This window comes from Streptosporangium sp. NPDC049644 (assembly GCF_040675205.1).
Taxonomy (GTDB): Bacteria; Actinomycetota; Actinomycetes; order Streptosporangiales; family Streptosporangiaceae; genus Streptosporangium; species Streptosporangium fukuiense.
In genome coordinates this window covers 57,672-115,342 of record NZ_JBFAOJ010000018.1, presented here as the reverse complement: position 1 = coordinate 115,342, position 57,671 = coordinate 57,672, and the positions used below count along the sequence as shown (strand labels likewise).

42 protein-coding genes (2 of these 42 cut by a window edge) are annotated in these 57,671 nt (G+C 71.5%); 24 read left to right on the top strand and 18 right to left on the bottom strand.

Going from position 1 to position 57,671, the window contains the following annotated elements; all coding sequences use genetic code 11:
- The 7 genes in view from hpnC to hpnH are tightly spaced (at most 1 nt apart) and all read left to right on the top strand, a layout consistent with a single transcriptional unit that may run on beyond the window.
- Nucleotides 1–609: the 3' portion of a squalene synthase HpnC gene (gene hpnC, locus AB0J58_RS13825; RefSeq protein WP_364214699.1), read on the top strand. Its footprint begins 219 nt before the window's first position; only the last 609 of its 828 coding nucleotides appear in the window; the start codon falls outside the window, past its left edge; it ends in the stop codon at nucleotides 607–609.
- A complete protein-coding gene (locus tag AB0J58_RS13820; protein WP_364214696.1) occupies nucleotides 596–1,516 on the top strand; it encodes a squalene/phytoene synthase family protein in 921 nt (306 codons plus the stop codon). Before hpnC ends, AB0J58_RS13820 begins: the two co-directional genes overlap by 14 nt.
- The gene (hpnE, locus tag AB0J58_RS13815) at nucleotides 1,513–2,838 is read left to right on the top strand and encodes a hydroxysqualene dehydroxylase HpnE (RefSeq protein ID WP_364214693.1); all 1,326 of its coding nucleotides are present in this window, start codon (nucleotides 1,513–1,515) and stop codon (nucleotides 2,836–2,838) included. The genes AB0J58_RS13820 and hpnE overlap by 4 nt, the downstream gene beginning before the upstream one ends.
- Complete coding sequence (locus AB0J58_RS13810; protein ID WP_364214691.1) at nucleotides 2,835–3,848, top strand: polyprenyl synthetase family protein; 1,014 nt, start codon at nucleotides 2,835–2,837, stop codon at nucleotides 3,846–3,848. The genes hpnE and AB0J58_RS13810 overlap by 4 nt, the downstream gene beginning before the upstream one ends.
- Before the next feature lies 1 nt (nucleotide 3,849).
- The gene (shc, locus tag AB0J58_RS13805; protein ID WP_364214688.1) at nucleotides 3,850–5,751 is read left to right on the top strand and encodes a squalene--hopene cyclase; all 1,902 of its coding nucleotides are present in this window, start codon (nucleotides 3,850–3,852) and stop codon (nucleotides 5,749–5,751) included.
- Nucleotides 5,748–6,470: a hypothetical protein gene (locus AB0J58_RS13800; RefSeq protein WP_364214685.1), complete on the top strand. Its 723-nt coding sequence runs from the start codon at nucleotides 5,748–5,750 to the stop codon at nucleotides 6,468–6,470. The genes shc and AB0J58_RS13800 overlap by 4 nt, the downstream gene beginning before the upstream one ends.
- Complete coding sequence (gene hpnH, locus AB0J58_RS13795) at nucleotides 6,373–7,377, top strand: adenosyl-hopene transferase HpnH (RefSeq protein WP_343964770.1); 1,005 nt, start codon at nucleotides 6,373–6,375, stop codon at nucleotides 7,375–7,377. The genes AB0J58_RS13800 and hpnH overlap by 98 nt, the downstream gene beginning before the upstream one ends.
- Here the strand turns inward: hpnH and AB0J58_RS13790 are convergent.
- A complete protein-coding gene (locus tag AB0J58_RS13790) occupies nucleotides 7,343–8,116 on the bottom strand; it encodes an SDR family NAD(P)-dependent oxidoreductase (RefSeq protein WP_364214682.1) in 774 nt (257 codons plus the stop codon). The two genes, hpnH and AB0J58_RS13790, sit on opposite strands and share 35 nt — an antisense overlap.
- 213 nt (nucleotides 8,117–8,329) lie before the next feature.
- A complete protein-coding gene (locus AB0J58_RS13785) occupies nucleotides 8,330–8,749 on the bottom strand; it encodes a rhodanese-like domain-containing protein (protein ID WP_364214679.1) in 420 nt (139 codons plus the stop codon).
- 205 nt (nucleotides 8,750–8,954) lie between these two features.
- Between AB0J58_RS13785 and AB0J58_RS13780 the strand changes: the two genes are divergently transcribed.
- Complete coding sequence (locus tag AB0J58_RS13780; RefSeq protein WP_364214676.1) at nucleotides 8,955–11,492, top strand: LuxR C-terminal-related transcriptional regulator; 2,538 nt, start codon at nucleotides 8,955–8,957, stop codon at nucleotides 11,490–11,492.
- 22 nt (nucleotides 11,493–11,514) lie between these two features.
- Here the strand turns inward: AB0J58_RS13780 and AB0J58_RS13775 are convergent, their stop codons facing one another.
- The 3 genes from AB0J58_RS13775 to AB0J58_RS13765 form a co-directional block, all read right to left on the bottom strand.
- The gene (locus AB0J58_RS13775; protein ID WP_364214673.1) at nucleotides 11,515–12,729 is read right to left on the bottom strand and encodes a Dyp-type peroxidase; all 1,215 of its coding nucleotides are present in this window, start codon (nucleotides 12,727–12,729) and stop codon (nucleotides 11,515–11,517) included.
- Between the two features lie 21 nt (nucleotides 12,730–12,750).
- Nucleotides 12,751–13,413, bottom strand: coding sequence for a copper chaperone PCu(A)C (locus AB0J58_RS13770; RefSeq protein ID WP_364214670.1), 663 nt, complete (start codon nucleotides 13,411–13,413; stop codon nucleotides 12,751–12,753).
- 96 nt (nucleotides 13,414–13,509) lie between these two features.
- Nucleotides 13,510–14,067: an MFS transporter gene (locus AB0J58_RS13765; RefSeq protein WP_364214667.1), complete on the bottom strand. Its 558-nt coding sequence runs from the start codon at nucleotides 14,065–14,067 to the stop codon at nucleotides 13,510–13,512.
- A 157-nt stretch (nucleotides 14,068–14,224) separates the two neighbouring features.
- Here AB0J58_RS13765 and AB0J58_RS13760 point away from each other — a divergent pair, with 157 nt between their 5' ends.
- Complete coding sequence (locus AB0J58_RS13760; RefSeq protein WP_343964784.1) at nucleotides 14,225–14,509, top strand: YiaA/YiaB family inner membrane protein; 285 nt, start codon at nucleotides 14,225–14,227, stop codon at nucleotides 14,507–14,509.
- 31 nt (nucleotides 14,510–14,540) lie between these two features.
- Here the strand turns inward: AB0J58_RS13760 and AB0J58_RS13755 are convergent, their stop codons facing one another.
- On the bottom strand, nucleotides 14,541–15,023 hold the full coding sequence (locus AB0J58_RS13755) for a MarR family transcriptional regulator (protein WP_364214664.1): 483 nt from the start codon (nucleotides 15,021–15,023) through the stop codon (nucleotides 14,541–14,543).
- Nucleotides 15,024–15,155: 132 nt separating this feature from the next.
- On the opposite strand from AB0J58_RS13755, the gene AB0J58_RS13750 reads away from it, so the two are divergent.
- From AB0J58_RS13750 to AB0J58_RS13735, 4 genes are all read left to right on the top strand, one after another.
- A complete protein-coding gene (locus tag AB0J58_RS13750) occupies nucleotides 15,156–15,560 on the top strand; it encodes an HGxxPAAW family protein (RefSeq protein WP_364214661.1) in 405 nt (134 codons plus the stop codon).
- 119 nt (nucleotides 15,561–15,679) lie between these two features.
- Complete coding sequence (locus AB0J58_RS13745) at nucleotides 15,680–16,183, top strand: STAS domain-containing protein (RefSeq protein WP_364214658.1); 504 nt, start codon at nucleotides 15,680–15,682, stop codon at nucleotides 16,181–16,183.
- Between the two features lie 172 nt (nucleotides 16,184–16,355).
- On the top strand, nucleotides 16,356–17,060 hold the full coding sequence (locus AB0J58_RS13740; protein WP_364214655.1) for a hypothetical protein: 705 nt from the start codon (nucleotides 16,356–16,358) through the stop codon (nucleotides 17,058–17,060).
- A gap of 51 nt (nucleotides 17,061–17,111) precedes the next feature.
- On the top strand, nucleotides 17,112–17,765 hold the full coding sequence (locus AB0J58_RS13735; protein WP_364214652.1) for a hypothetical protein: 654 nt from the start codon (nucleotides 17,112–17,114) through the stop codon (nucleotides 17,763–17,765).
- A 4-nt stretch (nucleotides 17,766–17,769) separates the two neighbouring features.
- Here the strand turns inward: AB0J58_RS13735 and AB0J58_RS13730 are convergent, their stop codons facing one another.
- The 3 genes from AB0J58_RS13730 to AB0J58_RS13720 form a co-directional block, all read right to left on the bottom strand.
- Nucleotides 17,770–19,995, bottom strand: a complete 2,226-nt coding sequence (locus tag AB0J58_RS13730; RefSeq protein WP_364214649.1) for a heavy metal translocating P-type ATPase — start codon at nucleotides 19,993–19,995, stop codon at nucleotides 17,770–17,772.
- 196 nt (nucleotides 19,996–20,191) lie between these two features.
- Nucleotides 20,192–21,184 (bottom strand): hypothetical protein, encoded by a 993-nt coding sequence (locus tag AB0J58_RS13725; protein ID WP_364214646.1) that lies wholly within the window; start codon nucleotides 21,182–21,184, stop codon nucleotides 20,192–20,194.
- 330 nt (nucleotides 21,185–21,514) lie between these two features.
- Nucleotides 21,515–24,196, bottom strand: a complete 2,682-nt coding sequence (locus AB0J58_RS13720; protein ID WP_364214643.1) for an FAD-dependent oxidoreductase — start codon at nucleotides 24,194–24,196, stop codon at nucleotides 21,515–21,517.
- Here AB0J58_RS13720 and AB0J58_RS13715 point away from each other — a divergent pair.
- Both AB0J58_RS13715 and AB0J58_RS13710 read left to right on the top strand, forming a co-directional pair.
- Nucleotides 24,116–25,054, top strand: a complete 939-nt coding sequence (locus AB0J58_RS13715; protein ID WP_364214640.1) for a phosphotransferase — start codon at nucleotides 24,116–24,118, stop codon at nucleotides 25,052–25,054. The genes AB0J58_RS13720 and AB0J58_RS13715 overlap by 81 nt on opposite strands.
- A gap of 9 nt (nucleotides 25,055–25,063) precedes the next feature.
- Complete coding sequence (locus AB0J58_RS13710) at nucleotides 25,064–26,623, top strand: amino acid permease (RefSeq protein WP_364214637.1); 1,560 nt, start codon at nucleotides 25,064–25,066, stop codon at nucleotides 26,621–26,623.
- A 70-nt stretch (nucleotides 26,624–26,693) separates the two neighbouring features.
- Here AB0J58_RS13710 and lipB read toward each other — a convergent pair whose 3' ends face one another.
- Nucleotides 26,694–27,332, bottom strand: coding sequence for a lipoyl(octanoyl) transferase LipB (gene lipB / locus AB0J58_RS13705; RefSeq protein ID WP_364214635.1), 639 nt, complete (start codon nucleotides 27,330–27,332; stop codon nucleotides 26,694–26,696).
- Nucleotides 27,333–27,347: 15 nt separating this feature from the next.
- Complete coding sequence (locus AB0J58_RS13700) at nucleotides 27,348–27,533, bottom strand: PspC domain-containing protein (protein WP_364214632.1); 186 nt, start codon at nucleotides 27,531–27,533, stop codon at nucleotides 27,348–27,350.
- Nucleotides 27,534–27,749: 216 nt separating this feature from the next.
- Here AB0J58_RS13700 and AB0J58_RS13695 point away from each other — a divergent pair, with 216 nt between their 5' ends.
- Together AB0J58_RS13695 and AB0J58_RS13690 are read left to right on the top strand one after the other, a co-directional pair.
- Nucleotides 27,750–29,306 (top strand): M28 family peptidase, encoded by a 1,557-nt coding sequence (locus AB0J58_RS13695; RefSeq protein ID WP_364214629.1) that lies wholly within the window; start codon nucleotides 27,750–27,752, stop codon nucleotides 29,304–29,306.
- 98 nt (nucleotides 29,307–29,404) lie between these two features.
- Complete coding sequence (locus tag AB0J58_RS13690) at nucleotides 29,405–30,904, top strand: M28 family peptidase (protein WP_343964806.1); 1,500 nt, start codon at nucleotides 29,405–29,407, stop codon at nucleotides 30,902–30,904.
- 139 nt (nucleotides 30,905–31,043) lie between these two features.
- Here the strand turns inward: AB0J58_RS13690 and AB0J58_RS13685 are convergent, their stop codons facing one another.
- The 3 genes from AB0J58_RS13685 to AB0J58_RS13675 are packed head-to-tail and all read right to left on the bottom strand — an operon-like array spanning nucleotide 31,044 to nucleotide 46,290.
- Nucleotides 31,044–31,235, bottom strand: a complete 192-nt coding sequence (locus AB0J58_RS13685) for an MbtH family NRPS accessory protein (RefSeq protein ID WP_343964808.1) — start codon at nucleotides 31,233–31,235, stop codon at nucleotides 31,044–31,046.
- Nucleotides 31,232–42,802, bottom strand: a complete 11,571-nt coding sequence (locus tag AB0J58_RS13680) for an amino acid adenylation domain-containing protein (protein ID WP_364214626.1) — start codon at nucleotides 42,800–42,802, stop codon at nucleotides 31,232–31,234. Before AB0J58_RS13680 ends, AB0J58_RS13685 begins: the two co-directional genes overlap by 4 nt.
- A gap of 11 nt (nucleotides 42,803–42,813) precedes the next feature.
- Nucleotides 42,814–46,290 carry an amino acid adenylation domain-containing protein gene (locus tag AB0J58_RS13675; protein ID WP_364214623.1) on the bottom strand — a complete coding sequence of 1,159 codons (3,477 nt, stop codon included), beginning with the start codon at nucleotides 46,288–46,290 and terminating at the stop codon, nucleotides 42,814–42,816.
- 316 nt (nucleotides 46,291–46,606) lie between these two features.
- Here AB0J58_RS13675 and AB0J58_RS13670 point away from each other — a divergent pair, with 316 nt between their 5' ends.
- The 5 genes from AB0J58_RS13670 to AB0J58_RS13650 all read left to right on the top strand — a co-directional run bounded on the left by AB0J58_RS13670 (nucleotide 46,607) and on the right by AB0J58_RS13650 (nucleotide 52,974).
- Nucleotides 46,607–47,437 (top strand): undecaprenyl-diphosphate phosphatase, encoded by an 831-nt coding sequence (locus AB0J58_RS13670; protein ID WP_364214620.1) that lies wholly within the window; start codon nucleotides 46,607–46,609, stop codon nucleotides 47,435–47,437.
- A 215-nt stretch (nucleotides 47,438–47,652) separates the two neighbouring features.
- Nucleotides 47,653–50,238, top strand: coding sequence for an ATP-dependent helicase HrpB (gene hrpB / locus AB0J58_RS13665; protein ID WP_364214618.1), 2,586 nt, complete (start codon nucleotides 47,653–47,655; stop codon nucleotides 50,236–50,238).
- Between the two features lie 225 nt (nucleotides 50,239–50,463).
- On the top strand, nucleotides 50,464–51,315 hold the full coding sequence (locus AB0J58_RS13660; protein ID WP_364214615.1) for an SPFH domain-containing protein: 852 nt from the start codon (nucleotides 50,464–50,466) through the stop codon (nucleotides 51,313–51,315).
- Complete coding sequence (locus tag AB0J58_RS13655; RefSeq protein WP_364214612.1) at nucleotides 51,308–51,520, top strand: hypothetical protein; 213 nt, start codon at nucleotides 51,308–51,310, stop codon at nucleotides 51,518–51,520. The genes AB0J58_RS13660 and AB0J58_RS13655 overlap by 8 nt, the downstream gene beginning before the upstream one ends.
- 47 nt (nucleotides 51,521–51,567) lie before the next feature.
- Complete coding sequence (locus AB0J58_RS13650; protein WP_364214609.1) at nucleotides 51,568–52,974, top strand: amidase family protein; 1,407 nt, start codon at nucleotides 51,568–51,570, stop codon at nucleotides 52,972–52,974.
- Nucleotides 52,975–53,035: 61 nt separating this feature from the next.
- On the opposite strand, the gene AB0J58_RS13645 is transcribed toward AB0J58_RS13650, so the two are convergent.
- Genes AB0J58_RS13645 through deoC form a run of 4 tightly spaced genes read right to left on the bottom strand, consistent with a single transcriptional unit; the run spans nucleotide 53,036 to nucleotide 56,526 of the window.
- Nucleotides 53,036–53,968, bottom strand: coding sequence for an aldehyde dehydrogenase family protein (locus AB0J58_RS13645; RefSeq protein ID WP_364214606.1), 933 nt, complete (start codon nucleotides 53,966–53,968; stop codon nucleotides 53,036–53,038).
- Complete coding sequence (locus AB0J58_RS13640; protein ID WP_343964838.1) at nucleotides 53,961–54,158, bottom strand: hypothetical protein; 198 nt, start codon at nucleotides 54,156–54,158, stop codon at nucleotides 53,961–53,963. The genes AB0J58_RS13645 and AB0J58_RS13640 overlap by 8 nt, the downstream gene beginning before the upstream one ends.
- On the bottom strand, nucleotides 54,151–55,578 hold the full coding sequence (locus AB0J58_RS13635; RefSeq protein ID WP_364214603.1) for an aldehyde dehydrogenase family protein: 1,428 nt from the start codon (nucleotides 55,576–55,578) through the stop codon (nucleotides 54,151–54,153). The genes AB0J58_RS13640 and AB0J58_RS13635 overlap by 8 nt, the downstream gene beginning before the upstream one ends.
- A gap of 9 nt (nucleotides 55,579–55,587) precedes the next feature.
- Nucleotides 55,588–56,526: a deoxyribose-phosphate aldolase gene (gene deoC, locus AB0J58_RS13630; protein WP_364214600.1), complete on the bottom strand. Its 939-nt coding sequence runs from the start codon at nucleotides 56,524–56,526 to the stop codon at nucleotides 55,588–55,590.
- A gap of 285 nt (nucleotides 56,527–56,811) precedes the next feature.
- Between deoC and AB0J58_RS13625 the strand changes: the two genes are divergently transcribed.
- Nucleotides 56,812–56,973 (top strand): hypothetical protein, encoded by a 162-nt coding sequence (locus AB0J58_RS13625; protein ID WP_343964844.1) that lies wholly within the window; start codon nucleotides 56,812–56,814, stop codon nucleotides 56,971–56,973.
- A 125-nt stretch (nucleotides 56,974–57,098) separates the two neighbouring features.
- Nucleotides 57,099–57,671: the 5' portion of an AAA family ATPase gene (locus AB0J58_RS13620; protein WP_364214597.1), read on the top strand. Its footprint extends 2,286 nt past the window's final position; 573 of the gene's 2,859 nt are visible here — the first part of the coding sequence; it begins with the start codon at nucleotides 57,099–57,101; the stop codon falls past the right edge of the window.

Sequence of the window (57,671 nt, the reverse complement as noted above, 5' to 3'; positions counted from 1 at the left end):
CTCGCGGGCACCGTCGAGACCTGCTCCGTCCCGGCCGAGCCCTTTCACCGGTTGATCGAGGCCAACCGGCGCGACCAGACGGTCAGCCGGTACGACACCTTCGACGACCTGCTCTCCTACTGCGAGCTGTCCGCCAACCCCGTCGGGCACATCGTGCTGCACGTGTTCGACATGGTCACCCCCTCCCGCCTGGCCCTGTCCGACCGTGTGTGCACGGCGCTGCAGATCATCGAGCACTGCCAGGACGTCGGGGAGGACTATGCCCGAGGCCGCGTCTACCTGCCGGGCGAGGATCTGCGCCGGTTCGGCTGCGACGAGGACGATCTCGCCGCGGCCACCGCCTCGGCGCGGCTGCGCGATGTCGTCGCGCTCCAGGCGCGGCGGGCCGACCGGCTGCTCGACGAGGGGGACCGGCTCGCCCGATCGGCGACGGGGTTCGCCCGCCTCGCCATCGCGGGCTACGTCGCGGGCGGCCGGGCCACCACCGCGGCACTGTCCCGGGCCGACCACGACGTTCTCGGACGCGCGGTACGCCCGCGCGGCGCGCGGTTCCTGACGGCCTGGCTGCGGATCCTCACGAGCAGGGGGTGCGACCGTGGACACCGTTGACGCCTACCGGCACTGCGAGCAGATCGTCCGCGGGAAGGCCCGGAACTTCTCCTACGGTCTCCGGCTGCTGCCGACTCCCAAGCGCCGCGCGCTCAGCGCGGTCTACGCGTTCGCCCGCCGGATCGACGACATCGCCGACGGAAACGGCCCCGACGGGCAGCGTCTGACCGACCTGGCCGCCGCGCGCGCCGCACTCGGCACGGCACGGCCCGACCCCGAGGACCCGGTGCTGGTCGCGCTGCACGACACCGCCCTCCGCTACCCGCTGCCGCTGTCGGCGTTCGAGGAGCTGATCGACGGGTGCGCCGCGGACGTACGCGGGGAGACCTACGAGCACTTCGACGACCTGCTCTCCTACTGCCGATGCGTCGCCGGGTCGATCGGGCGGCTCTCCCTCGGCGTCTTCGGCACCGCCGGCAGCACGGGCACCGCGGGCACCGAAGACGGCGGGGACGCCGGAGACCGCGGGGACGGCGGGGGCGCGGCGGGGGTGGCGCACCTGGCGGACGCGCTGGGAGTGGCCCTGCAGATCACGAACATCCTGCGGGACGTGCGCGAGGACCGGCTGGCCGGGCGGACCTACCTCCCCGCCGAGGACCTCGGGCGATTCGGCTGCACCCTGAACATCGACTCCTCCGGCAGGTTCACCGACCCTCCCGACCGGCTCGCCGCGCTGATGCGGTTCGAGGCCGACCGGGCGCGCGACTGGTTCGACGACGGCATGCGCCTGCTGACCGCACTCGACGTGCGCAGCGCGGCGTGCACCGCGGCGATGGCCGGCATCTACCGGTGCCTGCTCGGCCGCATCGCCGCGGATCCCGCCGCGGCACTGGCCTCGCGGCTGTCACTGCCTCCGTGGCAGAAGGCGATGGTGGCGGCGTGCGCCCTGGCGGGGGCCGCCCGATGAGCGGCGCTCCGGTCGCGATCGTCGGCGGCGGGCTGGCGGGCATCGCCGCCGCCGTCGCGCTCGGGGAGGCCGGTCACCGCGTGACCCTGTACGAGGCCCGGCCGAGGCTGGGCGGCGCCACCCACTCCTTCGTCAGGAACGGGCTGAGCGTCGACAACGGCCAGCACGTGTTCCTCCGCTGCTGCACGGCCTACCGCGGCCTGCTCGACCGGCTCGGCGTCGCCGGACGCGTACGCCTGCAGGACCGGTTCGACGTACGGGTGCTCACCCCTGCGGGGCGGTGCGGGCGGCTCCAACGCGGGGTGCTGCCCGGGCCGTTCCACCTGCTGCCGGCGCTGGCCGGATACCGGCTGCTCAAGCCCGCCGACCGGCTGCGCGCGATGCGGGTCTCACTCGCCCTTCGCCGGCTCGACCCGGCCGACCCCGCGCTGGACCTGACCGATCTCGGGAGCTGGCTGTCCGCCCACGGGCAGCGGGAGCGCGCGCGGCACGCCCTCTGGGAGCTGTTCGCGATGGCGGCCCTGAACGTCGGGGTCGAGGGCGCGGCCCTGGGACCCGCGGCGATGGTCTTCAAGACCGCGCTGCTCGGCCGGGCGGGAGCCGCCGACATCGGCGTTCCCACCGTGCCCCTCGGCGAGCTGCACGGCGACGCGGCACGGACCGCCATCGAACGGCGCGGCGGTGCCGTACGCCTGTCGGCGAAGGTCACCGCCATCGAGCGGGACTCCGTGATCGTGGACGGCGGCCGGGTCGAGGCGTCCGCCGTCATCGTCGCCACGGCGCACGAGCAGGCCGCTGCACTGGTCCCCGAACAGGCCGCTCCCGGCAGGGAGCGCTGGCGCGGCCTGGACGCGAGCCCGATCGTCAACGTGCACGTCGTCTACGACCGGCGGGTCACCCGGGTGCCGTTCGCGGCGGTCGTGGACTCGCCCGTGCAGTGGGTGTTCGACAAGACCGGCGCCGCGGGGCTGCGCGAAGGCCAGTACCTCGCGGTCTCGGTCTCCGCGGCGGACCAGTGGATCGACACACCCACCGCGCGGGTGCGGGCCACGTTCGTACCCGCGCTTGAGCAGATCTTCCCAGGAGCGCGGCAGGCACGGGTCATCGATTTCTTCGTCACGAGGGAACGTCGCGCCACCTTCCGCCAGTGCCCAGGCAGTGGCGCGCTCCGCCCCGAGGCCGCCACCCGGTGGCCCGGACTGTTTCTCGCCGGCGCGTGGACCGACACGGGCTGGCCCGACACGATGGAGGCTGCCGTGCGTAGCGGACTCAACGCGACCTGCCTGGTCAGGCGTCATCTGAAGAGGGAACGTCCCCGGTGACGGCGGTCATCCCGCCCTCGGTCGCGGCCGCCCGCGGGCTCGTGGAGCCGGTACTCCGGGACGCCGTGGCCAGGCTCGACCCACTGACCTCGCGCGTCGCCGCCTACCACCTCGGCTGGGCCGATCCGGCGGGCCTGCCCGTCGCCTCCGGCGGCAAGGCGCTACGCCCGGCGCTGGCCATCCTGTCGGCGAGAGCCGCGGGGGGAGGCCAGGAGCAGGGCCTGCCGGTCGCCGCCGCGGTGGAACTCGTGCACGCGTTCTCGCTGCTGCACGACGACATCATGGACGGCGACCGGATGCGGCGGCACCGGCCGGCGGCGTGGACCGTCTTCGGCTGCTCCGCGGCCATCCTCGCCGGCGACGCCCTGCTCTCGCTCGCGGGGGAGCTGCTGCTCGAGGAGGGCGGCCTCTCCGGCCTGCGGGCCGCCCGGCACCTGGCCGTCGCCACCCGGGAGCTGATCGCCGGCCAGGCGCTCGACCTGGAGTTCGAACAGCTCGCGGACGTGAGCCTGGCGGAGTGCCGGCGGATGTCCACGCAGAAGACCGGCTCCCTGCTGGCCTGTGCCTGCTCGATCGGTGCGACCGTGGTGAACGGCCCCGCTCCGCTGGTCGCCGCCCTGACGGCTTTCGGAACCGAGGCCGGCCTGGCCTTCCAGCTCGTCGACGACCTGCTGGGCATCTGGGGCAGCCCCGAGACGACCGGCAAACCGGTCCTTTCCGACCTGCGCGCCCGCAAGAAGTCGCTGCCGATCGTCGCCGCGCTCACCAGCGGCACACCGGCCGGTGAGCGGCTCGCCCGCCTGCTGGCCGATCCCCTGCCGCTGTCCGAATCCGACCTGCACGACGCCGCCCGGCTCGTCGAGGAGGCCGGCGGCCGGGCATGGGCCGAGACCGAGGCCAAGCACCGGCTCGACGCCGCCGAACACCATCTCGCCGGCGCGGACATGCCCCCGGACGTCCGCGCCGAATTCCTGGACATCGTCCGCTTCCTCACATCCAGGGGCCACTGACATGACCGCCGTCGCCGCTTCCACTCCCGCCGAACTCACCCTCGACGCGGCATGCGACCACCTGCTCGGCCTCCAGTCGCCCGAGGGGTGGTGGAAGGGCGAGCTGCAGACGAACGTGACCATGGACGCCGAGGACCTGCTGCTCAGGGAGTTCCTCGGTATCCGCACCGAGCAGGACACCGCACAGGCGGCCCGTTGGATCCGCTCCGAGCAGCGCGACGACGGGACCTGGGCCAACTTCCACGGCGGTCCCGGCGACCTGTCCACCACGATCGAGGCGTACGCCGCGCTACGGCTCGCCGGTGACCGGACCGACGCCCCTCACCTGCGAGCCGCGGCCCGGTTCGTACGGGAATCCGGTGGGATCGAGGCCGGCCGGGTGTTCACCCGGATCTGGCTGGCGCTGTTCGGACAGTGGCGATGGGAGGACCTCCCGGTGCTGCCCCCCGAGATGATGTTCCTGCCGCGCTGGTTCCCGCTCAACGTCTACGACTGGGCCTGCTGGGCCAGGCAGACGATCGTCCCGCTCACCATCGTGAGCGCGCACCGCCCGGTCCGGCCGCTCCCGTTCGACCTGGCCGAACTGCGTACCGGACGCCCCGTGCCGCCGCACCCCCACGGGCCGTTCACCGCGCTCGACCGCGTCCTGCACCGCTACCAGCGACGTCCCGTCCCCGGCCTGCGGCGGGCCGCGCTGAGGCGGGCCGCCGAGTGGATCGTGGCCAGGCAGGAGGCGGACGGGTCCTGGGGCGGCATCCAGCCGCCGTGGGTGTACTCGCTGATCGCGCTGAGCCTGCACGGCTACCCTCTCGACCACCCGGTGATGCGGAAGGGCATCGAGGGATTCGACAGGTTCACCATCCGGGACGAGAAGGGACGCAGGCTGGAGGCCTGCCAGTCCCCCGTGTGGGACACGGTGCTCGCGATCAACGGCCTTCTCGACGCGGGCCTGCCCGCCGACCATCCCGCCCTCCTCGCCTCCTCCGGCTGGGTGCTCACCGAGGAGATCCGGAGCCGGGGCGACTGGTCCGTACGGCGCCCTTCGCTGGCACCCGGCGGCTGGGCCTTCGAGTTCGACAACGACGGCTACCCGGACATCGACGACACGGCGGAGGCGATTCTCGCCCTGCGCCGGGTGCGTCACCCGGACGCCAGGCCGGCCATCGACCGCGGGGTGCGCTGGATCACGGGCATGGCGTCCCGCGACGGCGGCTTCGGGGCCTTCGACGCCGACAACACCCGCGAGATGTGCAAGAAGCTGCCGTTCTGCGATTTCGGCGCGGTCATCGACCCGCCGTCCGCCGACGTCACCGCCCACGTCGTCGAGGCGCTGGCGCAGGAGCGGCCGGACTCCCCCGTCCTGCGACGCGCCGTCGTCTGGCTGCTGAAGGCACAGGAGGCGGACGGGTCGTGGTTCGGCCGCTGGGGGGCCAACCACGTCTACGGCACCGGCGCCGTGCTCCCCGCGCTCATCGCGGCCGGCGTACGGCCCGGCAAGCCGTGCATAAGGCGTGCCGTCGCCTGGCTGGAGAGGCACCAGAACGACGACGGCGGCTGGGGGGAGGACCTGCGCTCCTACACCGATCCCCGCTGGATCGGGCGCGGCCACTCCACTCCCTCGCAGACGGCATGGGCCCTGATGGCGCTGCTCGCCGCCGGGGAGCGGTCACCGGCGGTGGAGCGCGGTGTGGAGTGGCTGGTCGGCCACCAGCGCCCGGACGGCGGCTGGGACGAGCCGTACTTCACCGGGACCGGCTTCCCCGGCGCCTTCTACATCAACTACCACCTCTACCGGCTCGTCTTCCCGATCAGCGCGCTGGGCCGTTACGTGCGCTCCCAGGAGGTGCCCGCGCATCCCGGGCCCGCGCTGAGGGCCGAGGCGGTCACCGTGGACGCCGGGTGACCGGCCTGCTGATCTGCACCGCCCTGGCCGTCGAGGCGCGGGCCGTACAGAGCGGCCTGCCGGCCGAGGAGGTGCGGGTGATCCGGACCGGGATGGGCCCGCGCCGCGCCGCGAGCGCGGCGGCGCGGCTCCCGCCGGCGGGCGCGCTGGCGGTGACCGGTTTCTGCGGGGCACTCGACGAGGGCCTGCGCCCGGGAGACGTGCTGGTGGCGAGCGAGATCCGCTTCGCGGGCCGGGCGGTGCCCTGTCCCTCGGCGTGGCCGCTGGTCGAGGAACTGGCCCGGGCCGGCCTGTCCGCGCGGACCGGACCGCTGGTCACCTCCGATCACATCGTGACGGGGGCCGAACGCCGCAGGCTCGCCGCCGAGGGGGCCGCGGCCGTCGACATGGAGACCGGGCCGCTGGCGGGCGCGGTGCCCGGCCTGCCGTTCGCCGCGCTGCGCGTCGTCGCCGACATCGCCGGTGCCGCGCTGTTGCGCCCGGCCACGATACGCGGCGGCGCCGTGGCGTACCGCGTGCTGCGCCGGCTCGGCCCGGTCCTGGCCCGCTGGGCCGCCGCGATCTCCCCCTCTCTCCCCGAGGAGTCCGTCCCGTCCCATTACCCGAGGAGATGCAACCCAGATGCCGACACCGATCCGCCAGAGTCTTCGCATCGGCGGCTACATCCTCCGCCAGAAGCTGCGCGGGCGGGCGAAGTTCCCCCTTCTGGTGGAACTTGAGCCTCTGTTCGCCTGCAACCTGCACTGTGCGGGCTGCGGAAAGATCCAGCACCCCGCCGACGTGCTGAAACAGCGCATGCCGGTCGAGCAGGCCCTGGCCGCCATCGAGGAGTGCGGCGCGCCCATGGTCTCGATCGCGGGCGGGGAACCGCTCATGCACCCGCAGATAGGGGAGCTGGTCCGGGAGCTGGTCGCCAGGAGGAAGTACGTGTTCCTGTGCACCAACGCGCTGCTGATCCCCAAGAAGATCGACCAGTTCGAGCCCTCGCGATACTTCGCGTGGACGATCCACCTGGACGGCATGCGCGAGCGCCACGACGAGTCGGTGTGCAAGGAGGGCGTGTTCGACGAGGCCGTCGCCGCGGTCCGGGAATGCCGGCGCCGTGGTTTCCGGGTCACCACGAACACGACGTTCTTCAACACCGACAGCCCTCAGACGGTCGTCGACGTGCTCAACTATCTCAACGACGATCTTCGCGTCGACGAGATGATGATCTCTCCCGGGTACGCGTACGAGAAGGCGCCCGACCAGGAGCACTTCCTCGGCGTGCGGGAGACCCGGGAGCTGTTCCGCAAGGCTTTCGCCGGCGGGAACCGGCGGCGGTGGAGGTTCAACCACACCCCGCTCTTCCTCGACTTCCTCGAAGGGAGGATCGACTTCCCGTGCACGGCGTGGGCCATCCCCTCGTACTCGCTCTTCGGCTGGCAGCGCCCCTGCTACCTGATGTCCGACGGCTACGCGGCCACCTATCGGGAGCTGGTCACCGAGACCGACTGGGACGCCTACGGCCGAGGGCGCGACGACCGGTGCGCCAACTGCATGGCCCACTGCGGATACGAGCCGACCGCCGTCTTCGCCACGCTCACCTCGGTCAGGGAGTCGATCCGGGCTCTGCGCGGCGGCTGAGCTCCGGCTGCCCGCCGAACATCCCGGCGAGGGCGCGGAAGGGGCCGGGCGCCGCGCCCTTCAGCATGGCCGGCAGCCGCAGCCAGCCCGGCACGTACGACTCGGGCCTGCCGTCCTCGACGGCGGACACGATCGCCTGGGCGACCCGTTCCGCGGGGATCGGCACGGGCCATCGCCGCGTGTAGGGGGCACCGCGCCGCTCGAAGAACGGGGTCTCCACCACGCCGGGCAGCACGACGGACACGCCGATCCCGCGCGACTCGTACCGCAGGCTCTCGGCGAAGCCGAGGAGGCCCGCCTTGGTGGCGGCGTACACCGCCTCGTCCCGCACCCCGATCGCCCCGGCGATCGAGGCCACGAAGACGAGGTGTCCCCGGCCGCGCTCGATCATCGCGGGCAGCAGGAGGCGGGTCAGCAGGATGGGAGCGGTCAGGTTCCCCGCGACCAGGCGCTCGACGGTACCGTCCGGCATCGCCGGGAACGGCCCCGCCCACCCGCACCCGGCGTTGCCGACCAGCACGTCGACCGGTCCCGCGCGCTCGGCGAGGCCCGCGAGGTCCGTCGTGAGGTCGCCGACGAGCGCCCGGCCGCCGGTCTCCGAGGCGACGGCCGCGAGCCTGTCCCGATCGCGCCCCGACAGGACGAGGCGGGCCCCCGCGGCGGCCATCGCCCGCGCGGTCGCGGCCCCTATGCCGGACGACGCACCGGTGATCAGCACACGAGCGTCCGCGAGTCTCATCTCGATCCCTCCGGGGAGGATGTCGGGGGCCCTGCGGGCTCCGCGTCGTTTCCGGCGGGGTCTCCCATGATGCCCCTCCCTCCCGGAGATGTCGCGGAGACCCGGCCGACGTCCCGCTTCACGGGGAGGGCATCGTCCGGTCATGTTCGAGTGCCGGGGTGAGCGCGCGACGACACGCGAAGGGACGTCGGCCCCGCGTTCACCTGGGACCGGTCACGGGTCCTCCCGGTCGCCGGGCGGCGAGGGCGGTGCCTGGAAGGTCACCGGGCGGCCCTGGTCCTTCCACGCCGCCAGGCCACCGTCGAGATGCGACACGTCGGTGTACCCGAGTTCCTGCAGGGTCTGCGCGGCGAGCGCGGACCGGCCGCCTGAGGCGCAGTAGAGGATGGTCCGCACCAGGGGGTCGAACTCGGCCCGGTGGTACGGGCCGGCCGGGTCCGCCCAGAACTCCAGCATCCCGCGAGGTGCCCGAACCGCGTCCGGGATGGCGCCCTCGCGCTGGACCTCGTCGGGCTCCCGGAGATCGACCAGCGTCACCGCACCGGTTTCGAGTGCCTCGGCGACCTCCGCCACCGACATGTTGCGGACCCGGTCTCTGGCGTTCGCCACCAGGCGCCGGCTGGAAGTGCTCATCGTCGTCTCCGCCTTTCTTCGAGCGTTCCCTCATTCGACAGCGGGTCCGCGCGCCGCACATCCGTGCCCGGTACGGAAAAAGCGTCCGTGCTCCGTACCGAGGACGGCGCGGAGACGGCGCGGAGACGGCGCGGAGACGGCGCGGAGACGGCTCGTGGCGGATTCGCCGGGGGCCGTCCGGGCGGCCGGCGAGGATACTCGCCTCATGAGATCCGACACCTTCCCCGATCCGCTGCGGGCGGCCGGAGTGACCCGGCGGGAACTCGAGGTCTTCTGGCTGGTGGGGGATCGCCTGCCCAATCGGGAGATCGCCGCCGGCCTGCGGGTGTCGGAACGGACGGTGGAGAGCCACGTGTCGTCCCTGCTGCGCAAGCTCGGCGGGTCGAACCGCCTGGCCCTGATCGACGCGGCGGCACGGCTACGGGCCCGCCGGGACCCCGGTGGCGGGCTGCCCAGACCGCTGTCGTCGTTCGTGGGACGGATCCAGGAGACCGAGGACCTCCTGCGGATGGCCGGCACCCACCGGCTGCTGACGTTGACCGGCCCCGCCGGCACCGGCAAGACCCGGCTGGCGCTGCACCTGGCCCACTCGGCGACCACCCTGCCGCCCGCCGTCCTGGTCGACCTCGCGTCCGTACCCCCCGCCGATCCTGGGGAGCGTGCCTTCGCCGACATCCTCGGCGACCCCGTGGAGCGGGCGTTCGCGGACGCCCTCGGCGTCACCGGGGACGGGCGGCGGCTGCGCGCCCTGATACGCGGTGCGCTCGCCGAGGGCGGGCACTGGCTCGTGGTGGACAACTGCGAACACGTGTCCGCCACCGCGGCGGCACTCCTCGCCGACCTGCTGACCACCACGGACCGGCTGCGCGTGCTGGCCACCAGCCACGGACCGCTGGGGGTGGCGGGAGAGGTCGTCTACGAGATTCCGCCCCTGCCGCTTCCCGGGGAACTCGACGATCCGGCGGCCGTGCTGGGTGCGGCCTCCGGACTGCTGTTCGCCGACCGCGCGACCGCGGTCTCTCCCGGTTTCGAGGTCACCTCCGGCAATGCCAGGCACGTCGCGATGATCTGCCGCCGGCTGGACGGGCTGCCGCTGGCCATCGAGCTCGCGGCGGCGCGAATCCGGGTCTTCTCACCGGCCGAGCTGCTGGAGCGCCTGGACAACCGGTTCGCGCTGCTGACCGGTGGGCCGCACGGCGTCCCGAGCCGGCACCGCACCCTGGAGGAGGCCCTGAGGTGGAGTTACGAGCTGCTGGGCGACGACGAACGGCTGCTGTTCGAACGATGTTCGGTGTTTCCCGGCGAGTTCGACTACGACACCGCGACGCGGATTCTCGCCTATCCGCCGCTGGACTCCACCGACCTCGTCCGGCTCTTCCCGCGCCTGCTCGACCGGTCCCTGCTCTCCCGCCGCCGCCGGGACCAGACCACCGAATACCGCCTGCTCGACAGCGTCCGCCAGTTCGCGCACCGGCGACTGCTGGCGCGTGGCGCCACCGGCACGGCACGTGAGCAGCACGCCCTGCACCATCTACGCCACGGCGTGGCCGCCCTGCCCGACCTGCGAGGGCGGGATCAGGCCGCCGCGCTGCGCTGGTTCGACCGCCGCTGGGCGGACGTGCGGGCCGGGATGCGCTGGGCCCTCGAACAGCGGGAGACGGCACCCGCCTGGGAGTTCCTCGCCGGAGTCGGTACGGGATGGGAGGTCCTCGGCGCGCGCGGCGAGCTGTTCGGCTGGCTGGACAGGCTGCTCGAACGGCCCCCGCCGGGGGGCGTCCTGGACATCCGGGCCGCGGTCACCTGCTCCTTCCTGCTGGCCTACCAGGACACCGGGCGGGCGCGGACCTTCGCCGAGCAGGCGCGCGAGCGCGCCGAGCACGGCACCGAGGAGGACCGAGCCCTCGCCCTTCTCGCCCTCGGCTGGGCGATGATGTACGGCGAGCACCGCGCGTCCGCGATCGAGCACCTGGAGCAGGCGGCGTCGCGTTTCGAGCGGCTGGGCGACGACTGGCACCGTGCCCTGGCGCTGTCCGGCCTGGGCACGGCCACCCCGGACACCTCGGCCTCCCTGATCCGGCTGGCCCACGCCGCCGAGCTGTTCGGCCGGCTCCACGACCATGTCAAACGCGCCAACTGCCTCAACCAGATGGCCATCCGCGCGGTCGAGGGCCGGATCCGGCTCGATGACGTGGCGGGCTGGCTGGACGAGGCGAGGCGGCTGGCCGACGCCGTCGGCAACGACCACGAGCGGCTGCACGCCGAGGTCTTTCTGGCCTGCTTCGACCAGCACCGGGGGGACCACGCGATGGCCGCGACCCGGTTCGGCGGCGTACTCGCCGAAATCCGCCGTATCGGCGATCTTCGCTGCACGGCCCGCTGCCTGTTCGGGCTCGGCCGGGCCGCGGCCCTCCGCGGTGACCACGAGCGGGCACGGCACCTCCTCGCCGAGGGCGCCGGGCTCGCCGTCGGCCTCGGTGACCCGCGCCGCCTGCTGGCCGACCTGCTCCTGCTCGCCGGATCCGAGCACGCGACCGGTCACCTCGTCCGCGCCGCGGTCCTGCTCGGCGCCGCCGAACGCCTCGACCCCGCGCGGGGCGAGGACCTCGTCCCCGCCCTGCGAGCGGCACTGCTCGACCGGCTCGGGCCCGCGGCCTTCGCCTCCGCCCGGGCCACCGGGCACCGGGCGCCCCTCACCGGCCTGCTCTCCGAACGATCCTCCTTTCCGCGGGAAGGTCATCCGTAAGGCCGGCAGGGGCGGGGTCCCCTCAGGTGAGGAGGGTGTCTCCGATCCAGCCGCCTGGGGAGCAGCCCGGTGGGATGGCGAAGACCGCCGAGCCGATCGGGGTCGTCCACTCGTTGAGCAGATCGGCCTCGTCCAGCCTGCGCTGGATGGGGATGAACTGCCGGGCGATGTCGGCCTGGTAGGAGGCGAACAGCAGCCCGGAGTCGGCGCGCCCGTCCGGGGTGAGCCCCTCGTCGTAGTTGTAGACCCGGCGCAGGATCCGCATTCCCGGATCGGCGACGTGGGCCCGGCGGATGTGAGCCTGCTCGGAGATGACCGGGAAGCCGATCGCGTTGAGCCTGGTGAAGTCGGCCTCGTCGTGCTCGTCGCGCCCGGTGAGCGGGGCGCCGTTGTCCAGGCGGCGGCCCACGGTGAACTCCTTGGCGACCCGGTCGACGGCGTCCCAGGTCTCCATCTCCGCCCGGATGCGCCGCAGCACCAGCGTGGTGCCGCCGTGCAGCCAGGACGGTCCCTCGCGCACCCACACGGCCCGGTCGAACTCGGGGGTGCCGGGTGAGAGGTTGACGGTCCCGTCGAGCTGGCCCATGACGTTGCGCTGGGTCTGCTCCGCGGCGTGGGTGCCGGCGGCACGCCGGAAGCCCCGCTGGGTCCAGCGCACCCTGGCGAAGGAGCGGGCGTCCTTGACGACCATGCGCAGGGCGTGGGCGAGGGTGAGGGCGTCGTCGGCGCAGATCTGCAGCAGCAGGTCCCCGCCGCTCCACTCCTTTTTGAGCCTGTCGATGGTGAAGGCGGGCAGCGGCGCCACGGTCTTCGGCCTGCGGTCGGCCAGTCCCGCCGCCGCGAAGAGACCGGGGCCGAATCCGAAGGTCACGGTCAGCCTGGCGGGCAGCAGTGCCAGTTCGGGCTCGGTGTCGGCCAGGGCGGGCCTGCCCTGGGTCAGCCGCCTGGCGTCGTCGGTGAGCAGCCGCATCATCCGCCCCAGCGCCTCGCGGTCGGTGCCCGGCAGCAGGTCAAGGCCGACGAACACCCCGTACGCCTGTGGCATGGTCGCGATGCCCGCCTGGTGGGCTCCGTCGAAGGGTTCCACCGCGGAACCGCCGGAGGCGGGGACGGCCCGAGCGGGCCGGGGAGCGGCCGCCGGGACGGCCTGGTCGGGAGCGCAGGCGGCGAGGGCGCCGGCCGCGGTGACGGCGCCCCCCGCGAGCAGTCCCCTACGGCTGATTCGGGGGTCTGACATGAGCTCTACTCCGCTTTTCGCTCAGCCGTGGCTCTCGCCCATGTCCATGCCCTCGTGCCCCTCCGGGTCCGTGCCGGGCTGGTAGTTCTCCTGGCCTCCGGCGAAGTCCTTGCCGACCGCGGTGAACTCCAGGGTCCCGCCGTCCTTGAAGGTGAGGGTGAAGGGGATCTCAGCGCCGGGCCGCACCGCTTCGGTGACGCCCATCAGCATGATGTGGTCGCCGCCCGGCTGGAGCCGGTGGGTGCCCTTCGGCGGGATCACGATCCCGCCCTCCTTGGGTCGCATGACCATCTTTCCCGCGGATTCCACGACCTCGTGCAGCTCGACCTTCGGCGACAGCGACGAGGCTGCGGAGACGACCGTCACCTCGGCGTCGGTGTTGTTGACCAGGGTGCCGAAGGCGGCGCTCATCCCCTTCTTGGCGGTCTTCACCCATGGGTCGGTGATCGTCAACGCGGGGGCGGCGGAGGTGGCGGTGGGAGCGGGGGTGGCGGGGGCCGCCGCCGGGGCGACGGTGCTCTGGGAGCCGCACCCGGCCAGAGCCACCACGGCCGCGACCAGGATTCCGGCAGGGGTGATACGACGAACGGACATGGTGATGCCTCTCTTCTGGCCGGGCAGCCGACAGGCCGCGGCCGGACGCCGCTCGATGGCCATGCCGGGCAGGCAGCCTGGAACTGTCACGCTGGTTCGGTGCGCCGGGCGGCAGGAAGGCCGCATCGGCGCAGGCCCGCGCGTGCGGGCTCGGGAACGGGCGACACCCCCGGGTGACCCGCGCGGTCAGCCGGAGATGGCGGTGACGGTCCGGGGAGGGCCGCGCCGGCTGAGAACGTGGCGCAGCACGGCGGAGCGGAGAGGGCCGGGCTCGCTCGCGGACGGGGTGAGGAAGGCCACGTACGCCGGGGTCACCGGCACGATGAGCACGCGGCCGAACCGCGCGCCGAGTCGTCGCAGCAGCGCCCACAACGCCGCCTCGCCGCGCGCCAGCCAGAGCGCGGTCAGTCCGACGGCCCACCCGTGCGCCACCAGCATGCCCAGTCCGGGCAGCAGCCCCGCGTGGACATGCCCGCCGACCTCGACCGGGGACGCGGTGTGCGCGAGGGAGAACAGCACGTGCACCCCGGCCTGCACGCCCGCCAGCAGCGGCAGGATCACCGCCAGCGTACGCTCGCGCCCCGAGGTGGCGAGGGCCGCGCCGAAGGCGAGGGCCAGGGCGGCGGCCGCGCTCGGCGCGGAGACCGAGCCTCCCGCGAGGACGTGCGCCATCACGCTCAGGCCCAGGCAGACCGCGGCGAAGGCGGCGGCGCGGGCGATACGGAAAGGCCAGGTCGCGAGCATGGTCCGGCAATCATCCCATGCCGCCGTGGAGGTCCACGGACCGCCCTTGGCGGAGCGGGCGCGCAGAATCCCGGGCAGGTCACCGCACTGACGTACTCACCGGTAACTGAGTAGCCGCGCTCATGCTCGAAAGGTGGGTCGTCTCGACGATGGGAACATGACACGACCGGTGAAGAGCACCACGACCGCCGCCTTCTACCTGCAGGCCGTCATCTCGTTCGGGCTGTCGGTGGCGGCCATGGTGATCGGTATCGCCTACCTGCCCGTGACCGCCTGGGTCCGGTCCTTCATGGGCATCGGGCTGCTCTACGTGGTGACGTCGACGTTCACTCTCGCCAAGTGCGTCCGGGACCGTACCGAGGAGGCCGCGGTCGTCAGCCGCGTCGACCAGGCCAGGCTGGACAAGCTGCTGGCCGAGCACGACCCCTTCAAGAACGACTGACGCCCTCCCGGCCACGGAGCCGGGCACGGACTCAGGGCGCCGGAGACTCGCGGATCTCGGCCAGCGAGATCCGCATGGCGTCGGCGGCGCGGGTGAACCAGTCGGAGATGGTGGCCAGCTCCTCCGGGCCGTAACTCTCGAAGAGCTCGATGAGCCGCCGGTAGGTGGGTTCGTACGCCACCGCGACGCGGGCGGCCGGGTCCCCCTCGGGGACGATCCGGATGCGGCGGCGGTCGTGGGGGTCGGGGACGCGCCGGGCGTAGCCCGCGCCCTCCAGGCGGTTGACCACCCCGGTGACGGCCCCGGTGGTGAGACCCGCCAGTTCGGCGAGACGCCCCGCGGTGAGCGCCTCCCCTTTCGCACCGAGGATGAAACCGAGACACGTCAGGTCCGTGACGTTGATGCCGAGGCGCTCGGCGAGCGCGTGCTGCCCGACCATGCTCAACGCGATCAGCTGGTCCATCCGGCTCAGGACATCCAGCGGCGAGGCCCCGGGGCTGGACTTGCCTTCCATCGCAAATTCTCCTTACCATCTAAGAAATTTAGCTCGTGAGATAAATGGTGCGAGCAGATCCAACTTAGCCGCCTGCCGCCTGAGACCCCACCGGGGCCCGCGGAAGGCGGCGATCCGGATGGAGGGGAGCGCATGGGGATAAGAGAAGACTTCGCGGAGCTGGCTGAGATCCACGAAGAGCACGACATGGGGCACACCGTGGCAGGCTGGACCGGTTCGATCGTCTGCATGACCGGTTTCGCGATCTCCGGGCTGGCGATGGTGGCCGACGGCGTCGTCTTCTTCTGGGCGGGCGTGGGGGTCGTGGTCCTGGGCGGCGCCCTGGGATGGCTTCTCCACCGGATGGGCTTCGGCAAGGAGATCGGGCCACGGCCGGTCTCCGAACGCGGCATGCGCCGGCGCCGGGTACCGAGAACGGCGGGACGGCACGATCGCGCGCGGAACCCCCAGATCACTCCGACCGGCAAGGGGCGACCGGCCGCTCACGACGAAGATCGCACTCCGGATGGTCCCGTATCCATCTCGTCGCACACCTGACGGGACGAAAAATCATAAGTATCCAGTGATTCGACCCTCCACTGGGGCACCGACCGTACATACCTGGTAAGACGGAGGGAACGCCCGCCCTGTGAACTGCGGGCCTAAGGAGTCTTTCCATGCCACCCGAAGGTGTGAACGCGCTCTTCATCTCGACCGGCGCGCACGAGGGCGCCATCGTGGTCCGGGCGATCGGCGAACTCGACTACGTCTACGCACCGGTCTTCCGGAGGGAGATCGACCGGTTCTGGAACACGAGCACCGACGACTCTCCGCTCTCTCCCCCGTCGCTCCTCCCGGAGAGTCCACCCTCCCCGTCGCCACTGCTCCCGGGTACGCGTGCCGAGGCCACCTCCCTGCTCATCCTCGATCTGACCGGGCTCACCTTCTGCGACTCCACCGGGCTCGCGGAACTGCTGAGGATCCTGCGCCAGAGCCAGGAGAAGGGAACCCGCCTGGTGGTGACCGGGGCGAGCCGGACACTGCGTCACATGCTCGCCACCGCCGGACTGCTGAGCTACTTCACGATGGCCGCCTCCGTGGAGGAGGCACTGCCAGTCGAGGGAGCGCTGCCACTCGGGGAGGCGCTGCCGCTCGGGGAGGCAGGGACGGTGGAAGGCTGAAGGACACCTGCGGGCACGCGACGGTGCCGGTCTCCGGCAGGCCGCCGTGAACGGCCGGCCACGCCCCGCAGAAGTCCTGAGATATATGTCGTCAAAACACCCTCATTAGCCTGACAAGTGAGTCAATATCTTCCTACGGGAAAATCCACTCTTCGTCGAAAGTGGGGTCCCGATGCGGAAGACGTCACCGCGGGCGACCGCGGAAGCACTGCCCGAGACCCTGGACGGGCTGCCGGTGGCACCCAGGGAATTCCTTGCTCTCGTGTCCGTGGACTTCACCGGGACGTACCAGGTCTACCTGGCCGCCAAGGACGAGCGCATCAAGATGACCAGGCTCTCCATGAGCCTGCTCTCCGCCCCGTTCGCCGCCGCGATCGCACTGACCGGCGCGAAAGTGATCAGCCCGAACATGCTGGTCTCATGGCAGGGCGTGCCCTGGTACCTGTTCGCGACGGTCGCCGCGTTCGGGCTGCTCAGCGTACTGCCCTTCCTGCGGCTGATCGAGGCGGTGAACGCGCACATGCGGACCGCGCGGGCGCTCAACAATTTCCGTCTGCTCTACGTCGTCCACCTCAAGGACCAGTTCTCGGCCCTCGGCTGGACTCCCAACCTGCCGGTGGACCCCCGCTATCCGGAGACGTACGCGCCGCTGGCCTGGCCGGGGATCAACGTGATGATGCTGGCCCTGGTCAACAGCTCCTACATCGCGGTCGGCGTGCTCGGGATGATCGGAGCCGTGCCCACCACAGCCCTGCTCCTGGTGATCATCGGGCTGCTCGCAATGATCCACTACTTCGTCTACTACGTCCGCGCCAACGTTTCCCGGCAACGCCGACTCCCACACAATCCCTTCCATTTCCCCAACGTGGAGACCTGAATGCCCGACCTCCTCAGATTCGCGTCTTGTGGGGAGACGTGGATCTGGCTGATGCGACACGTGACGAACAACGGCCGGCCCGCCCTGGACGACCGCGGCCCGATCATCGAGGCACCGGCGGTACTGTTCGAGATCACCGGTCTGGACTGGGAGGACCCGGTCCTGAGGTGCTACGGCGACGCGGGGAAGATTCCGCTGTACGCCAGCAAGTTCAGCGAGCGGTCGATCGTGCCGCCCTTCAAGTACAGCTACGGAGGGCGGCTCCGCCAGTTGCTCGGTGTCGACCAGCTCGGCTGGATCGCCGACGTGCTCCGCTCCAAGCCGTACACCAAGAGCGGTTGGATCTCGCTGACCGTTCCCGGCGAGCAACCCGACGCGGTGCCCTGCCTGACCAGCCTCGCCTTCAGGCTCCGTGCCGGGCGGCTGGCCATGACCGCCGCCTTCCGGTCCCAGAACGCGTTCACCAGCTACCTGAACTACGTGCCGCTGCGCGGTGTCCAGAGCGAGGTGGCGGACGGCCTCATGGTGGGCTGCGGGTCGATGAGGATCTTCGTCGACGTACCGCACATCTACGTCGCGGACTCAGCGACGGTCGGCAGGATCCTCCGGCTGTCGGAACGCGACGGGCTCGGCGCGGGAGACCCAGCGCCGAGCCCCGACGTCGAACCCGCACCCTCCGCCGACCTGGCGGCGCCGGTACGGTGACCGGTCACCTGAAGCGGCGCAGCCGGAGGCTGTTGCTGACCACGAAGACCGAGGAGAGCGCCATCGCGCCTCCGGCGATCATCGGGGTGAGCAGCCCGGACGCGGCCAGCGGGATGGCGGCCACGTTGTAGGCGAAGGCCCAGAACAGGTTGCCCTTGATGGTCCGCAGCGTGCGGCGGGACAGTCGGATCGCGTCCGCGGCCACCCGCAGGTCGCCGCGGACCAGGGTGAGGTCGGAGGCCTCGATCGCGACGTCGGTGCCGGTGCCCATCGCCATGCCGAGGTCGGCCTGGGCGAGCGCGGCGGCGTCGTTGACCCCGTCGCCGATCATGGCCACGGTACGGCCCTCGGTCTGGAGACGCTTGACGACCTCCACCTTGTCCGCGGGCAGCACTTCGGCGATGACGTCGTCGATGCCCGCAGCCTCGGCGACCGTACGGGCCACCGTCTCGTTGTCGCCGGTCAGCAGGATCGGGCGCAGGCCGAGCGCGCGCAGCTCGGTGATCGCCTCGGCCGAGGTGGGCTTGATCACGTCGGCCACGGTGAGCACCGCGCGGGCCTTGCCGTCCCAGCCGACCGCGACGGCGGTCTCCCCGCGCGCCCATGCCCGGTCCAGCTCCTCGGAAAGGCCGGGCGGCAGGTGCTGCGACCATTCGGCGAGCAGTTGGGGTCGCCCGACGAGGACGGCGTGCCCGTCGACGACACCCTGGACGCCCAGGCCCTCGACGTTCGCGAACTCCTCGACCTTGGCGGTGGAGTTCGCGGCGCGGGCGACCGCGCGGGCGATGGGGTGCTCGGAGGCCGCCTCCAGCGCCCCGGCCAGCCGGAGCACCTCGTCGCGATCCTCCCCCTCCGCGGTGAGGACGTCCTTGAGGGTCATCGTGCCCGACGTCACGGTGCCGGTCTTGTCCAGGACGATGGTGTCGATGCCGTGGGTCGACTCCAGCGCCTCGGGCCCCTTGATCAGGATGCCCAGCTGGGCGCCGCGGCCGGTGCCGACCATCAGCGCGGTCGGCGTGGCGAGGCCCAGGGCGCAGGGGCAGGCGATGATGAGTACCGCCACGGCGGCCGTGAAGGCCGCGGTGGCGCCGGAACCGGTGCCGAGCCAGAAGCCCAGGGTGACCACGGACAGGGCGATCACGATCGGCACGAACACCGCGGAGATCCGGTCGGCCAGCCGCTGTACGGCGGCCTTGCCGTTCTGCGCGTCCTCCACCAGCCTGGCCATCTGGGCGAGCTGGGTGTCCGAGCCGACCCGGGTGGCCCTGACCACGAGCCGTCCTCCGGCGTTCACGGTGGCGCCGACCACCGTGTCACCCGGTCGCACCTCGACGGGAACCGACTCACCGGTCAGCATGGAGGCGTCCACGGCCGAGGAACCCTCCTCGACCACGCCGTCGGTCGCGATCTTCTCCCCCGGCCGTACCAGGAAGAGGTCTCCCACCTTGAGACCGTCGATGGGAACGAGTTCCCCGGAGGCCAGTGTGACCTCCTTGGCGCCCATCGACAGCAGCGCGCGGAGCGCGGCACCGGCGCGGCGCTTGGAACGGGCCTCGAAGTAGCGGCCCGCGAGGATGAAGGTGATCACTCCGGCGGCGGCCTCGAAGTAGATGTTCCCCGAGCCGTCACCCCCGGAGAGGGTGAACTCGAAGCCGTGCCGCATGCCCGGCATCCCGGCCGTACCGAAGAACAGGGCCCACAGGGACCAGACGAACGCGGCGATCGTGCCCATCGAGACCAGCGTGTCCATGGTCGCGGCGCCGTGCCGCAGGTTGGTCCAGGCCGCCCGGTGGAAGGGCCAGCCGCCGTAGACCACGACGGGTCCCGCCAGGGCCAGGGAGAGCCACTGCCAGTTGTCGAACTGCAGCGCCGGGATCATCGCCATCGCGACGACCGGCGCCGACAGCACGATGGAGATGATCAGTCGCTGCTTGAGCGGCGTGAGCGTGTCCGGCTCGACCGGCTCCTCCGTCCTCTCCGGGGACGGCGCGGCGGGCAGCTCGGCGGTGTATCCGGCCTTCTCGACCTCCGCGACCAGGTCCTCGGGGGTGACATCACCGGGGTAGGCGACCTTGGCCTTCTCGGTGGCGTAGTTGACGGTCGCGGTCACGCCGTCCAGCCTGTTGAGCTTGCGCTCGATGCGTGCCGCGCAGGAGGCGCAGGTCATGCCACCGATGGCGAGCTCGATCTCGCCGCCGGCGGGCGGCCTGCCGGTGGTCATGGACGTCATGTCCTCTCCTTGTGCCTCGTCTGTCGTCGTACTCGGCCGGGGGCCGATACCGGTACCCGGCCGTGCGCCTCGTCGGAGCGCCCCGTCGTGATCCGGGCGCCGGTCCGTTCGGGGGGTCGTCCCCGCCATGGGTACGGGCGAACATGCCCCGCCCTCTCACCATGGGAACGCATAACCCCCTCGGGGTATTTCACGGCTACCGTCCGTGCTCGTGGGAGCCGTGACCGTCCCCGGCCGGCGCCGTGGCCCCACCGGCCTCGGGATCCGGGCCGGTGGCGGCGGTGAAGACGGCGGTGCGTACCGTGCCGGCGTGCTTGAAGTCCAGGTAGAGCCCGTAGGTCCCGGCACTCGGCACCTCGGCGTAGAAGGTGATGTCCGGGCCGGGCGCGGTGCGCCCGTCATCGGGCGCGCCGTCGGGGTGCACGTGCAGGTAGGCCAGGTCGCCATCACGGAGCGCGACCAGGTGACCATAGGCGGCCAGGTAGGGCTCCAGGTCGGTGACCGGTTTCCCGTCCTTGGCGATCGAGAGCGTGAGCATGCTGGTGCGGCCGGGCACGAGGTCTCCGGCAAGGGTGACGGTGTAGTCGCCCACCTTCGCGGTCTCCGCCGGGACGGCCGGCGGCTCGGGCCGGTAGTCACCGGCCACCGACAGGTCCATGCCGAGCGTCATGGCCTCCGCCCCCTCCGGGGCGAAGTCGGCGAACGCCCGGTACTCCCCGGCGGCGGGAAGCTCCAGCGGGACCGACCATACCCCGCCCTTCTGGGTGGGGTGCAGGTGCCGGAAGCCGGTCAGGTCGCGGCGGACCACGATGAGGTGCAGCTTCTTGTCGTGCTGGGTGGTGAACCCGGTGACCGGATGGCCGTCGGGGCCGATCACCGAGAAGCGGAAGTCGGTCCGCTCGCCCACCTTGACCTCGTCGGCCTCCGGCAGGAGCGTGTATCCCCCCTGGGAGACCTGGAGCCCGCCGGGAACGGCCGGCGCCCGCGCCGCCTCGTCATGCCCCTCGTCGTGCCCCGCGCCCGCCCCGGCGGCATGGCCGGCGCCCGGCTCGGCACTGTGGCCCGTGTCGCGAGCGGCCTCGGCCACCGCGTCTCCAACGGGCCCGACCACCCGGCCGACCCCCAGCGCGCCGCCGAACACCACCGCCAGCCCGACCACGTACGCACCCACCTTGATCGCGCCGTTCATCACTCCTCCTCAATACCCGCAGGGGGTATATATCGACTCCGCCACAGTGCCACACCATCCCCCTTTCCGGCAACCCCCCAGGGGTATATCCGGAACCGACCTCCGAAGCCTGGGATCGCCGACGGGCAGGCCGGTGACGGACTTCACCGAAAATCGCCCTGCTCTCCGTTCAGGCGGATGGAGGATCACCTGAGAGGTGGAACGGTCACCGCGTCACCCCGGGCGGCCACCTCGCCGACCGGTGGGCCGGCGAGGACGGCGGAAGGGGACCCCGGGATCCTCCCGCACGTGGGCGGGGCGCGGGCCGGTCGAGGTGACGATCAGCCCTGGTCACACGGAGGAGCTCGGCGGCAGGCGACGGACGCGTTCGGAGGACGGGTCGTAGAGGGGTTCGGCGGCGACGGCGGCGCCTACCCAGGTGCCGGTCACGCCGACCTCGACGCGGTCACCCGGGGCGGTGCCCCGGGGCAGGTAGGCGTAGGCGATCGAGCGGTCGACGCGGTGGCCGTATCCGCCGCTGGTCACCCGCGAGGCGGGCAGACCGCCGGAGCGGACCGGCTCGCCACCGAGACAGACCTGACGCGGGTCGTCCAGGACCAGGCAGAACAGGCTCCGCGCGGGCACCGGGGCCTTCGATCTCGCGGCCGGCACGGCCGGCGTGCGACGGTCGTCGGCGGGGCGGTGGGCGGCGTCCAGGGCGGCGCGGCCGAGGAAGTCCTTGTCCCCGGCGACCGCGAAGCCCAGGCCCGCCTCGTACGGGGTGGTCTCCGGGGTGATGTCCAGGCCCCAGACGCGGTAGCCCTTCTCCAGGCGCATCGAGTCGATCGCGCGGTACCCGGCCGGACGCATGCCGTACGGCGCCCCCGCCGCGATGAGCGTGTCCCAGAGCGTCAGGCCGTACTCCGAGGGGCAGTACAGCTCCCAGCCGAACTCGCCCACGAACGTCACCCGCTGGGCCAGCACCGGCACTCCTCCGACACTGATCTCCCTGGCCCTCAGGTAGCCGAAGGTCAGGTCGTCGCCGCAGACGGAGCCGAGGATGTCGAGCGCTCGCGGGCCCCACAGGCAGTAGCAGGCGTGGGCCGAGGTGACGTCACGGACGTCGACTCCCTGGCCGCGGAGCCAGGCGGCGTCGTGGACGCCGAAGGCGGTGCCGGTGACCAACCGGAAGCGGTCGTCGGCCAGGCGGGTGACGGTCAGGTCGGCCTCGACGCCGCCGCGCGCGTTGAGGAGCTGGGTGTAGACGATCGAGCCCACCGGCCTGTCGAGCTGCCCGGCGCACGCCCGCTGCAGCCCTTCCAGTGCTCCCGCCCCCGCCACCTCCAGCTTGGCGAACGAGGTCTGGTCGAACAGGCCCGCGGCGTCCCGGGTGGCCAGGCACTCCTCGCGGACGGCCGGCGACCAGATCCGGCCGGCCCACCCGGCCGGGCGGAGTCCCCGGCCGTTCTCCCGGGCATCCCGGTCGGGCTCCGCGACCCGGCGGGCGTTGGACTCGAACCAGTTCACCCGCTCCCAGCCCGCCTTCTCGCCGAACACCGCCCCGAGCTCCGCGTGCCGGACCCAGGCGGGAGAACGGCGGAGCGGCCGGGCGGCGGTCCGCTCCTCGCCCGGGTAGACGATGTCGTAGTACTTCGAGTAGGAGTCCAGGGCCTTGGCGCGGCTCCACGCCGCGGAACGGGCGTGGGCCCCGAAGCGTCGCAGGTCCATGCCGAACACGTCGTACTCGGGCGAGCCGTCCACGATCCACTCGGCCATTACCTTGCCCACGCCGCCGGCCGCGGCCAGGCCGTGGACGCAGAAGCCCGCCGCCGTCCACAACCCGCGGACCGAGGTCTCACCGAGGAGGAACTCCCCGTCGGGGGTGAACGCCTCGGGGCCGTGGACGACCTTCGTGATCCTGGTATCGGCCAGGGCGGGAACCCGCCGTACCGCCGAATCCCACGATTCCTGAAATTTCGGCATATCAGGAGGAAAGACGGTCCGAGGCTCCTCAAGCGGAGCAGCCGTGGACCAGATCTCCGGGTTTCGGATATACCCACCGACCAGAATGCCGCCATTTTCTTCCCGGAAATAGACAATGTTGTCCGGATCCCGCACCGTGGGCATGGAGGAAGGAACCCCGAAAGGCTCGGTGACCACATATTGGTGTTTGATCGGTACAACCGGAATGTCCACCCCGGCCAGCCGCCCGACCCGTCCGCTGGCCGCGCCCGCCGCGACGACCACGGTCTCCGCCCGGACCTGCCACTCCTCGAAGTCCTCGGCCCCCTCGGTGCCCGAAGCGAGCCGTACGCCGGTGATCGCCCCGTCCGCCACGTCGAGTCCCACCGCGCGAGTCCCGGTGAGGATCCGCACGCCCAGCTTCCGCGCCCCGGCCGCCAGCGCCCTGGCCAGCAGCGCCGGATCCAGCCAGCCGTCCCCGGGCAGCCAGAGCGCGGCCCGCACGTCGTCGGCGTACAGCAGCGGGAACCTCTCCTTCGCCTCGGCGCCGGAGAGCACCTCAAGACCCAGCCCGTAGGTCTCCCCGGCCCCGGCCAGGCGCAGGGACTCCTCCACCCGCTCGGGCGTGGTCGCCAGGCGGAGACCGCCGACCCCGTGCCATCCCGGGTCCAGGCCGGTGAGCCGGGCCAGCTCGGGATAGAGACCGGCCGAATACATAATCATCTTGGTCTGGGTGACCGTGGAGCGGAGCTGGCCCACGAACCCGGCCGAATGCCAGGTGGTCCCCTCGGTGAGTTCGTGTCGCTCGACGAGTATCACCTCGGTCCAGCCGAGCCTTGCCAGATGATAGGCCACGCTGCACCCGGCCACCCCGCCACCGATCACGACGGCCCGTGCAGAGTCGGGAAGTTTCAAAGTCCGCAACCCCTCTGTAACACCTCGTCCGCAGAATCGGATCAATGGTCTGAAGGTAGGCCAAAGGAGAGCGGCATGCCAGATCCTCTCGGGGACGTCCGTAAATGGGCCGGACAGCCCGTGACCGAGACGCCGATCAAGGGCGGGCTCAGCCATCGGATCGCCAGGCTCGACGCCGCCGACGGACAGCGCTGGCTGCTGCGGGTGCTCGATCCCCGGGTGTCGGCCGCCGGCCTGGGCATACCGCTCGACGAGGAGATCGCCAACACCGTCCACGCGGCGGACGCGGGGGTCGGCCCCAGGGTCCTGCACCGGCTGCCCGGCGCGCTGGTGCTGGAGTACCTCGACGGCGTCACCCTGGACGCGCACACCGTGCGGACACTTCCCGGCCCCATCGCGGCGGCCTGCCGCCGGCTGCACGCCGGGCCCCGGTTCGTCAACGACTTCTCCATCTTCCGCAAGCTCGACGAGTTCCTCACCCTCTGCCGTACCCACGAACTGGACACACCCGGCGGCTACCAGGACCGTCTCGCCACGGCGGCGGAGATCGAACGGGCGCTGGCCGTCGACCCGCTGCCCAAGGTGCCGTGCCACAACGACCTGCTGCCGGGGAACTTCATCCGCTGCGGCGCCGAGGTCAGGATCGTCGACTACCAGCTCTCCGGGAACAACGACCCCGCCTTCGAACTGGGCGACATCGCCGCCGAGGCGGACTACGACCCGGACCTGACCACCCGGCTGGCCCGCGCCTACTTCGGCACCGACGACCGGCGGCTCACCTCCAGGGTCCGGCTCAACCTGATCATGTCCAACCTGACCTGGACGCTCTGGTTCGCCGTGCACCACGGGCTGCTGAAGGAACAGGCCGCCGCCGCCGACTTCGACTACGAGGCCGAGGCGGCCGACAAGTTCTCACAGGCCGTACGAGACCTGGACGACCCGGGGTTCGGACGGCTCGTCGATGACGTCCGGGGCGCGAGCACCGGATTCCCACCCCCCGCACCACCACGCTAGGAGGCTTGCGTGACCAAGCCAACGTCGGTCGACGAGGACGCGAGACGGCTCGCCGAACTCGGTTACAAACAGGAGCTCTCCAGAACCTGGAGCGGTTTCTCGAACTTCGCCATCTCCTTCTCGATCATCTCCATCCTGGCCGGCTGCTTCACCACGTTCGGCCAGGCCTGGAACAACGGCGGCCCCATCGCGATCTCATGGGGGTGGCCGCTGATCTCGATCTTCATCCTGATCATCGGGCTCTGCATGTCGGAACTGGTGTCGGCCTACCCGACCGCCGGCGGCATCTACTGGTGGGCCGCGAAGATGGGCAAGCCCATCCACGGCTGGTTCACCGGCTGGTTCAACCTCATCGGCCTGATCGCCGTGACGGCCTCGGTCGACTACGGCTGCGCGACCTTCCTGAACATCACCCTCAACCGCTTCCTCCCCGGCTGGAACCCCACCCTGACCAACGCGTTCATCCTGTTCGCGATCGTCCTGGTGCTGCACGCGCTGATCAACATCTTCAGCCACCGGCTGATCTCGCTGCTGCAGAACGTCTCGGTGTGGTGGCACGTGTTCGGCGCGGCGGTGGTCGTGCTGATCCTGATCTTCGGTCCCGACTCGCACCAGTCGATGTCGTTCGTCTTCACCGAGACGATCAACAACTCCGGCTTCTCCGACTCGTCCTACTGGTTCTACGTGCTGCCCCTCGGATTCCTGCTGACCCAGTACACGATCACCGGGTTCGACGCGTGCGCGCACGTGTCCGAGGAGACCCAGGGCGCCTCCACCGCCGCCGCCAGGGGACTGTGGCAGTCGATCTTCTACTCGGCGATCGGCGGCTGGATCCTGCTGCTGGCCTTCCTGTTCGCGGCCACCGACGTGAACGCGGTCAACGAGGCGGGTGGCTTCGTCGGCGCCATCTTCGACAGCGCGCTCCCCGGCAACCTGGCCACCGCGATCTTCGCGATCTCCACCATCGGCCAGTTCTTCTGCGGGATGAGCTGCGTGACCTCGATGTCCCGGATGACCTACGCGTTCTCCCGCGACGGCGCCGTCCCCGGCTGGCGCCTGTGGTCGAAGGTGGACGGCAACCGGACCCCGGTCAACGCGATCGTCTTCGGCTGCGCGGCCGCGCTGGTCCTCACCCTGCCCGCGCTGTACGAGGCCCCCGACGGGTTGCCGCTGGCCTTCTACGCGGTCGTCTCGGTGGCGGTCATCGGCCTCTACATCGCCTTCGCGATCCCGATCTGGCTCCGGCTGCGGATGGGCGACCGGTTCGAGCCGGGTCCCTGGACGCTGGGATCGAAGTACCGGGTCATGTGCTGGATCGCCATCGTCGAGATCGTCATCGTCTCGATCTACTTCGTCATGCCACTGGTCCCGAAGGCCGTGCCGTTCAACGACGGTTTCACACCGGCCGCGGTGAACTACGCGCCGATCGTGGTCGGCGTGATGGTGCTGGGCGTGGGCCTGTGGTGGGCGCTGTCGGCCAGGCACTGGTTCACCGGCCCGCGCCGCACGATCGACGAACTCGACCCGGCCGGTCCGGTCGACCCGGTCGGCAAGGAGCCGATCGGCTGACCGGCTCCGGCCCGCTTCCCGAGGGTCGACCGGCGCGAATCCGGGCCACCCCGGAGGGCCGAAAAACCGGTCAGCTCGCCTCGAACGCCTCCGCCACCGCGGCCCGGACCTGCTCCATGGCCGCGGCGGCGGGGGCCTCCCGGCGCATCGAGGTCATGTCGACCTCGGGCATCCCGCAGGCCACCGCCCAGCCCCACGGGGTCAGGTCGCCGTCGACGTTGAGGGCGAACCCGTGGCTGGTGACGCCCCGGCTCTGCCGCATGCCGATCGAGACGATCTTGCGTCCCGTCTCGGCGGTCCACACGCCGGTCAGCAACTCCGAGCCCGGCGGGGTGTCGCGGCGCTCGGCCGCGACTCCCAGCGCGCCGAGCGCCGCGACGAGCCTCAGCTCGACCTCCCGGACGTAGTCGACGATCCCCTCGCCCTCGCCGAGCTTGACGATCAGGTACCCGACCAGCTGGCCGGGGCCGTGGTAGGTGAGCTGGCCGCCGCGACCCGTGCTCACGACCGGGATGCCGTGAGCCGGATCCGGCAGGTGCTGCTCAAGGGTTCGCCTGCCCGCGGTGTACACCTGCGGGTGGCTGAGCAACCAGAGCGTGTCGGGGCGCTCGTCGCGCTGCCGCTGACCGACCAGGTCGGTCATCCGCTCCATCGCCTTCTCATAATCGACCAGGTCGTCCTGGACCAGGGCCAGGGGGCGTTGCCTCATACCCCCAGCTTATTTTCAGTAGCGGGCTTCCGGCGCCTTGGGTACGAAGACCCACATGAGCACGTAGACGACCCAGAGCGGTCCCGGGATGAGCGAGAGCAGCAGCCACAGCACCCGGACGAGGGTGGGCGGCAGGTTGAAGCTGTCCGCGATCCCGCCGCAGACTCCGGCGATTATCTTGTGATTTCTCGAACGGTACACGGTGCCTCTCCCCGAATCGGTGTTCCTCGTCCAGTCAAACGAACGACCGGAACCGCCACGTTCCCGAGGCGACCCTGAGAAAACCCTGACAGGGTCGGACTTGATAACTTTTCTCGCAACTCGGTATCAGCGCATCTAGGCGAACGCGATTGATAACGGTACGTTCCGCCATGTACGTAATAGGGAATCCCCCTCCGTTCCACCCCTAGGAGCGTTATGCGCCTGAGGTTACGACGCGGCATGGTCCGGACCGCCACCCTGGTCACGGCCATCGCCCTCCCCCTCGCCTTCACCGCACCGGCGAGCGCGACCATCGCGGCCCCCAGCGTCCCGGACGTCCTCGCCAACGCGTTCGCGACACAGATCAAGGGCGGCAACGTCAAGAAACACCTGGACAGGTTCCAGCAGATCGCGACCGCCAACGGCGGCAACCGGGCGGCGGGCACGTCCGGCTACGACGCCTCCCTGGCCTACGTGCAGGACAAGCTGCACAAGGCCGGATACAAGACCTCCACGACCGACGTCGAGTTCCCGCTCGACTGGCAGGAGTTCAGCCCCTCCGTCCTGCAGCAGACGGCTCCGGTGGCGAAGACCTACGCCAACCCCGCCGACTTCGTGACGGTGATCTCCTCCAGCGGCGGCGACGTCACCGCCCAGGTCCAGGTCGTCGACGCGATCATTCCGCCGCCGCCGAACCCGAACACCTCGACCGCGGGGTGCGAGGCCGCCGACTTCGCCGGGTTCGTCCCCGGCCGGATCGCCCTGATCCAGCGCGGCACCTGCCCGTTCATCGACAAGGCCACCAACGCCAAGGCGGCCGGCGCGTCCGGTGTGATCTTCTTCAACGAGGGCCAGCCCGGCCGTACCGACCCGCTCCTCTTCGACATCATCGAGTGGCGCTTCGGCTTCCCCATCGTGATGGCGAGCACGGCCGTCGGCCTGGACCTGGCCGCCGGCCCGAACACCACGGTCCGCCTGAAGGTGGACGCCGAGACCACGGTCGGCCGTACCAAGAACCTGATCGCCGACTCTCGCTGGGGCAAGTCCGGCGAGATCGTGGCGGTCGGCGCGCACCTGGACAGCGTGCCCGAGGGCCCCGGCATCAACGACAACGGCTCGGGCAGCGCCGCCGTCCTGGAGACCGCGCTGAAGCTGGCCAAGGTGCCGACCAAGTACAAGCTCCGCTTCGCCTGGTGGGGCGCCGAGGAGCTGGGTCTGCTCGGCTCCGAGCAGTACGTCGAGGGCCTGTCCCAGGCCGAGCGCGACAAGATCAGGCTCTACCTGAACTTCGACATGATCGCCTCACCGAACGGCGGCGCCTTCCTGTACGACGGTGACGACTCCGACGGCGAGGGCGCCCCGGCCGGTCCGGCGGGGTCGGCCGAGATCGAGAAGCGCCTGGAGAGGTTCTACGGCAAGCGCGGCCTGCCCTTCGAGGGCACCGACTTCACCGGCCGCTCCGACTACGGCGCGTTCATCGCCAACGGCATCCCGGCCGGAGGCATCTTCAGCGGCGCCGAGGGCATCAAGACCGCCGAGCAGGCCGCCAAGTTCGGCGGGACCGCCGGTGCCGCCTACGACCCCTGCTACCACGCCGCCTGCGACGGCATCGGCAACATCGACGCCACCGCGCTCGACCGCAACGCCAAGGCCATCGGCTACGCCACCGCGTTCTTCGCCTATGACCTGACGGGCATCCCCGACCGCAACGCCGCGACGCTCGCCAGGACCGCGGCGCAGGCCGCGACGGCTCCCGAGGGCGCGGCCCGCTAACCGCAAATCCAGCAAAGCGCACCACCACGCTGTACGGCGCGCACTCACCACGGGTGCGCGCCGCTCGGGGGACCCCCACACCCTCAAACCCGAGGAGCATGATGCGCAGTCTGTGGACCATGGGCATGGCGGCGATCCTGGCCATCCCCCTGGCGTTCACCGCACCATCGGCGTCGGCCGCCGTTCCACCGGACATCTCGCTGACCGCCGTGAAGGCACACCTCACCCAACTCCAGTCCATCGCCACCGCCAACGGCGGCAACCGCGCCCACGGCCGCCCCGGCTACCTGGCGTCGGCCAACTACGTCAAGGGCCTGCTGGACGGCGCGGGGTTCACCACCACCCTGCAGTCGTTCACCTACGGCGGCGCGACCGGCTACAACGTCATCGCCGACTGGCCCGGAGGCGACCCGAACGACATCCTCATGGTCGGCGCCCACCTGGACAGCGTGACCGCGGGCCCCGGCATCAACGACAACGGCTCGGGCAGCGCCGCCATCCTGGAGACCGCCCTGGAGGTCTCCCGCCAGTCGCTGGCTCCCACCAAGCACCTGCGCTTCGCCTGGTGGGGCGCGGAAGAGCTGGGTCTGCGCGGCTCGCAGGCCTACGTGAACAGCCTCTCGGCCACCGAGCGGGCCAAGGTCAAGGGCTACTACAACTTCGACATGGTCGGCTCGCCCAACGCCGGCTACTTCATCTACGACGGCGACAACTCCGACGGCGTCGGCTCGGGCCCCGGCCCGGCGGGCTCGGCGCAGCTGGAGGCGACGCTCCAGGCGTACTTCACCTCGATCGGCGTGGCGACCCGGGGCACCGACTTCGACGGCCGCTCCGACTACGGTCCGTTCATCGCCGTCGGCATCCCGGCCGGAGGCACCTTCACCGGCGCCGAGGGCATCAAGACCAGCGCCCAGGCCACGCTCTGGGGTGGTACGTCGGGCCAGGCGTTCGATCCCTGCTATCACCGGGCCTGCGACACCACGACCAACATCAGTGACACCGCGCTGAACCGCAACGCCGACGCCATCGCCTACGCGGTGTGGACCACCGCCACCGCCACGCCGCCGACGGTCCTCTGGCAGGACACCTTCGAGACCTCGACCGGCTGGACGACCAACCCCTCGGGCACCGACACCGCCACCTCGGGCCAGTGGGAGCGCGGCGTCCCGCAGGCCACCACCTCCAGCGGCGCCAAGCAGCTCGGCACCACGGTCAGCGGCACCAACGACCTGGTCACCGGCAGGCTCGCGGGCACCGCGGCGGGCGACTACGACATCGACGGAGGAGTCACCAGCATCCAGTCACCCGCCGTCACCCTGCCGTCGGGAACGCTCAAGCTGGCGTTCTCCTGGTACCTCGCGCACGGTTCCAACTCCTCCACCGCCGACTTCCTGCGGGTGAAGGTCGTCGGCTCCACCACCACCCAGGTGTTCCAGCAGCTCGGCGCGGCCGCCAACCGCAACGGCGCCTGGGGCACGGCCAACGTCGACATCTCCGCCTTCGCCGGGCAGAGCGTGCGGATCCTCGTCGAGGCCGGTGACGCCTCGGGCGCCTCCCTGGTCGAGGCCGGCATCGACGACGTCAAGGTGACCCGCTAGTAGATCCAGGCCGAAACGGGTGAGGCTGGGCGGTCACAGACCCCGCCCAGCCTCACTGTCCGCGGCCGGTCGGCCGCCCCTTCACATCAGCCCCGCACCGTTCACCTGCCGCGGGGACGTGCCCGCGCGCGATGAGTGCTCATCCGCCGAGTTCGCCGCGGAGGCTCAGCGGGCGCATGTCGGTCCACTCGGTCTGGATGTAGGCCAGGCAGTCCTCCTTGGAACCGGTCTTCCCCACCTCGCGCCAGCCGTTGGGGATCGCCCGGCCGGCGGCCCAGATGGAGTACTGCTCCTCGTGGTTCACCACGACGGTGTAGAGGTCGGCGGTCATCGGGTGGCCCTCTCTTCTGCGGTGAGCCGGCGGTCGGCCAGCTCCTGGAGTACGTCCTTGTCGGTGATGATCTTCGCGTCGGGGATGACGTCCGGCAGGTCGTCTTCGAGGAAACGGACCGGCCGGTAGCGGTAGGCGGCGAGACCGAGCAGCACCGTGCAGACACCTGCGGCGATCATGAGAAACGCGATGCCCCGCCCGGGGTCGGCCGCGAGCGGCTCGAAGACGTGTTTCACGAGCGGTGCCGCCGACAGGAATCCGGCGGGCACCATCATCCAGCTGAACATCAGGGTGGTCGCGATCACCCTGCCCTGGAGTTCGAGCCCGACCTTGGCCTGGACGATGGAGAGCCAGTGCGTGTTGAGCACGGCGGTGGCCAGGCCCATGCCGAACAGGCCGAGAGCCGGGAAGACCGGGTGCGGCCAGAGCCCCATCACGGCCATCGACAGGCCGATCAGGACGATACTCCCGATGATGCCCGTGGTACGGCGGGGCAGGCCACCTGTCACGCTCATGAGAGCGCTGCCCACCAGCAGCCCCACACCGCTCGCGGCAAGGATCATGCCGAGCACCGCAGGGTCACCCAGTGACAGTGCGAGGGGGGTCGCCAGCAACTCGACCATCCCCATCATGAAGTTCAGCACGGCGGTGAAGCCGATGATGGCCATGAGGCCGTGCCGCCGTGAGATGTAACGCCAGCCGCCGAGGAGCTCCTTGCCGAACGACTCCTCCTTCTTGAGGAAGAGCGTGTCGGGGAAACGGACGCTGAGAGTGATCGTGACGGCGACCAGGAACGTGGCCAGGTCGATGAGAAGGATGCCCTGCAACCCGATGACGGCCGCGAGCGCGCCCCCCAGCAGGGGAGCCAGGGTCGTGCCGACGGCGCTGCCGATCTGGGTGATGCCGTTCGCCCTGCCGTAGTACCGCTTGGGCACGAGCTGGGTGACGGCGGCCAGGTAGGCAGGTTGCTGGAACGCGTTGGCACAGGCGCCGACGGTGACGGCGACGAAGATGTGCCAGAGTTCGAGATGGCCGAGCATGAAGAGGGCACCGAGGCCGAGGGTCGCCGAGGCGGCGAAGGTGTCGGCGAAGATCATGATCTTTCGCCGGTCCCAGCGGTCCGCCAGCGTTCCGGCGACCGGTGCCAGCACGACGGCGGGCAGCAGGGCCAGGACCGTGGTGAGCGCGAACAGTGAGATCGACCCGGACCGCTGGTAGACCCACAGACCCATGGCGAACGTGGTGAGTCCCGTGCCGACGACCGAGACGAGCTGCCCTGCCGCGACGAGGGCGAACGTCCGCAGACTCGGCCGCGCGGTCCGCGTCGGCGGGGTTCCGGTCCGGTCCTCCCGGGCCCGGCCGTTCTCCACGTGACCATCCGGGGCCTGTTCGTTCCCGCTCCGGCCGTCAGGCCGCTCCTGGTAGGAGGTGATGATCTCCACCAGCTCGGCCGCCTGGTGTTTCTGGAAGTAGTGACCGGCCCCCTCGATGACCTCCAGGGACACGGAGTCCGAGAACTCCTCCCACTCCTTGTAGCGTTCCTCGTACAGCTCGGTGGCCCGGTCGGCGGCTCCGATCACGGAGACGATCGGCGCCGCCAGCTTGCGGGCCCCGCCGTCCCGGTACCGGGCGGTGTAGTAGTCCTCACCGTTCTGGGTGTCCTTGAAGAACGCCCGCATCAGGAAGGCCCGCTCCTTCTCGTCGAGGGCCTCGGTGAAGAATCCCATGGCGCGCAGGAAGTCCAGCGTGGCGCGCTTGGAGGTGCGGCGCTCCGTCGGGAACATCCTGTGGAGCAGGTCGGCCAGCCTTCCCGGCAGGCGTGGCGTCGGGAAATGGCCTCCGATGAAGATCCGGACAAGGTCGATCCCCTCGGCCTCCAGCCGCTCGGCCAGCGCGACGGTCATCGCGCCCCCCATGCAGTGCCCGTAGAGGACGAGCGGGCCGGTGATCCGCTCCTTGATCTCCTCGACGCAGCGGCTCACCAGCTCGTCCATCGGGAGCATCGGTTCGTCCGGCCGGTTGACGTCGTGACCCGGGGGCTCCAGCGCGTACAGGGAGACGCCGGACGGGGCGGCGGCGGCGAGCGACCGGTAGGTGATGGCACCCGCGCCGGCGAACGGCAGGCAGACGAGCGTCAGGAGGGAGTCCCCCTTGGCACGGGGTGGCGTCAGCTCGTGGAAGAGCCTCGCGCTCCGTCCTCCGCTCTCCGGCGTGCTCCCCCCTCCGGCGTGCTCGGCGAACGAGCGGACGGTCGGGTTCTTGAAAAGGTCCAGCACACCTGCGGAAAGGCCGTTGCCCCGGACCGCACGGACGGCTTTGAAGGAGTCGCCGCCCAGGTCGAAGAAGTTGTCGTCGATCCCGAGACGTTCCACGCCCAGCACCTCCGCCCACTGCGTGGCCAGAGTCATCTCCAGCGGGGTCCTCGGCGCGACGTAGCCGCTCTCGTCGAAGGAGCGGGTACGGTCGGGAGCGGGCAGGGCCAGCCGGTCCACCTTGCCGTTCGGGGTGAGCGGGAAGTCCTCCATCGTCACGAACGCCGTGGGCACCATGTAGTCGGGCAGGTCACTGCGCAGGTAGGCCCGCCACTCACCGGCCCCGACCGGGTCCCGGCCGGGATGCGGCCGGAGGTAGGCGACGATCTCCTTGGCGCCGTCCTCCTCGCGGACGACCACCACCGCGTCGCGCACCGCGGGGTGTGCCAGCAGGTGGGTTTCGATCTCGCCCAGTTCGATGCGGAAGCCGCGCACCTTCACCTGCGCGTCATTGCGCCCGAGGAACTCGACGGTGCCGTCCGGACGGAATCGGGCGAGGTCCCCGGTGCGGTAGAGCCGCGCCCCCGGAACGGACCCGTAGGGATCGGGAACGAACCGGTCGGCGGTGACGTCGGGCTGCCCGAGATAGCCCCGGGCCACCCCCAGCCCGCCGATGTGAAGCTCGCCGACGGCACCGGCGGGCAGCAGCCGCATCTCGCGGTCGAGCACGTAGACCTGCGTGTTCGCGATCGGGTGGCCGATCGTGATGGGGCCGCCGTCCTCGCGGACCCGCGCCATGGTCGACCAGATCGTCGTTTCCGTCGGGCCGTACATGTTCCACAGCTCGCCGGTCCGGTCGAGCAGGTCGGCGGCCAGCGCGGCGGGCAGCGCCTCCCCTCCGGCCAGGGCCTTGAGCCCGGGCGCCCCCCGCCACCCCGACGACACCAGCAGGTGCCAGGTGGCGGGCGTGGCCTGCAGGAACGTCGCGTTCTCCGCGGTCATCAGGGCGGCCAGAAGCGTCGCGTCATATGCCTCGTCGCGGCTCGCGATCACCACCCGGGCGCCGGCGCAGAGCGGGAGGAACATCTCCAGGACCGAGATGTCGAAGGCGAAGGTCGTCACGGCCACGAGCGTGTCCGACGGTTTCAGCCCCGGCTCGCGCCCCATGGAGTGCAGGAAGTTGACGACGGTCGAGTGCGGGACGGCCACGCCCTTGGGGCGGCCGGTCGATCCCGAGGTGTAGAGGACATAGGCGAGGCTTGAGGCGGGAGCAGGCACCTCGGGTCTGTCGGCGCTCTCCAGCTCGGTGTCGGCGTCCAGCAGGACCGTCTGCCCGCCGTACCCGTCGTAGTCACCCAGGAGTCCCTCCTGGGTGATCAGGACCGCGGCCCCGGAGTGCTCCAGGATGTACGTCCGACGGTCGCGCGGGTACATCGGGTCGAGCGGTACGTACGCCCCGCCGGCCTTGAGCACGGCCAGCAGCGCCACCATCATCGTCTGCGAGCGTTCGACGGCCACCCCCACCAGCACGTCGGGGCCGACGCCGAGCGAGCGGAGACGGTGGGCCAGCCGGTTCGCCCGCCGGTCGAGCTGACGGTAGGTCAGCGAGAGCCCGTCGAAGGTGACCGCGACCGCCTCGGGGGTGCGGTCGGCCTGTCGCTCGACCAGTTCGTGGACCCGGCGGGCGGGCACCTGGTCGTCCGCCGAGGCGTTCCACTCGACGAGCTGTTCACGGCGTTCGGCGGGGGTCAGGAACTCGACGTCGGCGAGCCGGATCGAGGGGTCCGCGGCGAACGCCTCCAGCAGCGCCTCGAAGTGGCCGAGCATGCGCTCGACGGTGCGCTCCTCGAAGAGGTCGGTGTTGTACTCCAGGCGGCAGTCGAGCCCGCCGTTCACCTCGTAGACGTAGAGCGCCAGGTCGACCTGGGCGGCTCTCGCGTCGACGGGCAGTCGACGGGTCCGCAGCCCGTCCAGCCGCAGCTCGTCCGGGGGCAGGTTCATCAGGTTGAACATGACCTGGAAGAGAGGGTTCCTACTGGGGTCCCTGGGCAGGTTGAGCGCGTCGACCAGCCGCTCGAACGGGACGTCCTGGCGCGCGTACGCGTTCAGGGCCGTCTCGCGGACCTGGGGAAGGAGGTCATCGAACGACATCTGGCCGTCGAGCCGGGTACGCAGTACGAGCGTGTTCAGGAAACACCCGATCAGTTCCTCATGCTCGGATCGGGTGCGCCCGGCCACCGGCGAACCGACACAGATGTCGGACTGCCCGGTGTAGCGGTGCAGGAGTGTCTGCAACGCGCCGAGCAGCGTCATGTAGAGGGTCAGCCCGCGCTCCCTGCTGAGCCCGCGCAGCCGGTCCGCCAGATCCACGGAAAGCAGCCGGGCGGAGACCGCGCCGTCGAAGGTCTGCAGCGGCGGCCGGGGTTTGTCCGTCGGCAGTTCCAGAGCCGGCGGCGCGTCCGCCAGCTGCCGCCTCCAGTAGGCGAGATCGGGTTCCAGCACCTCCGTCAGCCGTTCACGCTGCCACAGCGTGTAGTCGCCGTAGCTCAGGGGCAGGTCGCCCAGCGGCGATTCGCGGTTCGCGGCGAACGCGTTGTAGAGGACGCCCAGTTCCCTGGCGATGATCCCGAGCGACCACCCGTCGGAGACGATGTGGTGCATCGACAGGGACAGGGCGTGGTGCGTCGGTCCCACCCGCAGCAGGGCGGCCTGGAACACCGGCCCCTCGACCAGGTCGAACCGGGTCCGCGCCAGCTCGGACGCGGCCTGTTCGGCGGCCGTCACATCGGGAACCTCGATCACCGGCAGCTCGACCGGGCCGGGCTCGGCGACCAGCTGGACCGGTTCCCCGTCGGGCGCGGGGAAGGTCGTACGAAGCGCCTCGTGCCGGTGAACGATCTCCTGTACGGCGGCGCGCAGGGCGCGCTCGTCCAGCTCGCCCTTCAGCTCCAGCGTCATGGCGATCGTGTACGCGCTCTGGTCGGGGTGCATCTGGTCCATGAACCAGATGCGCCGCTGCGCGAAGGAGAGCGGCAGGGGGCCGCCGTCCGGTTCCTCCGGAGCCTCACCCAGAGGTTCCCCGGAGGCACCCTCGGGACGCTCCCCGGTGACGGTCCCGGACTGCGGGAGCGTCGCGGCCAGACGGGCCACGGTGGGGTGCTCGAACACGGCCTCAATCGGGATCTCCACGCCGAGGACCGAGCGGAGTCTGGCCACGAGCTGGGTGGCCAGCAGCGAGTGACCGCCCAGCTCGAAGAAGTCGTCGTGGTCACCGATGGGGGTGATGCCGAAGAGCTCCTCCCACACCGCGGCGACGCGTGCCCGCATCGCGTCACCGGGCGCGGGTTCCGGCGAGGAGAGGGGGGAGCCGGGAGAGAGGCCGTCGACGGCCTCCTCCGCCGGCTGGGCGGGCATGCCCCGCCCCTGGACCCAGTGCCTCCTCCGCTCGAACGGGTAGGTGGGCAGGGGCACTCGCGGCCCGCCCATGGGAAAGCGGGCCCAGTCGACCGGCACGCCGGCGAGCCAGAGCCGGCCCACCCCGTCCAGCACGTGGGCGAGGTCGTCCGTGTCGTCGGCCGGATGCCGCATCAGCGTGACGACGGCGTTCGCCGGGGTCTTCGGCCCGTCCTCCTCCCGCCGGTCCGGCCGGCCGCCGTCCTTGTTCCGCAGGAACGTGGCGAGCGTACGGCCGGGTCCCACCTCGGCGACGGCGTGGCCCTCCTCCAGGAGGATCCGGGCGCAGTCGCCGAACCGCACGGTCTCCCGCAGGTGCCGCGCCCAGAAGGCCGGGTCGGTCGCCTCCTCGGCGGTGACCCACGATCCGGTGACGTTCGACAGGTAGGGGAGCCGGGGCGGCTGGAGGGACACCCGGCCCACCTCGGCGGCGAAGGCGTCCAGGACGGGGTCCAGCATCGAGGAGTGGAACGCGTGGGAGGTCCGCAGCTGCCGGCAGGTGACGCCGCGCCGCGACAGCCGCTCCTCGACCGCGGCGACGGCCGAGTGCGGGCCCGCCACCACGCAGAGCGCGGGCCCGTTGACCGCGGCCAGCGACAACTCCTCGTCCAGCAGCCAGCGCACCTCCGTCTCGGGCAGGGGCACGGCGAGCATGGCCCCCGAGGGCAGGTCCTGGACCAGGCGGCCTCTCGCGCTGACCAGTCTCAGCGCGTCCTCGACGGAGAAGACCCCGGCCAGGCAGGCGGCGACGTACTCGCCGATGCTGTGGCCCGCCATGGCCGCGGGCCGCACCCCCCACTCCATCAGGTGGCGGGCGAGGGCGTACTCGGTGACGAACAGGGCCGGCTGGGTCAGCCAGGTCTGCTGCAATGTCGAGCCGTCACCGGCGTAGAGGACGTCGCGCAGGTCCAGGCCGAGGTGCGGACGCAGGAACTCCGAGCAGAGGTCGACGGTCGCGCGGAACACGCCCTCCCGCCGGTACAGACCCGCGCCCATGGCCGGGTACTGGGACCCCTGCCCCGGGAAGACGAACGCCACGCCACGCGTCCGCCGGGCCGTTCCCGAGCGGAGCCGCTGGGCGTCCTTCGCGGTCAGGATCTCGACGGCGGCCTTGCGGTCGGCGGAGACCAGCGTCCGCCGGTGGTCCAGCTCGCGCCGTCCCAGCCGCAGCGTCGTGGCCGCGCTCGCGAGGCTCACCTCGGGGTGGTCGCGCAGGTGGTCGCCGAGCCGCTCGGTCACGGCGTCCAGAGCGGAGGGCGTCCTGGCGGACAGGACGAGAAGCTCCGGATCGTCGGCGGTGTCCCTGGGCGGGACCCGCGGCGCCTCCTCAAGGATGACGTGGGCGTTCGTACCGCCCATTCCGAACGAGCTGACCGCGGCCCGGCGGGGGCCGTCACCGGTGGGCCAGGCACGCGATTCGGTGTTGACGTAGAAGCGCGTGCCGTCGAAGTCGATCCTGGGGTTGGGCGCGCTGAAGTTGAGGCTCGCGGGCAGTGTGCCGTCCTTGAGCGCCATGACCGTCTTGATCAGTCCCGCGACGCCGGCGGCCGCGTCGGTGTGGCCGATGTTGGACTTCACCGAGCCGAGGGCGCAGGGCCGCGAGGTCTCCTCTCGCCCGTAGACCTGGGCCAGGGCGGCGACCTCGATCGGATCGCCGAGCGGCGTCGCCGTGCCGTGCGTCTCGATGTAGTCGATCGTGTCCGGGGAGACGCCGGCCACGGCCAGCGCCCGCTCGATCACCTCCGCCTGCCCGTCGACGGCGGGGGCGACGTAGCCCACCTTGCGCGCGCCGTCGTTGTTCACCGCGGAGCCGCGGATGACCGCGTGGATGACGTCGCCGTCGGCGATCGCGTCCTCAAGCCGCTTGAGCGCCACCACTCCGACGCCGCTGGAGCCGAACGTGCCCTGCGCGTCCACGTCGAACGGACGACAGTGGCCGTCCGGGGACTCGATGCCGCCCACCTGGTAGAGGTAACCGCGGCGCTGCGCCGCGTCGACCCTCGCCCCGCCGGCCAGCGCGATGTCGCACTCGCCCGACAGCAGGCTCGTTCCCGCGAGGTGGATCGCCACCAGCGAGGTCGAGCAGGCCGTGTTCACGCTGATGCTCGGACCGCGCAGGTTGAACTTGTAGGAGACACGGGTGGGCAGGAAGTCCTTCTCGGTGCTGAGCATCAGCTGGTACTCACCGACCGCGCGGACGACCTCGGGGGCTTGGAGGAGGTTGTCGGTCAGGTAGGTGCTCCTGCCCGAGCCGGCGAACACCCCGATCTGCCCGGAGTACCGGTGCGGGTCGTACCCCGCGTACTCCAGCGCCTCCCAGGAGCACTCCAGGAACAGGCGGTGCTGCGGGTCGAGGATCTCCGCCTCGCGGGGGGTGAGGTCGAAGAACCCCGCGTCGAACCGGTCGATGTCGGCGAGTACGGTGCCGGCCTTGACGTAGGCGGGGTCGCCGAGCAGGGCGGGGTCGCCGCCGTCGGAGAGGATCTCCTCGTCGGAGAAGGGCCGGACGGCCTCCACCCCGTCGTCGATGTTCCTCCAGAACTCCTCCGGCGTACGGGCGCCGGGGAAACGGCAGGCCATCCCGACGACGGCGATGGCGCCGCCGGAGGGCACGGCGGCCTTCACCGCCACGGTGGCCCTGGCGGGTTCCCCGGCGACGAGGAAGCCGGCCAGCGAGCGGATCGTGGGGTGGCGGAACAGATCGGTGACGGTGAGCCGGTCGCCGAACAGCTCCACCAGCTTCCCGTGTACGGCGAGCAGCAGCAGTGAGTGGCCGCCGACCTCGAAGAAGTTGTCGTGCGCCCCGACGTCGTCCCGGCCGAGCAGCGTTTTCCACACGCCCGCGACGATCCCCTCCACGTCCCCCTCCACGTCGCTGTCGCGCGCGGGCTCGGGGACCGGCCCGGAGGACGGGGCGGGCAGCGCGGCCCTGTCGACCTTGCCGTTCGCCGTCAGCGGCAGCGCGTCCAGGACGACGAACGCGGAGGGGACCATGTAGTCGGGCAGTTCGGCTCTGAGCGCCTCGCGCAGCGCGCCGACACCGCCCTGGTCACCGTCACCGTCGCCGTCGCCGGACTTCACGACATAGGCGACCAGGCGTCTGTCGCCGGGGGTGTCCTCTCTGAGCGCCACCGCCACGTCGGCGACGGCGGGCAGCCGCGTCATCACGGCCTCGATCTCGCCCAGCTCGACGCGGAACCCGCGCAGCTTCACCTGGGTGTCCTGCCGGCCGAGGTATTCCAGGTTGCCGTCGGCGCGGTAGCGGACGATGTCTCCCGTCCGGTACATGCGCTCGCCGCCCGACGTCGAGAACGGGTCGGGCAGGAACCGCTCGGCGGTCAGCCCCGGGCGGTTCAGGTAGCCGCGGGCGACGCCCGCCCCGCCGACGTGGAGTTCACCGGCCACCCCGACGGGGACCGGGTTCAGCAGGGGGTCGAGGACGTACAGCCTGGTGTTGGCGATGGGACGGCCGATCGGGACCGCCCCGGTGACCGGCGACCGCTCGGAGACCTCGTAGGTGGCGCATCCGACCGTGGTCTCCGTCGGACCGTACTCGTTGATCAGGCGGGTTTCCGGAGCGTGCCGGCGCCAGAACGCGATGTTCTCGGCGAGCAGGCTCTCCCCGCCGATCACGAAACTCCTGGTCCTCCCCGCGGCCTCGTGCGGCGGGAGCTGGTGTGCCACGACCTCCAGGTGAGCAGGGGTGATCTTCGTGAGGCCGTACGGCGCCCGCCTGGCCAGGAGCGCCTCGCCGAGCCCCTCGGCCCCCGCGTCCTCGGGCAGCAGGTGTACCGTGCCACCGGCGAGCAGCGGCACCAGCAGGCTCGTGACGGTCAGGTCGAACCCGACGGAGGAGTGGACCGGCGCGCCGCCGACGGGGACGTACTCATCGCGGGCCCAGGCCGCGTAGTTGGCGATGCCGCGATGCGTGACCATCACGCCCTTGGGCCGTCCGGTCGAGCCGGAGGTGTAGATGACGTAGGCCAGGTCGTCGTGGCCGGTCCCGCTCTCCCGCAACGGGGGCGCCCCGGAGCCGTCGAGCGTCTCCACCTCGACCACCCGGGCCGACGAGCCGGCGAACCGGTCGGCGAGCCGCCCCGAGGTCAGCAGCAGAGCCGCCTGCGTGTCGTCGAGCACGAAGGCCAGCCGGTCCCTCGGCTGTGCGGGGTCCAGCGGCACGTACGCCCCGCCCGCCTTGAGCACGGCGAGGAAGGCGACGGCGAACTCGACGGAGCGCTCCAGGCAGATCCCGACCAGGCCGCCGCGGCCGACCCCCAGCGCCTGGAGAGCCCGCGCCCACTCGTCGGAAGCGGCGTCGAGTTCCCGGTAGGTCAGCTCCCCGCCTTCGTCCACGACGGCCACGGCGTCCGGGACGGACCGGGCGCGCAGGGTGAACATCCGGTGGACGAGGTTCTCACCGATCGGCTGGTCGGTCTGGTTCCACCCGAGGAGAATCCGCTCGCGTTCCGCGGGCGACAGGATCGGCAGTTCCCAGACCGGCGTCGTCGCGTCGGCCACGACGGCGGCCAGGAGTGTGCCGAAGTGACGGCTGAGACCGCGGATGGAGACCTCGTCGAACAGGTCGGTGCTGTACTCGACGGACCCCTCGATGCCGTCCTCGCCGTCCCGCACGGCGAGTGTCAGATCGAACTTCGACGTCTCGCAGGGCACCTGGACGGGGGTGACGGTCAGCTCGTCCAGGTCCGGCCGGGACTCGGCCCCCTGCTGGTAGATGAACATCATCTGGAAGAGCGGGCTGCGGCTGAGGTGACGTTCCGGGCGCAGCGCCTCGACCAGCTTCTCGAAGGGCAGGCCCTGGTTGGCGTGCGCGTCCAGCATCGCCTCGCGCACGCGCGCCACGACCGCCGCGAAGGAGGGGTTCCCTGAGACGTCCGTACGGATCACCACGGTGTTGGTGAGGAACCCGATGAGACCTTCCAGCTCCGCGCGGTCGCGGTTGGCGATAGGGGTGCCGACGACGATGTCGGTGTGCCCGGTGTAGCGGGCCAGCAGGATCTGGAAGGCGGCCAGCAGCACCATGGCCGGGGTGGCGCCCAGGCCGCGGCAGAAAGCGTGGAACTCCTCCGCCGGCCCTTCGACGCGGAACGGCAGCGACCTGCCCTCGAACGACTGCGCCGGCGGGCGCGGCCGGTCGGGGAGGAGCTCCAGCACCTGGGGGGCGCCTTCGAGGGCCCGCCGCCAGTGGGAGAGCTGGGCGTCGTACTCGGGGCCCGCCGACCACTCCCGCTGCCAGACCGCGAAGTCCGGGTACTGGATGGCCGGTTCGGGCAGTTCCACCGGCCGACCGGCGCGATGGGCCGTGTACAGCTCGCCCAGCTCGCGGTTGAACACCTCAAGCGACCAGTCGTCGGCGACGGCGTGGTGGAAGGTCAGCAGCAGGACGTGCTCCTCGGGACCGCGCCGCAACAGCCGCCCGCGCAGCAGCGGCCCGCGGCACAGGTCCATCGGCTCCGCGGCCAGTGCCGCCAGCCGTGACCACAGCTCGTCCTCGCCGTCGCAGTCGATGACGGGCAGGTCCAGGCGCAGGTCCGCCGCGATGAGCTGCACCGGCTCGGCACCGTCCATGGCGAAGGTCGTCCGCAGGCTCTCGTGCCGGGCGACCAGCTCGTTCAGCGCCTTGACCAGCGCCTCGTGGTCGAGCGGTCCCTGGAGCCGGTAGGCGACGGGCACCAGGTACAGGCTCGTGCCCGGCAGCATCCGGTCCAGGTACCAGAGCCGTTGCTGGGAGAACGACATCGGCGCCCGCTCCGACGGCTCGCGCCGGGGGATGCCGCCGGAGCGGGCCGGTAGCCGCCGCTCCCTTCTCAGCGCCTCCAGCAGCTCGCGTCGGCGAGGTGACAACTGATCACCGTTCACCTGGTGTCCCCGATCTCTCGCAGAATTACTTCCATGTCCTCGTCGGAGGAGGTGGCGACCACCAGGAACAGCTCGGCCGCCTCCTCCAGGCCGGGGCCGTGCTCGTCGAGCAGCGTCCTCGCCAGCGCGGCGACGGTGGGTCCCTCGAACAGGACCTTCAGCGGGACGTCGACGCCCAGCGCCTCCCGAAGGGCCGAGGCCGCGCGCGTGGCGAGGAGGGAGTGACCGCCCAGTGTGAAGAAGTCGTCGTGGAGCCCCACCTCCTCCGCCCCGAGGATCTCGCCCCAGCTCATGGCGATGACCTTCTCCAGTGCCGTCGCCGGGGCGACGAACACCTCGCTCCCCGGCACGGGTGCGGGGTGGGCGCCCTCGAACTCGACCGCCGTGTGCGGGCAGGCGTCGGCGGGCTCCGCACGGGGGCCGCGCAGCTGCTCGGTCCCCGCCGGCGGAAGCTCGGAGATCCGGCGGAGCGGGTCCTCGGCCACCCCCCGCAACACCTCCTCGTAGTGCGCGAGGAACAGCTCCATCGTCTCGGCGTCGAACAGGTCGGTGCTGTACTCGACGGTCAGCACGGGACCGTCCGGCGGGAAGTCGACGGACGTCAGCAGGTCGAACTTGGCGCAGCCGTTGTCGATCTCCCCGTTCATCGCGACGCGGATTCCGGCGGCGTGCGCGGCGGGCACCTCCTGCTGCATCACGAACACGACCTGGAGGAGCGGGTTGTGGACGGCTCCCCCGCCGAGGCCGAGGCTCTCGACGATCCGCTCGAAGGGGACGTCGGCGTTGGCCGACGCGTCGAGAGCCGTCCGCCGCACCTCGCGGAGCAGGTCGGCGAACAAGGGGTCCCCCGGCAGGTCGACTCTGAGGGGAAGCGTGTTCGTGAAGAAGCCGACCAGCCGTTCCGCCTCCGGGTGGTCACGTCCCGCGACGGGCACCCCCACCACGATGTCCTGCCGGCCCGTGTAGCGGCGGAGCAGCACCTGGAAGGCGGCGAACATCACCATGAACAGGCTGGCCCGCGCCTCCACGCCCACCGACTCCAGGGCGGGGACGAGCCCGGCGGGCAGCGGACGGCGAAGCTTCGTGCCGCGGTGGCTCCTGGCCGGGGAACGAGGGCGGTCGTAGGGCAGTTCCAGGGAGTCGGGCAGTCGCGCCAGGCGCCCGCCCCAGAACACCAGCTGTTCCTCGGCGACGCTCCGCAGCCGCCCCGACGACCAGGCGGTGAGGTCGGCGTAGCGGGCGGTGAGCGTGGGCAGTACCGGGGGACGCCCGGTGACGAACGCCTCGTACAGCTCGCCCAGCTCGGCGAGGAGGACGTTCGTCGACCAGCCGTCGAACGCGATGTGGTGCACGGTCAGCAGGAGCTCGTGACGGTCGTCGGCGAGCCGCAGGAGCAGCCCCCGCAGCAGCGAGCCGGTACGGAGGTCGAAGGGGGCCCGGGCGTCGGCGTCGACGAGTTCGGCCCGCCGCTCGCCCGGGAGCCCGCGCAGGTCGGCGGTGACGAAGGGAACGGGCCGCCAGGCGGCCACGTGCTGGGCGGGCAGGCCCGCCCGCTCGTCGTAGCGGGTGCGCAGGGGTTCGTGCCGCCTGACGATCTCGTTCACCGCGCGTTCGAGCGCGGCGGCGTCCAGATCGCCGTCGATCGTGTAGGAGACCGGCACGTTGTAGAGAGCGCTGCCGGGAGTCAGGCGGTCGATGAACCACAGCCGCTGCTGTGCGGGCGAGAGCGGCGACCACTCGCTCACCGAGCCGGGGACGAGAGGCCGCGACGCTTCCTTCACTCCGCCGTCGATCTCCCGGGCGACGGCCGCGACGGTGGGATGCTCGAAGAAGATCCTCGACTGGACCGGCCTGCGCAGGGCCTCCTCCAGTTGCGCGGCCATCCGTATCGCGGCGAGCGAGTGACCTCCCAGCGCGAAGAAGTCGTCGTGGACGCCGACCCGCTCCAGGTCGAAGACGCGCCGCCACGCCTCGGCGACGGCCGCTTCGGTGGGCGTCCGGGGTGACGTCGAGTCACGGATCGCGTCGGCGGCCTGGACCGAGGGCAGCGCTCGGCGGTCGATCTTCCCGTTGAGGGTGAGCGGCATCTCCGCGAGCGGGACGAAGCGCGCGGGAACCATGTACTCGGGGAGCTTGGCACCGAGAAACACCCGCAACTCCTCGACCGTCCCGCCGCTCATGACGACGTAGGCGACGAGCTGGTCCTGCTGGAGGAGCACCGCGGCGGACCGCACGTGGGGGTGCCGGCCGAGCACCACCTCGATCTCGCCGAGCTCGATCCGGTAACCCCGGAGTTTCACCTGGTGGTCGGCGCGGCCGATGAAATCAAGCCGGCCGTCGGGCCTGATCCTGGCGAAGTCCCCCGTTTTGTAGAGCCGCGCGCCCGCCGACCCACCGAACGGGTCCGGGACGAAGGCCTCGGCCGTCAGCTCGGGACGCCCCAGGTAGCCTCTGGCCACTCCGGCTCCGCCGATGTAGATCTCGCCGGTCTCGCCGGACGCCACCGGTTCGAGGCGCTCGTCGAGCAGATGGACGTCCGCGCCGTCGATGACCTCGCCGATCGAGGGCGCGCCGGTGTCCTCGGCATGGCCGGGCACCTCGGCGACGGTGGTGATGATCGAGCATTCCGTGGGCCCGTAGGTGTTCACCAGGCGGAAGGGAAGCCCCGAGGGCGGGTGGCGGGTGAGGCGATCCCCACCGGCGAACATGATCCGGAGCTTCGTCGCAGGCGGCCAGTCGAGGTCGACAAGGGCCTCGACGACGGGCGTGGGGAAGAAGCACGCGGTGATCTCCTGTGCCACGACCCAGTCGCGCAGGGCGGTGAGGGAACCCCGGGTGTCCGCGTCCGGTATCGCGATGCTCGCCCCTGCCGTCAGGTATGTCCAGATCTCCCAGACGCTGGCGTCGAATGCCGGGCCCGCGATGAGCGCGGTCCGGTCCCGCGCCGTGGTGCCGTACTCCCGGTGATGCCATCGCACCAGGTTGAGCAGCCCGCCGTGCGGTACCAGGACCCCCTTCGGGCGCCCGGTCGAACCGGACGTGTAAATGGTGTAGGCGAGCCTGTCGAGGTGTGCCCGAGCGGTCTCCCCGCCGTCGAGGTCCTCGCCGTCGAGGTCCTCCCCATCGAGGTCCTCGACGAGGACCAGGGGAGGAGTGTCGGGGTGCGTCAGTCGCGCCGACCAGTTCGAGTCGGTCACCACGGCGACGACCCGGGCGTCGTCCAACATGGTGTGGAGGCGCTCGGCCGGAGCCGCCGGATCGAGCGGTACGAAGGCGGAGCCCGTCTTCAACGCGGCGAGCTGGGCCGCGACGAGGGCCACGGAGCGATCCGCGAGAACCCCGACGAGAGACTCCGGCCCCGCCCCGAGCCCGGCGATCCGCTTCGCCAACCGAGTCGACAGGGCGTCCAGTGCCTGGTAGGTGAGAACGCCGTCCGACGTGATCAGCGCGATCGCCTGGGGCGCGGCTCGCACGCGCTCCTGAAACAGATGCAGGACGGTCAGGGGGGACTGCGGTGCCATGTGACGCCGTTTCGTTAGGCAAACTCCTTAGGTCGGAGTATGTGAACCCCTCTTGCGTCCAACTTGGCAACGGCTTAAGTGCCACTAGGTTTTGGGGCTACCCAAAATGTCCAGGTGACCGCTCCGATACTCCGCGGTCACCATGCCGTCCCCTCCGGCGGCGGGCCCCGCCGATGACACATCTCAGCCTGCGGACCGGGTCACAGCCGGCCCGTCCCTGCGCTAGCCTCGCGTACGCTACGCACGCGCTGGTACGGAAGGTGCTGAAGTGATCAGCTGGTTCGAAGCCGTGGTCCTCGGACTGATCCAGGGACTGACGGAGTTTCTGCCGATCTCCTCCAGCGCCCACATCCGGGTCGCCTCGGCGTTCTTCGGCTGGGAGGACCCCGGGGCCGCGTTCACCGCGGTCATCCAGCTCGGCACCGAGGCCGCGGTGGTGATCTATTTCCGTAAGGAGATCTGGGAGATCATCTCCACCTGGACGCGCTCCCTGTGGACACCCGACCTGCGCGGCCACCACTCCGCCCGGATGGGCTGGTACGTCATCGTGGGAACCATTCCGATCGTGGTGCTCGGCCTGCTCTTCAAGGACTCCATCGAGAGCGTCTTCCGCGACCTGCGCCTGATCGGCACGACCCTGATCGTCTTCGGCCTCGTCCTGTGGTTCGCCGACCGCACCGCCCGCAACAGGCTCACCCTGGAGCGGCACCTCAGCTTCACCCACGCCCTGGTCTACGGCTTCGCCCAGTCCCTCGCGCTGATTCCCGGCGTGTCACGCTCCGGCGGCACGATCAGCGCCGGGCTGCTGCTGGACTACCGCAGGGAGGAGGCCGCGAAGTACTCCTTCCTGCTGGCCATCCCGGCCGTGCTCGGCGCCGGCTTCCTGGAGCTGTCGAAGATCGGCGAAGGCCCGGCGCCCGACTGGGGTCCGACGATCCTGGCCACCGTGATCTCCTTCGTGGTGGGCTACCTGGCGGTCTCCTGGTTCCTGAAGTACATCAGCACCCACCGCTTCACCGGCTTCGTGATCTACCGGATCGCCCTCGGCGTCCTCATCATCGCCCTGGTGAGCACCGGGGTCCTCGACCCGTCGGCCTAGGGTCCCGGCCTCTCCCGGCGCCCGCTGCCGGCGGCGACCCGGTGGCCGAGGGCCTGTCCGCCTGAGCCCGTGCGCGACGAGGACGCCGCGCGGGCCCATGGCGTCGCCCGCCCCGTCGACGCAGGTGGGTCCGGCCCGCCGTGGTACGCGTGATCCCGAGCCCGCGAGGCCGGGGGCGCGTCTCGTGGCGGGGCGGGCTCGTGGACACTGGACGGGTGCGTTCCGACTGGTCCGGCCTGCCCGTCCGCCACGCCCTGCCCGAGTTGCTCGCGGCGCTGGACGAGCGGGGCGTCGCCGTGCTCACCGCGCCCCCGGGCACCGGCAAGACCACGCTCGTCCCGCTCGCGCTGGCCGGGCTCCTCGACGGCCCGGCGCCGAAGCGGGTGATCGTGGCCGAGCCGAGACGGATGGCGGTGCGGGCGGCGGCCAGGCGGATGGCATGGCTGCTGGAGTCGGAGGTGGGCGCGGAGGTCGGGTTCTCCATCCGCGGCGAGCGCAGGGCCGGGGCCAGGACGGTCGTCGAGGTCGTCACCACGGGGGTCCTCCTCCAGCGACTCCAGCGCGACCCCGACCTCGAAGGCGTGGACACGGTCCTGCTGGACGAGTGCCACGAGCGCCACCTGGACGCCGACACCGCGCTGGCCTTCCTCCTCGACGTCCGCGCCACGCTCCGCCCCGACCTGCGGATCGTCGCCACCTCCGCCACCGCCGACGCCGCCCCCTGGGCCCGGCTCCTGGGCCCGGGCGACCCCGCGCCGATCGTGCACGCGTCCGGCACCGCGTATCCGGTCACGCCCGTCTGGGTTCCGCCCTCGGGGAACGTCGCGCCGCCGCACGGCACGCGGGTGGACCCGGCGTTCCTGGCCCATGTCGCAGCCGTCGTACGGCGCGCGCTGGCGGAGCACGAGGGGGACGTGCTCTGCTTCCTGCCGGGCGTCGGCGAGATCGGCCGGGTGGCCGCGATGCTTCCCGGCGTCGACGTCCTCCAGGTGCACGGTCAGGCCCCGGCCCGGGTCCAGGACGCGGTTCTCTCCCCGGGTGAGGGGCGCAGGGTGGTTCTCGCCACCTCGGTCGCCGAGTCGAGCCTGACCGTGCCCGGCGTACGGGTGGTGGTCGACTCCGGCCTGGCCAGGGAACCCCGTACCGACCACGCCCGCGGCCTCGGCTCGCTCACCACGGTCCGCGCGTCCCGGGCCTCGGCCACCCAGCGGGCGGGGCGGGCGGGCCGCGAGGCACCGGGCGTGGTCTACCGCTGCTGGTCACGGGCCGAGCACGAGCGGCTGCCCGAGCACGCGCGGCCCGAGATCGCGCTCGCCGACCTGACCGGCTTCGCCCTCCAGGCCGCCTGCTGGGGCGACCCCGCCGCCACCGGCCTGGCCCTGCTCGACCCGCCCCCGGCCGCCGCGATGAACGCCGCCCGCCGCACCCTGCACGCCCTGGGGGCCCTGGACTCCCCTGACGCGCCGGGGCCCACCGTGGGCCGGGTGACCGAGCGGGGACGGCGGATGGCCGGGGCCGGTGTCCATCCGCGCCTGGCGCGGGCCCTGATCGACGCCGGAACCGATCCCCTGGCGGGCACCGGGGTCGACGCGAGGTCCCGGGTCGCCGAGGTCGTGGCGCTGCTGTCGGAGCAGTTGCCCAGGGACGCGGGTGACGACCTGGTGGCGGTCTGGCGCTCCGCGCGCCGGGGCGGGGACGGCTTCTCCGCCCGGTGGCGTCAGGAGGCCGGGCGCCTGGCCCGCGCCGTCCCCGGCCCCGACCGGCGCCAGGGGCGACCGCCGTCCGCCGACGTCACACCCCGGCGTGGCGGCCCGGCCCAGGGCGGCAGGACGGTCTGGGACGACGACGCGGTGGCCGGGATCGTCGTGGCGCTGGCCTATCCCGAGCGGGTGGCGCGGCGCCGGGGCGGCTCGTACCTGATGGCCTCGGGAACGGCCGCCGAGTTGCCGCGCGGGTCGCGGCTGGGGACGGCGGAGTGGCTGGCCGTCGCGGTCGCGGACCGGCCCGCCGGGGCGGCGTCCGCCAGGATCAGGCAGGCGGTGGTGATCGACGAGGAGATCGCCAGGCTCGCCGCGGCCCCTCTGTACGGCTCCGCCGAGGAGATCGTCTGGCGCGTACCCCCGGGAGAGCGGCGTGGCGACGTGTCGGCCCGCCGGGTGGAACGGCTGGGCGCGATCGAGCTGGCCGACAGCACGCTCCGCGACGCCGACGTACGGCCCGCCGTCCTGGAAGGTCTGCGCGCCGAGAGCCTGTCGGTCCTGCGCTGGACGCCCGAGGCCGTGGCCCTGCGCGAACGCCTGGCCTTCTGCCGGCGCACGCTCGGCGACCCCTGGCCCGTGACGGACGACGACGCGCTGATCGAGGCGGCCGACCGCTGGCTGGAGCCCGAGCTGTCGCGGGCCCGTCGCCGGTCCGACCTGGAGCGCCTCGACGTGGTCTCCGCGCTGCACCGCCTGGTCCCGTGGAACGCCCGGCTGGCGGAGACGGCCCCGGAACGGGTCGAGGTGCCGAGCGGGTCACGGATCAGGATCGACTACTCGGGCGAGCAGCCGGTACTGGCGGCCAAGCTGCAGGAGCTGTTCGGCTGGGCCGAGACCCCGCGCGTCGCGGGGGTCCCGCTGGTGATCCACCTGCTCTCCCCCGCGGGCCGTCCCGCCGCGGTCACCGCCGACCTGGCCTCGTTCTGGCGCGAGGGCTACCGCGCGGTCCGCGCCGAGCTCCGCGGCCGTTATCCCCGGCACCCCTGGCCGGACGACCCCATGTCGGCCACCGCCACCCGCCGCACCAACCCGCGACGCTGACACAGCGCCGACACGGGGCCGACACGGGGCCTACTCCGGGCTCCGCCCACCTCCCCCACCGGCCCGGGAGCCACGCCCGGCGCACGCCTCCTCACCTCCCGTGCCGGCCGGGCGATCGTGCCCTGCCTCCGGCGGCAAGGCCGGAGACCTCACCCTGCGACCGGCGCGCGGCCGGCTTTTGTGAGCTATCGTAGTGATATCACTTCGATAGCAAAGGTGGCGTACATGGAACGACGTGCTTTCCGGGCGAGCGGATTCGGTGTCCTGATCGGGCTCCTGGCGCTCGGGGCCGTCCTGGCCTGGGCCGGGTGGACGGCGGGGGAAACGTGGCTGATCGCCGCGGCGGTCGTCTGGGGGGTCGTCGCGACGGTCACGGCCACCGGGTTCACGGTGATCAACCCGAACGAGGCGAAGGTCGTGCAGTTCTTCGGCCGCTACATCGGGACGGTGAACCAGGCCGGGTTCCAGTGGGTGCTGCCGTTCACCAGCAAGGCGCGCGTCACCCTCCGGGTGCGCAACTTCGAGACGACCAAGCTCAAGGTGAACGACGCCGACGGCAACCCCGTGGAGATCGCCGCCGTCGTCGTCTACAAGGTCGCCGACACCGCCAAGGCGACGTTCTCCGTGGACGACTACGAGCAGTACGTGGCGATCCAGTCCGAGGCCGCCGTCAGGCACCTGGCCACCAGCCACCCGTACGACGCCCACGAGGAGGGCCGTACCAGCCTGCGCGACGGCGCCGAGGTGGCCGCCGAACTCACCACCGAGCTGAGCGACCGCACCCAGCTCGCCGGGGTGGAGGTGCTGGAGGCGCGGATCACCCACCTCGCCTATGCTCCGGAGATCGCCCAGGCGATGCTGGTCCGGCAGCAGGCCGCCCAGGTGGTCGCGGCGCGCACCCACATCGTCGCCGGCGCGGTCGGCATGGTTCAGCTCGCACTGACCAAGCTGCGGGAGGATGAGGTGGTGGAACTCGACGAGGAGCGCAAGGCGCAGATGGTCTCCAACCTGCTGGTCGTCCTCTGCGGTGACAAGGCGACGCAGCCGGTGGTCAACGCCGGCAGCCTCTATGGCTGAGCGCAAGAAGATCCTGCTGAGGCTTGACCCGGCCGTCTACGAGGTGATCGCCAAATGGGCGGCCGACGACCTGCGAAGTGTCAACGCCCAGCTGGAGTACGCACTCCGCCTGGCACTCAAGGCGACGGGGCGCGAGCCCCGGCGGGGCGAGCGGAACGACAGCGAGCGGAATAACACCGATGAGCCGGACAAGTCACCTGATTGAGACGTGGGACGCTTCCCCTGGCGGACTCGCCGGACCACACTCGGTTCATGTCGTGGGTGGGAAGTTCCGCAGTGGAGATCGCGGAGGCCGTGCGACGGGGGAAGGTCACCGCGCCCATGGTCGTCGAGGAGCATCTCGACGCCATCGCCGAGCGTGACGGGCGCGTCGGGGCGTTCCGCACGGTCCTCGCCGAGCGGGCGCTGGCCGAGGCGCGGGCGCTACAGGAGCGGGCGGACCTGTCCGGGCTGCCGCTCGCCGGGGTGCCGATCGCGATCAAGGACAATGTGCCGATCAGGGGCGAGGCGTCCCGCAACGGTTCCGCGGCGACGCCGGACGCGCCTGCGGACGAGGACCATCCCGTGGTGGCCAGGCTCAGGGCCGCAGGCGCGGTGGTCGTCGGCATCACCAACGTTCCGGAGCTCTGCCTGGTCGGATTCTCCGACAGCGTGTACGGCGTGACGCGCAACCCGTGGGACCTCGGGCGCACCCCCGGCGGGTCGTCGGGCGGGAGCGCGGCCGCCGTGGCGGCGGGCATGGTCCCGCTGGCCCACGGCAACGACGGGCTGGGCTCGCTGCGCATCCCGGCCGCCTGCTGCGGCCTGGTCTCGATCAAGCCGGGTCACGGGGTGGTCCCGCCGCCCGAGCACGACTGGTACGGGATGTCGGAGAACGGCCCGCTGGCCACCACCGTGGCCGATCTCGCCCTGGCCCTGGCCGTGATGGCGGACGACATGTCGCTGGCGACGCCCGGCGAGAGCGAGGCACTCGGCGTGGACAGCGCCATCGACGACTACCCGGGCGGGCTGACCCTGTCGGAACCGCTGAGGCTGCGGATCACGGTCGCACCGATGCCGCTGCCCTCCGGGCTCTCGGTGGACGCCGAGTTCCAGCGGGCGGTGACCGGGGCGGCGGAGGTGCTGGGCGCCGCGGGGCACACCGTGGTGGAACACCCCCGGCGGATGCCCTTCGGGGTCGGCGCGGCCGCTGTCGCCACCTGGTTCGCGTGCGCCAGGGACGACGTGGACGGCCTCGACCCGCGCGGTCTCGAACGGCGCACCAGGTCCCTGGCGAGAGCCGGGCGGCTGCTCGCCAGATTCGGGGCGGACGGCACGGCGGGCCGTGACCGCTGGCGCGCGTACGGCGCCGACCAGTGGTTCGGCAACGCCGACGTGCTCGTCACACCGACGCTCGCCGCCCTGCCACCGGCCGCCGAGCGCTGGGGCCGGCGCGGGCTCCTGGCGAACGCCCGCGCCAACCTGACGTACGCGCCCGCCACCGCGGCCTGGAACATGGCCGGCTGGCCCGCCATGACCGTCCCGTACGGCCGGCACTCCAGCGGCATGCCGATCGGCGTCCAGCTCGTCGCCGCCCCGGGGGGTGAGGCGCAGCTCCTGGCCCTGGCCGGCCAGCTGGAGGCCGCCCGCCCCTGGACCCGCCACGCCCTGCCCGCCTGATCGTCTTTCCGTCCTTACGGGGCCGCCCGCGGGGGAGACCCCGCGGGCGGCCCCGTAAGGGTCAGACGCCGGTGGGGTGCCAGACCGTCTTCGTCTCCAGGAAGGCGGTCATCCGCCCGGTGCCCGGGTCCGCGAACCAGTCGGTCTCGGCGGGACGGAGGACCCGCTTGAGGTTCTCCGCCGCCGCCTCCTCGCACGCGACCGCCACCGCCCCGTCGGTGACCCCGGCCAGGTCGAGGGCGTTGACGTCCATGTGCGCGGCCAGATGGGGGGCGATCTCGGCGACGGAGCCGGTGAGGATGTTGACCACCCCACCGGGCAGGTCCGAGGTGGCGAGCACCTCGGCCAGGGTGATCGCGGGCAGCGGGGCGCGCTCGCTCGCGATCACCACGCAGGTGTTGCCGGTGACGATCACCGGGGCGATCACCGAGACGAGCCCGAGCAGCGGCTTGTCGGGGGCGACCACCGCGACCACGCCGGTCGGCTCCGGCGAGGAGATGTTGAAGTAGGGACCGGCGACGGGGTTGGCGGACCCGGCGACCGCGGCGATCTTGTCGGACCAGCCGGCGTACCAGACCAGCCGGTCGACACTCGCGTCCACGACCTCCCGCGCGTTCTTCGTCCCGGACTCGGCCAGCTCGGCGATGAACTGGGCCCGCCGGCTCTCCAGCATCTCGGCGACGCGGTAGAGGACCTGTCCCCGGTTGTACGCGGTGGCACCCGACCAGCCGCCGAAGGCCTTGCGCGCGGCCGTCACCGCGTCGCGGGCGTCCTTGCGGGAGGCCTTGGCGGCGTTGGCGAGGAAGTCGCCGCTGGAGGAGGTCACCGGGTAGGACCTTCCGCTCTCGGAGCGCGGGAACGCCCCGCCGATGTACAGCTTGTACGTCTTGCGCACGGCGAGCCGTGCGGGCCGACGCCCGTCCCCGGGGCCCGGGGCCTGCTCGGTGGCCGGCTTGGCCGCCCGCGCCCGGCCCGGCTTCTCCGCCTTACTCATTTCCCAGCCCTCTCCACGAGCTCTCCTGCTGCGCCAGCCGGGCCGGCACGAAGATCTGACCGCAGCGGCTCACGCCGCACCGGTGGGCGAACCAGCCGCGCAGCACCGGCCGCCCGGCGCGGGCGAAGCCGTGACCCCGGGTGCTCTGGGCACGGCGGCGGCGGCGCCTGAGGCGCTGATGCTCACACATCGAGGTACGCCTCCAGCCCGTGTCGTCCGCCCTCTCGCCCGTATCCCGACTCCTTGTAGCCGCCGAACGGCGAGGTGGGGTCGAACCGGTTGAAGGTGTTGGCCCAGACGACGCCGGCGCGGAGCCTGCTCGCCATCCACAGGATGCGCGCCCCCTTCTCCGTCCATACGCCCGCCGAGAGGCCGAACGGGGTGTTGTTGGCCTTCTCCACCGCCTCGGCCGGGGTGCGGAAGGTCAGCACGGACAGCACGGGGCCGAAGACCTCCTCGCGGGCGATCCGGTGTGACTGGGCGACACCGGTGAAGATGGTCGGCGGGAACCAGAACCCCTTGTCGGGCAGCGAGCAGGCCGGGGACCAGCGCTCGGCGCCCTCCGCCTCCCCCAGGTCCGACAGCTCGCGGATCTTGGCGAGCTGGGCCGCGGAGTTGATCGCGCCGATGTCGGTGTTCTTGTCCAGCGGGTCGCCCAGCCTGAGCGTGCCGAGCCGCCGCTTCAGCGCGTCGAGCAGTTCCGTCTCGATCGACTCCTGCACCAGCAGCCGGGAGCCCGCGCAGCAGACGTGGCCCTGGTTGAAGAAGATCCCGTTGACGATGCCCTCGACCGCCTGGTCCAGCGCGGCGTCCTCGAACACGATGTTCGCGGCCTTGCCGCCCAGCTCCAGGGTGACCTTCTTGCCGGAGCCCGCGACCGACCTGGCGATCCGGCGGCCGACCTCGGTGGAGCCTGTGAAGGCCACCTTGTCGACGCCGGGGTGGTCGACCAGGGCGGCGCCGGTCTGCCCGGCACCGGTCACGATGTTGACCACGCCGGGCGGCAGGTCGGCCTGCGCGCAGATCTCCGCGAACAGCAGCGCGGTCAGCGGGGTGGTCTCGGCGGGCTTGAGGACCACGGTGTTACCGCAGGCCAGGGCAGGGGCGATCTTCCAGGCGAGCATGAGCAGCGGGAAGTTCCACGGGATGACCTGGCCGGCCACCCCGAGCGGGCGCGGGCCGGCGCCGTACCCGGCGTATTCCAGCTTGTCCGCCCAGCCCGCGTAGTAGAAGAAATGGGCCGCCACCAGGGGCAGGTCCACGTCGCGGGACTCGCGGATGGGCTTGCCGTTGTCCAGGGACTCCAGCACGGCCAGCTCGCGCGAGCGCTCCTGGATGATCCGCGCGATCCTGAAGAGGTACTTGGCCCTTTCCGAGCCGGGCAGCGCCGACCAGACGCCGAACGCCTTGCGGGCGGCCGAGACCGCCCGATCGACATCGGCCTCCGTCGCCCAGGCGACCTCCGCCAGGACCTCCTCGGACGCCGGGTTGACGGTCTTGTGAAGATCCCCGCCCTGGGAGTCGACCCACTCACCGTCGATGAACAGACCGTAGGACGGCCTGATGTCGACGACGTCACGCGACTCGGGCGCCGGTGCGTACTCAAACATGTGAACGCCTTAGTCGAGGGTGAAGTAGTCGGGACCCGCGTACCTGCCGGTGGCCATCTTCTGGCGCTGCATCAGCAGGTCGTTGAGGAGTGTGGAGGCGCCGAGCCGGAACCAGTCGGGGCTGAGCCAGCCCTCGCCGACGGTCTCGTTGACCAGGACGAGCATCTTGATCGCGTCCTTGGTGGTCCGGATGCCGCCCGCGGGCTTCACCCCGACCTTCCGGCCGCTCACGGCCAGGAAGTCGCGGACCGCCTCCAGCATGATCAGCGTCACCGGAAGGGTCGCGGCGGGCTGCACCTTTCCGGTGGAGGTCTTGATGAAGTCGCCCCCGGCCAGCATGGCCAGCCAGGACGCGCGGCGCACGTTGTCGTACGTGGACAGCTCGCCGGTCTCCAGGATCACCTTCAGGTGAGCGGCGCCGCAGGCGGCCTTGATCGCGACGATCTCCTCGAAGACCTTGACGTAGTCACCCGCGAGGAACGCGCCCCTGTCGATGACCATGTCGATCTCGTCGGCTCCGGCCGCCACCGCGAAGCCGGTGTCGGCGACCTTGACGTCGAGCGAGGAGCGTCCGCTGGGGAAGGCGGTCGCGACGCTGGCCACCTTGACACCGGTGCCCTTCAGCGCCGTCGCGGCCTCGGCGACCAGGTCGGGGTAGACGCACACCGCGGCCACCCTGGGTACCGAGGGGTCGGCCGGGTCTGGGTGGAGGGCCTTGGCGCACATCGCGCGGACCTTACCCGGGGTGTCGGCTCCCTCCAGGGTCGTCAGGTCCACCATGCCGATGGCGAGATCGATGGCCTGGGCCTTGGCGGTCGTCTTGATGGATCGGGTGCCGAGCATCGCGGCGCGCTGGTCGGCGCCCACGCGATCGACACCGGGCAGACCGTGCAGGAAGGTTCGCAGCGTGGCGTTGGACGTGGCCACGTCCGCGAGCGAGGTAGTCATAGTTGACACCTCCCCAGCATGCCCACTGGTGTGATTAGTTCCAAACTGGACCTTGCACAGCCCTCCCGTCGGTTTTCGTCAACATCCGCCGGGGCCGGGCTCTCCGTGTCGCACGAGGCCGTCCACTGAGGCGGCCCGGAGTCGTCCGGCGTGTTCTAGGTAGGGCCTAAGTAGGGGTGGGGCGCGGAGCGGCCCGGAGATAGGACATCCTCCCGATGTGGGACCGGGGGCCTTAGGACGAATCTTGAGTGTGTCAGGAAGGCACCACATTCAGGAAGGAACCCCATGGGTCCCGAACTTCAGCTCCAGTTGATCACCCAGAGGACCGCCGAGCTCCGCCAGCAGGCCGACAGCCACCGTCTCGCCCGTGAGGCTCAGCAGGCCGGGAAGGCCCGCCCGGGCGGCAAGCTCCGCAGGAGCCTCCTCGGCAAGATCATTCCAGCATGACCACGCCCCGAGAGCCCGGCCGCCTCCTCTCGCCCGGCCGGGCCTCTCTGCCTCCGTAGAGGATCGATTTCACCGAGCGAAAAATAGGAGGAGTGCTACCTGTAAGGCGTGACATGCTGGCAGACATGGTCGGTCGGGCGGTAAGCCCCGTCTTCGTAGGACGGGAGGCGGAACTTGCGGATCTGACCGAGGCCTTCGAACAGACACGGAAGAACGCGGCGACGACGGTGCTGCTCGGCGGCGAGGCCGGCGTCGGCAAGTCACGGCTGATCGGGTGTTTCGCGGAACGGGCCTCGGCCGACAGCGCCCACGTGCTCAACGGGGGCTGCGTGGAGCTGTCGACCGAGGGCCTCGCCTACGCGCCGTTCACCGCGGCGATCCGCCAGCTCGTCCGCGAGTGCGGTGCCGAGGAGGTCGCGGCGCTGCTTCCCGAGGGAGCGGCACGCGACCTGGCCCGGCTACTGCCCGAGTTCGGTGAGCCGAGCGGCGACACGGAGAGCGACACCGCCCGGGCCCGGCTCTTCGAGCAGGTTCTCACCCTGCTGGAACGGCTCGCCGAGAGGCGACCGGTGATCCTCCTCATCGAGGACGTGCACTGGGCCGACAGCTCCAGCCGCGACCTGATCGCCTTCCTCAGCCGGAACCTTCGCGCCGCACCCGTGCTGATGATCCTCACCTACCGCTCCGACGAGCTCCAC

Excerpts from the sequence above, each read along its gene's own strand:
- AB0J58_RS13785 (WP_364214679.1), bottom strand. The coding sequence starts at position 8,749 with ATGAGCACTTCCAGCCGGCGCCTGGTGGCGAACGCCAGAGACCGGGTC.
- lipB (WP_364214635.1), bottom strand. The coding sequence starts at position 27,332 with ATGAGGCAACGCCCCCTGGCCCTGGTCCAGGACGACCTGGTCGATTAT.
- AB0J58_RS13690 (WP_343964806.1), top strand. The coding sequence starts at position 29,405 with ATGATGCGCAGTCTGTGGACCATGGGCATGGCGGCGATCCTGGCCATC.
- AB0J58_RS13745 (WP_364214658.1), top strand. The coding sequence starts at position 15,680 with ATGCCACCCGAAGGTGTGAACGCGCTCTTCATCTCGACCGGCGCGCAC.
- AB0J58_RS13755 (WP_364214664.1), bottom strand. The coding sequence starts at position 15,023 with ATGGAAGGCAAGTCCAGCCCCGGGGCCTCGCCGCTGGATGTCCTGAGC.
- AB0J58_RS13715 (WP_364214640.1), top strand. The coding sequence starts at position 24,116 with ATGCCAGATCCTCTCGGGGACGTCCGTAAATGGGCCGGACAGCCCGTG.
- AB0J58_RS13760 (WP_343964784.1), top strand. The coding sequence starts at position 14,225 with ATGACACGACCGGTGAAGAGCACCACGACCGCCGCCTTCTACCTGCAG.
- hpnH (WP_343964770.1), top strand. The coding sequence starts at position 6,373 with ATGCCGACACCGATCCGCCAGAGTCTTCGCATCGGCGGCTACATCCTC.
- AB0J58_RS13720 (WP_364214643.1), bottom strand. The coding sequence starts at position 24,196 with ATGGCTGAGCCCGCCCTTGATCGGCGTCTCGGTCACGGGCTGTCCGGC.
- hpnE (WP_364214693.1), top strand. The coding sequence starts at position 1,513 with ATGAGCGGCGCTCCGGTCGCGATCGTCGGCGGCGGGCTGGCGGGCATC.
- AB0J58_RS13685 (WP_343964808.1), bottom strand. The coding sequence starts at position 31,235 with ATGACCGCCGACCTCTACACCGTCGTGGTGAACCACGAGGAGCAGTAC.
- shc (WP_364214688.1), top strand. The coding sequence starts at position 3,850 with ATGACCGCCGTCGCCGCTTCCACTCCCGCCGAACTCACCCTCGACGCG.
- AB0J58_RS13765 (WP_364214667.1), bottom strand. The coding sequence starts at position 14,067 with ATGCTCGCGACCTGGCCTTTCCGTATCGCCCGCGCCGCCGCCTTCGCC.
- AB0J58_RS13775 (WP_364214673.1), bottom strand. The coding sequence starts at position 12,729 with ATGTCAGACCCCCGAATCAGCCGTAGGGGACTGCTCGCGGGGGGCGCC.
- AB0J58_RS13790 (WP_364214682.1), bottom strand. The coding sequence starts at position 8,116 with ATGAGACTCGCGGACGCTCGTGTGCTGATCACCGGTGCGTCGTCCGGC.
- AB0J58_RS13635 (WP_364214603.1), bottom strand. The coding sequence starts at position 55,578 with ATGTTTGAGTACGCACCGGCGCCCGAGTCGCGTGACGTCGTCGACATC.
- AB0J58_RS13650 (WP_364214609.1), top strand. The coding sequence starts at position 51,568 with ATGTCGTGGGTGGGAAGTTCCGCAGTGGAGATCGCGGAGGCCGTGCGA.
- AB0J58_RS13695 (WP_364214629.1), top strand. The coding sequence starts at position 27,750 with ATGCGCCTGAGGTTACGACGCGGCATGGTCCGGACCGCCACCCTGGTC.
- AB0J58_RS13640 (WP_343964838.1), bottom strand. The coding sequence starts at position 54,158 with ATGTGTGAGCATCAGCGCCTCAGGCGCCGCCGCCGCCGTGCCCAGAGC.
- AB0J58_RS13725 (WP_364214646.1), bottom strand. The coding sequence starts at position 21,184 with ATGAACGGCGCGATCAAGGTGGGTGCGTACGTGGTCGGGCTGGCGGTG.
- AB0J58_RS13660 (WP_364214615.1), top strand. The coding sequence starts at position 50,464 with ATGGAACGACGTGCTTTCCGGGCGAGCGGATTCGGTGTCCTGATCGGG.
- AB0J58_RS13645 (WP_364214606.1), bottom strand. The coding sequence starts at position 53,968 with ATGAGTAAGGCGGAGAAGCCGGGCCGGGCGCGGGCGGCCAAGCCGGCC.
- AB0J58_RS13730 (WP_364214649.1), bottom strand. The coding sequence starts at position 19,995 with ATGACGTCCATGACCACCGGCAGGCCGCCCGCCGGCGGCGAGATCGAG.
- AB0J58_RS13740 (WP_364214655.1), top strand. The coding sequence starts at position 16,356 with ATGCGGAAGACGTCACCGCGGGCGACCGCGGAAGCACTGCCCGAGACC.
- AB0J58_RS13625 (WP_343964844.1), top strand. The coding sequence starts at position 56,812 with ATGGGTCCCGAACTTCAGCTCCAGTTGATCACCCAGAGGACCGCCGAG.
- deoC (WP_364214600.1), bottom strand. The coding sequence starts at position 56,526 with ATGACTACCTCGCTCGCGGACGTGGCCACGTCCAACGCCACGCTGCGA.
- AB0J58_RS13780 (WP_364214676.1), top strand. The coding sequence starts at position 8,955 with ATGAGATCCGACACCTTCCCCGATCCGCTGCGGGCGGCCGGAGTGACC.
- AB0J58_RS13735 (WP_364214652.1), top strand. The coding sequence starts at position 17,112 with ATGCGACACGTGACGAACAACGGCCGGCCCGCCCTGGACGACCGCGGC.
- AB0J58_RS13750 (WP_364214661.1), top strand. The coding sequence starts at position 15,156 with ATGGGGATAAGAGAAGACTTCGCGGAGCTGGCTGAGATCCACGAAGAG.
- AB0J58_RS13655 (WP_364214612.1), top strand. The coding sequence starts at position 51,308 with ATGGCTGAGCGCAAGAAGATCCTGCTGAGGCTTGACCCGGCCGTCTAC.